This is a genomic window from Mogibacterium sp. CM50, assembly GCF_000293155.1.
In the GTDB taxonomy this organism is placed as follows: Bacteria; Bacillota; Clostridia; order Peptostreptococcales; family Anaerovoracaceae; genus Mogibacterium; species Mogibacterium timidum.
In genome coordinates, this window is sequence record NZ_ALNL01000019.1 from 1 (window position 1) to 57671 (window position 57671).

Below are 57671 nucleotides of genomic sequence, written 5' to 3' on the forward strand. Positions count from 1 at the left end.
GCTGCTCTCCGCTATATGTGATTATGACGGAGGAGAGCTACTTAATCTGGTTATGCTGGACGATTCAATTCCTGCAGGGGCGAAGCTGTATTAAGATGTACTAAGAGGATGTCCTGCTCTGCATAGAAAGCGGGACATCCTAATTTGGAAGAAATTCAGAAAACACATAGATTTACATCACTGAATGCAAAAGTTCAAGTATAAAAGACGTGATAAAGATGGGATAGCATTAAAATAAGATTATGATTTTAGATGAACCTAAAACATGATCAGAGCGTGATGTGTAAATCCCAGTGTCAGGAGATATAATTTTGTAATATATAACAACTGATATAATAGGGATAGGAAGAACTTGCTCATTAACTTACTCATTGATATAATATGAGACAGTTAAAGAGCTAGTTAAGAACAACACGTTTCGAGGGAAAATATTATGGCTATACCGGTGAATATAGAAAAGCTGATCCGCCAACGTGTGGTGGAAAGTTCTAGGATAGAGTACAAAACCGATTGGAATGCAGAGCCAATCATCCACTCGATTGCTGCATTTGCCAATGATTTTGATAATCTCGGAGGCGGATACATCATAATAGGAGTTGAAGAACAGGATGGACATCCGAGATTTCCCGTCAAAGGACTTGAGAAAAATTCTTTAGATTCAATACAGAAAGAATTGTTGAACAAATGTAACCTGATTGAACCAAGATATATTCCTGTTATAGAGCCTGCAATTATTGATGGGAAAAATATTCTTGTTTTGTGGGTTCCGGGCGGGGATGACAGACCCTACAAATGTCCGGCTAAAATATATACAGAAAAGGGTGCCCATAAGAGTGAAAGGATATACTATATTCGCAAGGCATCGAATACAATCAAAGCAAATGCTTTAGAGGAAAGGGAACTGATCGGACTTGCCCGAAATATTCCGTTTGACGATAGAGTGAATCATCACGCACAAATAGCAGATATGAGATCCAGTTTGCTATCAGAGTATTTGCATACGGTGGACAGTGAATTATATGAAAGCTCACTTTCTCGCACAGTTGAAGATGTTGCTACTGATATGAAACTTGTCGGTGGTCCTGTTGAATTTAGAAAACCTATTAATGTCGGACTGATGTTTTTTAATGAAAGGCCGGATAATTTCTTTCCTTACAGCCAGATTGAAGTGGTAGACAAACCTGATCCCACAGGGATTGATATGAAAGAAAGAATATTTACCGGACCGTTGGATAAACAGCTTCGGGATGCGTTATCTTATATTAAAAACTATGTCATAGCGGAGTATGTGACTAAGGTTCCCAATCAGGCGGAAGCGGTACGTATTTTTAACTGGCCTTTTCGAGCAGTAGAAGAGGCCTTGAGTAATGCTGTTTATCATCGTTCCTATCAGATCCATGAACCAATTACTGTAACGATTACGCCAGACCGGATGGAGATTCTAAGTCTGCCGGGCCCAGATCGTTCAATTACGGATGATGATTTGGAAAACAGAGTATTGATTTCTGCTCGATATCGGAACAGGCGTATCGGAGACTTCCTGAAAGAGTTAAAAATGGTTGAAGGTAGAAATACCGGGGTTCCCCTGATTCTGAATGAGATGAGAAATAATGGCTCAGAATTGCCGGTGTTTAGAACGGATGAAGAAAGAATCTATTTTCGCGTTATTCTGCCAATCCATCAAGCTTTTTGGGGGAACAAAGGGAAGGTAGCAGAGGAATTTCAGGTAATAAAAGAGAAAAAACACAAACGGCGAACCAGAGAAGAGATCCATGCTCTTATCATAGAAGCATTGATTCAGAAAAGAGAGCTTTCAATGAATGAATTGGCCGTAGAACTTGGATATAAGAATTTGAACAATACACTGCGGACAGTTGTGAAAGAAATGTTAGAATCGGGAGAGGCAGAGTATCTGTATCCAGATAAACCAAACAGCAGGAAGCAGAAAATACGGGTTAAAGAACGCTAAAAAGAGCAATCGCTAAAAGAACCGATAATTGAGGAATGAAGAATGAAAATTGACCTTCATTGTCATACAAAGGCAATTAAAAAAGGTGATGGTTCAGGGCGGAATGTTTCGCCCGAGTTGTTCAAGTCAAAGATTGAAGATGCTGACATAAAGATTGTGGCAATTACAAACCATAACACTTTTGATTTGGAACAGTATAAAATTTTGTGTGAAGTTGTTAAGGGGAACTGTCTCGTTTGGCCAGGGGTAGAGATTGACGTACTTGAACCTGATTCAAAACGCTGGCATCTTATTGTCGTAGCGAATCCTAGAGAAGCGGCTTCTTTTGCTACAAGTGTTGGAACTCTTTTTCAAGATGATAATCTCGAGGAATGTACACATACACTTGAAGAAATCTACGAAGCCTTTAAAGATCGCGATGCAATATATATAGCTCATTTCCATCAAAAACGTCCAGCTGTTCCAGCTGAAGACAGTGAAAAACTTGCTAACCTTGTTGGAGAATCATATCGGGTATTCAAAGAAACCTCGAACGAAAACTCTATGGGTGTATTTGCTAATTATCGGTATAATGTTCTCGTTGGGAGCGATGTTAAAGATTGGGAGCACTATGAAGAATGCACATTTTCTGAACTTAAGCTTCCAGTTGATAGCTTTGAACAATTCTGCCTATTGGCGAAGCGTGACGAGAATGTGGTCCAAACTCTTTTAAATAAAAAGGACTCTAGGAATCTCACTGCACATCCTGCTTCTGAGGTCAAGTTACCAGTTCGATTGTACGCAGATATTAACATAATATTTGGACAGAAAGGAACGGGAAAGACTCAGATGATTAAAACCCTCTGTGAGAGTATGAAATCGAGTGGAATGGAATGTGTCAGTTATGTTGCTGCGGAAAGAGAAGATGATTTCCGTTCTCTTTTAGGTCAAAAAGAAACAGTTGTTGATCTATCGAAGATGCGAGCAGATGAGTGCAAAGAAGATTTTCAAATGATATCCGATTGGAGTGATGTAAATCCTACTCATTTTAGAAATTATCTAAATTGGAAGCGAACAGATGGTAATAATGCGAACAAAACGCGAATGAAAATCACTCGAAGTTCAGCCATGTCTAAAGGTGTAAGAGATAATGAAGAACAGCATAAGTGTGATAAAAGTGTTGTTGATAGCATTTTTAACACTATTAATACAATTGATCTGGAAGAATATGTTGATGAAAAAGACAGTAGATTATTAGAAACATTAATTGGAAAGCTTAAAGCTGGTATATACAGACAGAGGAGAGACGATTTAGTTGACGAGAATGCGGTTCGCCTTGTTAATTTTACTATAAATACAATTAAGGGTATTGCAGATAAGAGCACGAACTCTGTATCTAAACCTTCAACAGTTGGGCTTATCGGGTTTGTAGAAACGAGGCTGAGTCTTATGAGGGCCATAAAAAACATTCTCAGAAATCTTACAGTAGAAGAAATTAATGAGACACAAAAGATTGGCACTTTAGATGAAAAGGGAGATATCCTAATCAAGTCAAAATATCGGATGTTGTGTAGCTCATCAAAAACGGATGAATTTAAAATCGGAATTAGAAAGCTTAGAGAAATAAAAGAAAAACTGGAGAAAATTAAGAACCATATTTTTGATTGTGATCTTACAGAAATTATGCAAGGATTGAGAGGTATGCTTGATGAGTATGATATAAAAGGTATTACGCCGTTTGTTGGTTGTTCGAAGCAAGTCATAAATGAGAAAGGAGAGTCTTATACACCTTCAACGGGTGAGAAAGGGATGTTGCTTCTGCAGCGAGCTTTAATGGATGATGCAGATGCTTACTTTTTAGATGAACCAGAGTTAGGCATGGGAAATTCTTATATAGATACAAGTATCAGGCCGATATTGATGGACTTATCCAGCCGGCACAAATTTGTAGTGGTGGCAACTCATAATGCAAATATAGCAGTCAGGACTTTGCCCTATATGTCCATCTATCGAATGCATAGCAACGGGGAATATTTTACATATATAGGCAATCCATTTAGTGACAAACTTGTTAATATAGATAATATGGAAGACGTATTAAACTGGGCTGATGAAAGTCTTAAATCACTTGAGGGAAGCAGAGATGCATTTTACGAAAGGAAGGATATCTATGAATCAAATCATACTTGGTGTTAAATTATGCGAAGAGAATGCAGACGGAGATATTCTTTCGTTTCAATTTGAAGATGGGGAAGGTAAAGTGCATTTGAATTCTGATTCTTGTCAGATGCAGATGAAAAATGTTTTTTCAAAATTGATAAAACTTAGTCTTGAAAGTGATGTGATATTGGATTTTCAGATTGCTGAGGGTTATTGCAGAGGCTTATATAAAGATGTATGTAATGAGTACGTCCAGGCACTTCAAAAGGAACTTGATGAAGTGAAAGAGAATATTCGACAAGAAATTGCTGAAAAAAAATAGTATGCTGATAAATTGCCTTTACATCACTTACATCAATTCGCACATCAAACGGAACAGTGTTGATGAAAACCTGCGATGGGATACGGGATGGTAGATAAAAAGAAATCGTTGAAGCAATAACATTTGAGCGATTGGGGCGGGCTACGTAATAAATAAACCCAAAATTCCGGTTATGAAGCCGCTGAGCAAGGGCGGCAGTACAGATGAGAGGGCAGAGAGAAAGCTCGATTTATCCAGGGTTAAAGTGGAGCCTTTGTTTGAAGATGTCGTTGATTTCGATACATTCAGCAAATCTGATTTCAGAGTTGTGAAGGTGCTGGCTTGTGAAGAGGTTTCTAAGAGCAAGAAGCTTCTTAACTTTACGCTCAATGATGGTACCGGAAAGTCTACTAATAAAAAGTCAAGTATAAGTTTGAGGAGTTAGCAGTCAAAAATGGAGGCATCATAAAAAGGCCACCGTAAGTGCTGGCCGGGGAAGAATTACCACATGTTATTCGACAGTAGATTGAACAGCCAGGCACTCATTGACCTTGCCGTAGTAGATGCGAATGAGAACTATTCTTTCAGGTATCAAAGATACATACTCCGCAGATGAGCTGGTTGGAAAGACTCTGGTCGCTATAACCAACTTGCCTCCTCGCAAGATGATGGGAGTAGAGTCCTGTGGCATGCTGCTCTCCGCTATATGTGATTATGACGGAGGAGAGCTGCTTAATCTGGTTATGCTGGACGATTCAATTCCTGCAGGGGCGAAGCTGTATTAAGATGATGTAACGATGTACCGTTTAACCAAATAAACGAGATGTACTCCAAATGCTGAAAATTCTCCAAAACAGTATTTACATCATTTGATGCAGAGATTTGTGCAGGCGAGAAAAAATCGCATAATTTTCAAGATGAATGGGCAGTTCCAATCGGGATTGCCCATTTTCAAAAATAAGAGAAAAATAAATCGGAATTGACCGAGCTCTTTGAGCGAGGGAAGCGAAATACTAGTACTAAACTTGTTCACCGTTGTTTTTCGGATGACGAACCATTCTGCCAGGAACAATACTACAGAGATTAAAACGATTATGGTTTTCATAACTCTTTCCTTTGTAATCCTTGACCTGATCATCATCTCTTGTTGATTGTATGTCTTTTTTCATTTATTGAGTGTCGCACTTTATTTTACAACTGGGAGAGGAAATTTTATTACACAAATCTATAAATTTAGGCTGTAAAAGTTGTTCATAAAATGATACAATGAACTCGTTTATAAGGGCTGGCTTTGCTTTTATATATTGAAACTTGACTTGATAAGGCGAAATTACAATTATATAGGAGGAATGTATTATGGGTTGGTTTGGAAAGAAGAAAGAATGGGATACTCTAAAATCCGATACAAACAAAAGCCGATTAAGAGAATTATTTAATGGAGTTATGGAAGATGGAGACTCCTACAATATTGTTTATGGGTACGGTTTGAATATCAAAACCAGTAGTTATATTTTAGCCCGTAAAACCACATATACATATACAAGTTTAATTATAGGTTATCGTGAATCTGATATGAGCATAGCACTACTACAAACAACTCCGGAACTTGAGGGGTGTAGTGAAGCTGAAATTTTTAGAAAAGACAATATTAAAAAAGCAAAAATGGTAACAGGTATGTATACGATTTATCATCAAGGCGGAATGATGGCGGGATATACCCAATTTGCAACTTTACCGGGAAATGATGAAAAATTTCTTGCTTATGTATATCAGCCGGAAGAATATGATAAGTTTGATGCATTCTTTAGGGAATTTTCGGGCAGGTAAGCTATGAATTGGCTAATATACTTTTTAATCTTTTTAATTATCTGTATTGTATGGTTTGTTATCACACGAGTTTGGGTAAATTTGATAGATTTGATTATCTCTACTTTCAAGAAAGTGTTGGGACTAAATAAAAATAACAGTACAGAAAATTGGCATACTTTGGAAGATATTAGGGAAAAGAATAAAAAAGAATAAAAAAGATTAAATAACAGATACGATTAAATTTATAAGATTTTGAAGAGCAGTAAATCAAATGATATGTACCCTCCTTATTGGTTGTCCAGTAAAGAGGGTGTTTTCATGCGCTGCAGTTATGAGTTTAAGTTAGCTAGTGCTCACGCGCTCCGAAGCATTGTTAAATACAGCTTAACTCATTGAAAATACTGCAGTTTATGCTCATCTGTAGTATAATACAGGTGCAAGGAAATGTTGTAAAAACGGCCAAAAACCGTGCACCTGGTTAAACCGGAGACATCAATGACATGATCCTCGAGTACAATACTACAGATGATGACAATGATCCAAACGGGTCACCTTCAGAGGGACGCACTGATGAGACTTCATCAGTGCTCAGGGCATAGAACTCAAGCCAAAACAGCCTGAGCGGCTTACAGTTGTTCGCATTAGAGCCAACTTTCTAACAACGAATTGTTGTGCATACGCTAAATATATCAAAAGATGAGGGAGGATCATTCAAAAATGGACTCATGATACCATCCGCAGAACACGCGGTAATTATTATAGGGGAATACCGTAAACATATTTTAAACTGCAGAGGAAGTGATATTGAAATGTGTAAAGAATGTTATGCTGATAAAAAAAGAATAACACCACTTTTAAATCTATTGGATTGCTTAGAAAATCATACACAATATATCTGTGGGACCTGTGGTAGGTGCATTTGTATTGAGCATGAGCAAAACCGAGGCTTGCAGCGATGGAATTTTCCTTTTAAATCATTGGAAATTGCCAAGTTGTATTTGAGAACTGCCGATTATACAATGAAAAAATCATGTGGAATCTATGAGCTCAGAAGCAAAAATGGTAGATTATCATATAAAATCTTTGCGGATTGCGAAGACTTACGAGTATATTTGAGAAAGAATAAAGATAAAACCTGTGAATCGATGTCTCCTGTTTTTCGAGTGGAAGAATATGAGGAGCATCCCAATACTCAGATTAGAAAATTAACTTCTGACGAAATACAAAAATATATGGCGGAAAGATAGATTAGAATTTAATGTGGTGTTTGAAATGAAAACGGTAGTTGTATATATTCATGGTGCAGGAGGAAGCGGAGCATTATAAAGGATTGTTCCCGGACAGTGAAGTAATCGGTTTTGATTATCGATCACAGACACCTTGGGACGCAATAACTGAGTTTCAGAATTTTTTTGAGACGATAATGCGGAGTATAATTCTGCTATTCTGATTGCAAACAGTATTGGCGCTTTCTTTGCCATGCATGCATTGTCTGCTGTTTGTTTTGAAAAGACGTATTTTATTTCGCCTATAGTGGATATGGAGAAGCTGATTACTGATATGATGCGACGGGCTGGTGTAACCGAAGAAGAACTTGAAGAAAAAGAAATCGTTAAAATTTCATTTGGCCAGGATTTGTCATGGAAATACCTAACATGGGTAAGAAATCATTCCTTCGTTTGGAACCATCCTACGGCCATATTATACGGAAATTACGATAACCTGCAGTCTATTTATACCATACAGACATTTGCAAGAGAATGCGAAGCGACGATAACCGTAATGAAAAACGGTGAACATTGGTTTCATACTGAAGAGCAGATGAAATTCCTGGATCAATGGATATGCAGTTAAATCTCAGTTTGCATTCATATCTCAGTACAGCGCTGAGACGCCCCGGAATACAAGAGATGCTACGGACTTGATAGATGATATGTAGATGAGGTAGCGTGTATCATAAACAGTTCAAAAACGGAATTATTTTGCAGTATCAATCTGGCTTCAGGATATACTCTGCTTGAATTTGCAGAGGCGGATTAAATGAGTGAAAGAAAGCTCTCACACTCTCAAAGTCTCTCGAGATACGTTAAAAAATCAGCGTAACGATCTCAGCAACAATTACTGCCCCAACAATCCAGATCAGGGTAAGAAGTCCTCGCTTTTTTAATACCTGCTTCCACGTCTGAACAAATGGCAATTCTTCGCAACCTGCCAGTATCCAAAACTTGCTGTGTCCTACCCATATTTTATCAATCACGATACCGTCATACCAGTTCATAACCTCTAAAAACAACAATGCCAAAAGATAAGCTGTCTTGAAATCCGATACTCTATGCAACACACCAATTATAAGTACAAGTGCAACTAACATGATAATATAAAATTCTGTCATGAAGATTTTCTTTTTACGCTGCATTACTTCTTTTGTGGTCAAACCTATTTCAATGGCTCTCTCCTGAACGATTTTCGGATAAAAATACAACCCATCAATTGCACCACCTCTCACAGCATACCTCACCATCATTGTAAACAGGAGACAGTACAAAATTAATTCCAATGCAATCATATTGCCACCTCCACAACTTCATATTTATTATTGCTATTGCACTTTTTCTTCAGATCGCTTATTAAGTAGCTTTATCCACTTCATTTGTCTGTGCGAGTAAAATGCCTTTGCCCACAAACATACCAATGGTGTTTTCCATCCTGCCCCAATTTCCACCTCGTCAGTATATTCGGTTTTGATGTCAGCAATTTCTTTAAGAATAATTCGATGATTCCATACGGGGCAAAAAGGATTACCCTCATTCGTATAGATGTTATCTATGTTGAATTCCTTGACATTTATAATATGAACACCGAGGTCAATGAAGCCAAACATCTTAAAATCAAAAGAGAAACTTCTGCCAGCTTCCCAAACCGGTTCGGTTTGTCCGTCGATGTTTTTAAATGTTGCATAGGGCTTGGCAATATATGCAAGTGTATCAAATCTTTGTAGGAGTTCAAAAACATTGCTTTGCTTCGCTGGAAAAACGGAAGTCTTTTTAATAGTCATTTTCATTTATCATTCCTCGTTCCCAAAGCGAGTAATCGCCTCGACAGATTCAAATTTATCGCCTATACCATAATAATTTCCCAATCATAAACTTCTTCATTTATCCCACTGTGAACCTTTTTTACATACATAAAAATCACAACAATCCGCACCTGAAGCTAATGTTCCTTGCCTTTTTAGTACACCGCCCGTCATAGCTATAGTCTCATAGTCCATCTTACACATATATGGTATCAATTCCTCATGATGTTCCTGTTTGCCCAAGGCGCAAAGCCCACATCTATGATATATAACTGTATATTCATCTTCATCTCTGCCTAAAATAAGTTCCGTGTTCCAATTAAATTCACTATCAGAAGCAGAATTTGCAACCTTGTTTTTTTCTATTTTCTTTTTCTGCGTTTTTATATCAAAAGGCTTTTGCTTTTGGAAATTTTTCTTTAACATAGGAGCTTCTATTGTAGCACTGACCATTTCTCCAAACTGCTCTTCATTCATTTTCCCTTCCATCGCATCATATACAGATAACCACAACATTCCACCTGCAAGAGGTATTCTAAGTGGATTCTTTCTGAAACTGCCTATGTCCGGCGTACGACTAATCATAGCTTTATAGTTCCCTTTAGAAAGTCTTTTAATGCTCTGTATGTCAATATCTTCCCAATATTGTTCTATAAATTTGAATATGGTAGGCGATAAAGCATACCACATTATCTTTTCACATAACGAAATTTTCATGATAACTCATACCTTTCTGAATCTTTCAATATATGGTATCGTATCATCTTTGTGTTAATTTTACCATTATCATATTTGCCTATGCTGCAGTTCTTTCATTCCTTCCGTTCCGCCTGTACTACCTTTAACAGCTTATCTTGAAATGTATCCTTGGCGTTATCCTCCTTTTTTGTGTGTCTATATATCCCAAATTTACAGTTGATATTATGCTACCCATGGAGGAGGGCAACGGATGGCAGGAGTTATCTATATCAGGAGTGATATGCAGAAAATGTTCATGAGACATATTTTGTAGTTGCAACTGCACGGTAATAGTATATAATTAAATTGCACACAAGATAATTGAAGGCCCAAGCAATGCTGTTACCATAGCTTGGGCGAACGAATCTATATAGGGAGGCGATCATGAACAGAAATATATATTTTGCCGGTGGATGCTTCTGGGGCACCGAAAGAGTATTTAAGGAAATCCCCGGCGTTGTTGATACAACGGTAGGATACGCGAATGGAACCGTTGAGTACCCATCATACGAACAGGTGTGTAGGAATGAAACCGGACACAGAGAGGCAGTCAGGGTTGTGTATGATTCAGACAGGCTGTCTCTGGAGAAACTGACTCGCGCTTTCTTCCTTGTCATCGATCCTACACTCGAAAACAGACAGGGCAACGATATTGGCACACAGTACCAGACCGGTATCTACTATGAGGATGAACAGGATTTGCCTGTTCTGACAAAGGTGTTTGAACAGCAGAGAGCTCAACACGATGAGTTTCATGTGGAATTAAGTCCGCTCTCGGCATTTTATGATGCTGAAGAGTATCATCAGGACTATCTGGATAAAAATCCCGGCGGTTACTGCCATATTACGAACTATGAGCTTGAAGAGGTTAGGGCATTATTCGCAGCTGAAGCTGCAGAGATCGGCGAGGAGCCGAAGGATGAACTGTATGCATCCGATGAAACCGAGGAAGAGCTGTTCTATCGCATCGGACCGTCAGCTTATGACGTGGTGCGTAAGGCAGGGACAGAGCGAGCATTCTCGGGTGAATACGATGATTTTTTTGAAAAAGGAATTTACGTAGATATTGTCAGCGGTGAGCCGCTATTCGTGTCGACGGATAAGTATAACTCGGGGTGCGGTTGGCCTGCATTTACAAGGCCTATCGGAGAGGAACACGTGGTATACAATAGAGATACGTCGTTTGGCATGGAGCGTGTTGAAGTCAGGAGCAAGGGCGCAAATTCACATCTCGGTCATGTCTTTCACGACGGGCCGGCAGACCGGGGCGGCATGAGATATTGCATCAATTCTGTGGCTTTACGATTTGTTCCGGTTGATGATATGGAATCAGAGGGATACGGCGATCTCGTTGAGCTGGTGCGCTAATATGAGCGAGGATACCGGGAATCAGACACATTGCTTTTGATGAATACGATAGTGGCAACTGATCTATGAATACAGAGAGGGTGAATACATGAAGATTTTATTTAATGAATATCCAAAGTGCAGCACTTGCAAAAAGGCTAAGAAGTGGCTCGACGACCATGAAATCAGGTATGATGACAGGCACATTGTCGAAAATAATCCCAGCAAGGATGAACTCAAGGTGTGGCTCGCAAAGAGCAATAAGCCGGTGCGCAAGTTCTTCAACACCAGCGGCCAGCTGTACAGAGAACTCGGACTTAAGGATAAGCTGGATGCGATGAGCGAGGATGAGCAGCTGGAGGTGCTGGCTTCTGACGGAATGCTGATCAAGAGACCGCTAGTTGTGGGAGAGGACTTTGTACTGTCCGGCTTCAGAGAGAAGGAGTGGGAGAGACAGTTCAAAAGTTAGTTTGCCGACAGCATTTAATGGCCCGGTGACGGGCTATTTTTGTTTGCCGCTAAACCGGACAGCACAATGTGTGGTACAATGGGTTAATTTATATTGACACAGATAAAGGGGTATTTAGATGTCGGAAAGCTATACAGGTAAGATTAATCGAAAATTGCAACGCAAACAGAAAATTATCCGAGCGGCTGCGGGCAAATGCAAGGCAGACCTGGTACTCAAAAACGCGACATACGTAAGCGTCTTCTCGGGCGAGCTGCGGAAGGCGGATATTGCTGTTGCTGCCGGTCTGATAGTCGGGATAGGAGGTTACGAGGGAGAGCGCGAGATTGATATGACTGACAAGATCGTGTGCCCGGGCTTCCTTGATGCGCACATCCACCTCGAGAGCGCTCTCGTGTCACCGACAGAATTTATAAGGGCGGTTCTTCCGCATGGAACTACAACTGTAATCGCAGATCCACACGAGATTGCAAATGTCATGGGTACCGATGGCATCGAATACATGCTGCAGGCAACGGAGAGGCTTCCGATAGACGTTAGATTCATGCTCCCTTCGTGTGTGCCGGCAACTCCGCTGGATGAATCCGGTGCAACGCTTGATTATAGAGCTATCGACAGCTTTTACGACCATCCTAGGGTGCAGGGACTTGCCGAAATGATGAATTATGTAGGCACAGTAGCTGCCGACGAACAGGTGGTTGAGAAAATCGTTGCTGCACAGGCGCACCACAAAAAGATAGATGGGCATGCACCGGGACTTAGGGGTAAAGCTCTAAATGCCTATGTCGCTGCAGGCGTGTATTCCGATCATGAGTGCGCTACCGCAGAAGAGGCGATAGAGAAGCTGGAGATGGGTCAGGTAATAATGATTAGAGAGGGCACAGCTGCTCACAATCTGGAGGCGTTGATGCCGCTGCTGACAGACAAATATGCAGACAGATGCATGTTCTGCACAGATGACAAGCACCCCTCCGATCTGCTGGAGAAGGGGCATATAGATTACATCATCAAGCGTGCTATAGAGATGGGGGCAGACCCAATCCTGGCTGTAAAGGTTGCCAGCACCAATGCGGCGCGATATTTCAGGCTCAATAACAGAGGTGCAATCGCTCCCGGGTATTTGGCGGATTTCGTCATAATAGATAATTTTGAAGATTTTAATGTAGAGCAGGTGTTAAAGAAGGGCAGGCTGATGTACGATAACGGCAAGCTCAAGACCTTCCCGTCACCTGAGGTTGACGAGTTCCTGGCTTCGAGAGCGCACAACACCTTTAAGGTCGATAAGCTCACCTCAGAGGCATTTAAAATAGATAGGCCTAGAGGGGTGCTCGGAATGATGCCCGGAGAGCTGATGACTACAGATGAGGGATATGCGACCGGTGTTGATGTCGATGCGGATATCCTCAAGATTGCAGTTGTCGAGAGGCACAACTACACGGGACACATCGGAATTGGATACATCAAGGGCTATGGGCTTAAGAGCGGCGCAGTAGCAACCAGTATTTCGCATGATTCCCACAATATAATCGTAGTCGGGACGAACGACAGCGATATGGCAGATGCGGTTAATCACATAGCTGAAAACGATGGTGGAATCACCGTATATGATAATGGCAGGTGCATAGGAGATGTGCAGCTTGCAATCGCCGGGCTGATGAGCGATGCGCCGCTTGTAGATGTCAACAGGGCGCTGGAGACGGCTAAAGAGAAAGCTTTTGGGCTGGGTATAAATCGCAGCATCGATCCGTTCATGACTCTTTCGTTCATGAGCTTGCCGGTAATTCCTAAGCTCAGACTCACGACACGCGGTGTATTCGACGTGGAAAGTCAGAGCTACGTATAGGGCTTAGTATGAGATTGCGATTATAATCCACAATAGTGAACAGTATATGGCGGTGTTTATTTATCTTAATCCTCCTGATGATACTTACCTGTATCGCTATATGGTAGAACGTAATATAGTAGTAATATAGTCGCAGCAGAATTGTTCAAAAGCTGCATGCAGAATTAATTATGCAAAATAAAAATGGAATGGATAAAAGCGAACAGAAATTGATAACTGCACTGGCAGAAAAAATAGCGGAGCTCGGAGGTAGAGCCTATTATGTGGGTGGCTACGTCCGAGACCGGTTGATGGAGCTTCCGGTCAAGGACGTTGACATTGAGGTGCATGGAATTGCAGCAGCGGTTTTAGAATCTGCACTGGGAGAGCTGGGAAAGCCGCTCAGCTTTGGTTCCTCATTTGGAGTATATTCTCTGGCAGGGCATGACATAGACATAGCTCTGCCTCGGGCTGAGCGGCCCACCGGAGCCGGACACAGGGATTTTGAGATTCAGATCGATCCGTTTATCGGTATCGGGGAGGCAGCACGGCGGCGCGATTTCACCATGAACGCGCTGATGCAGGATGTCCTGACTGGTGAAATCGCGGATCCATATGGCGGAGTGGATGATATACGAAACCGAATTATCCGCCATATCGACGATAGGAAATTCGGTGAGGATCCACTCCGTGCCTTACGTGCTGCCCAATTCGCAGCCAGATTCGGATTCCGGATCGCGCCTTCCACGATTGCAATCTGCAGAGCGCTCGATCTGACCCATTTGTCCTCCGAGCGCGTCGAGCTGGAGATGAAGAAGGCGCTCCTGGAATCCCGCCAACCTTCCCGCTTTTTTGAATCGATCAGAGAGATGGATCAGCTGGGATTCTGGTTCAGGGAGCTGCAGCAGCTCATAGGACTGGAACAGAATCCGGCTTTTCATCCGGAAGGGGACGTCTGGACCCATACCATGCAGGTGCTGGACAGAGCGTCCCGCTTCCGGTCCTATGCGAGTGACCCATACGCGTTCATGCTGCTGGCTTTGACTCATGATTTCGGCAAGATTACGACTACCGAATTCGTCAATGGCGCTATTCACGCGTATGGTCACGAGCTGCAAGGAGCAGAAATCGCGGAGCGATTTCTGGACCGCATCTGCCATTACAAATACGTCAAGAAATATATAAGGAACATGATTCCCAACCACATGCGTCCCAACAAATTGGCAGAGGTCAGGTCTGCAGTCAAAAAGACCAATCGCATGTTCGACGATGCAGCTGCACCGGCCGATCTCATCTATTTTGCTATCTGCGATAAGCCGAGATTGCCGCACTTATCCGATGCAGATCAAACTGATGGCGAAGGGAGGCAGGTTACCCTCTCAGCTGAGCTCATGCAGCAAATATCAGAAACTGATATTATGGGACATGCAGGAAATATATCTGAGGGTAATCTCGCCGGTGAATCGGAAAATGAAAATCCGGAAAAGAAGCGCGAGCAGGAGCGTATAGATTTCCTGTTTGAACGCCTCGAGCTCTATAGCGATATGATGGCCAAGCCGCATGTTACAGGTAAGGATTTGATTGCGGCCGGAATCCGGCCGGGAGAGGATTTTGGACAGCTACTGGATTATGCGCACAAGCTCAGGCTGGCAGGTATGCCTAAGGAGAATGCACTCAAGCAGACACTTGCGTATGCGAGAAAGCAGCAGAGACACAAAAATTAGACAGAAAAAATGCGCTAGCGCACAGCTAACGCGCGGGTTATAAGACAAAACGTTTGTAGTTTTGTAATCTAAGCTACCACAGCTCAACAGGATACTGCCCATCCTTTTTCATCTCTCTGAACTTAGCGATGACCTCATTCTTGTCTTCCTTATATGTAACGCCGAACCATCTGTCGCTCGACTGCAGGACAGCGACAGTAGCTCTGTCAGCCTTGACCTCCCTGTCGATGCAGTAAGGCAGGAAGTACTCTCCCTTCATAGGGTTCTGCTCGAGGATGCTATCCAATGCATCGGGGAAGCCGTCCATCATAATCTTGAGAAACTCAGCTCCAAATCCCCAGAGATTCATCGATACCGAGTGGCCATCCGGAATATCATGTCTAATGCCCTTGGTGTTAGTTGCGCGGATAACCCCGTCCGGCTCACGGATGACTTCCGAATGCTCCTCGATATCCGACAGGAAACCGTCTGTAATCTCGCACAATCCGCGGGAAACGGACCCGTTTGCGGATAGCGTGTTCTCTATTTTGAAGCCGACCATGCAGTGGTGAGTAGCATCGGCAGACTCGCTGAGGAACTTGTGTATCTTCGCGAAAGCCTCTTTGCCATAATAATCGTCGGCATTGATAACTGCAAAAGGAGCGTTGATGTAGTCTCTGGCGGCCAGTACAGCATGGCCGGTGCCCCAGGGCTTTGTTCTGCCTTCAGGAACTGAGTAGCCTGCAGGCAGGTCGTCAAGATCCTGGATGGCATAATAGGTCTCAAACAGCTTGCCTGCTCTACCTTCGATGTGAGCTTTGAACTGTTCTTTAAAATCAGCCTTGATTATAAACGCGACCCTCCGAAATCCCGCATGATATGCGTCATACAGAGAGAAATCCATGATGATGTCGCCCTCATCTGTTATAGGATCGATTTGCTTAGGGCCGCCATAGCGGCTGCCCATTCCTGCCGCCATTATCACTAGAATAGGTTCCATTATTTTCCACCTTCTATCTGTCTGTTGATTCTGCTTCTAACCATCTCTTCGCCCATAATCTGCTGGATTGCCCATACGTCAGGAGACTGAGCCCGCCCAACTATCGCCAGCCTGATGACTGTGCTGACGTGACCGACATGGCCCTTGTAGTCATCAGGAGTTTTCTTGTAATCCTTAGGCTTTGCAGCGTATCCGAGGTCGGTAGCTATTGCTCTAATCTTGTTGAACCAGTCCTCCTGCGAATCGCTGTGATCGTATGTCGATAGGTAAGCTTCCAGGATAGCCCTCTGATCTGCAGCAGCCTCGGCCGGCAGCTCATCTACGACCTTGAAGCTCTTATCGTAGAAATAGCTGATGAAGTCCATGATCTGTCTGGCATATACGAGATCCTTACGGGGCTTCTTGTCACCTCTGCCGAGGTCGAGTATCCGAGTCAGGAGATTCATATCTTCAAATACGTATTCGTATTCAGGTGCGAACTCACCGGACCAGGACTTTAGGAACTCAGCGATCTCGGCAGCAGGGATATGCAGCATAGCATCCTTGCTGACGTCGTTAAGCTTATCCAGATCGAACAGCGCACCTGAATTGCTCATCTTCTCAGCTGTGAACTTGAATTCATCGATGTCAGCTTCAGGGTTCTCCATTCTCCACTCCTCATAGTTGGAATTGAGAATTGTGAGCAGGTACTCCCTGACAGCAGCAGGATGGTAGCCCTGATCTCTGTAATAGCCGAGAGACAGCTCCGGATCCTTGCGTTTTGACAGCTTGCGCTTGTTGCCGTCCTCGCCTAGCTTCATGAGCTGTGCGGTGTGGCAGTAGACTGGAAGCTCAAATCCCAGCTTGTCAAAGAGCTCAACATGTATAGGGAGTGAAGGCAGCCATTCCTCGCCGCGGACGACGTGAGTAGTTCTCATAAGGTGGTCATCGACAGCGTGTGCAAAATGATATGTAGGGATACCGGTAGTCTTGACGATTACTATATCCTGAAAATTCTCCGGAACGTCGAGAGTCCCGCGAATACCGTCAGTAACTTTATTTCTCTTAATCTCATCGCCGACAGCATTAGGAACGCCGTCCGACCTAAGTCTGATTACAAAAGGATCACCGTCCTCGATGTGCTGAGTCACTATCTGCTCTATCTCAGGATCCTTGTACCATTCTCTGTATTTAGACCAGCCTGCGTAGACACCGGGTGCGAGCTTCTGCTGCTCCTGCTGTTCTCTGATAGTGCTGATCTCGTCTTCCGTGAGGAAGCAAGGGTAAGCTTTGCCTTCAGCGATCAGCTTCTTGGCATAAAATCTATATATATCGCCACGGTGGCTCTGCGTGTAATCGCCGTATTTTCCGATGTCGCCGTGCTCGGTAACGCCCTCATCAAACTTGATGCCGAAAAAAGCGAGCGATGAGATGATAGTCTCGACGGCATTTTCAACATATCTCTTGTCGTCAGTGTCTTCGATTCTAAGGAAAAAGACGCCGTTACTCTGGTGGGCCAGCCTCTCGTCTACAAAGGCGCCATACAGGTTGCCAAGGTGAATAAAGCCTGTAGGGCTTGGACCGAGTCTTGTAACCTTAGCTCCCTCTGCGAGATCGCGATGCGGATACATGGCCTCATAGTCAGTATCATTAGCAATCTCAGGATAAATGAGTTCGCTGAGTTCAATTGAATTCATATTATTCCTCCCGCATTCTAATCAAATTAGCTACTTAAGTGTACCATATATTATGGTATAATACATTCTGAATATTAATCTGAAAATTTATGCATTAGCGGTGGGAGGAAATGCCCGTATGATATTATTCAAATACATATTGGCGCTGCTCCTTACGATTCCGATGGGCGCGCTGGGACTATATCTGTTTAACGAGTACTTTGATATTATCAATGGCAAGAAGCAGGCTAGACAGGCCGCTAAGGCTCGCAAGGAAGCAGAGCGAAGGAAGGCTCGCGAGAGAGGCTTCACGATTCATATTCCGGATCCTGTAATAGATGAGGCGAAGGACAACACACGTAGATAAGGTGGTGACATGGTGCCAAATGGAATATTTATAACGCTTGAGGGACCTGATGGCTCAGGCAAGAGCACGCAGGTTGAAAATATAAAGGAATTTTTTACAAAAGCGGGCAGGGATGTTGTGGTGTCCCGAGAACCTGGAGGTACTCCGATAAGCGAGAAGCTTCGCGGCATAGTGTTGGATGCGGATCATTCGGAGATGGACGATGTCACCGAGATGTTCATCTATGCAGCGGCGAGGGCTCAGCATGTAGCAGAGAAGATAAAGCCGGCACTGGAGAGCGGAGCGGTTGTGGTCTGCGACAGGTTTGTGGATTCAAGTATCGCTTATCAGGGCTACGGCAGAGGCCTCGGAGATCAGGTTGAAGAGGTCAACAGATATGCGACGAGCGGACTTGAGCCGAATGTGACGTTTTTCATGGATTTAGATCCGGAGATTGGTAGATCTAGGATAGGCAAAGACGTGCGGGACAGGCTCGAGCAGCAGAAGATGGATTTTCATTATCGCGTATACGAAGGGTACAAAGCGTTAGCCGCAAAGTATCCGGAGAGGATTATGAGGATTGACGCCGCCAAGACAATAGATGAGATTAAGGTAGAGATAGAGACTAAGCTGTCAAGCCTATAGCGGAGGGATTGATGACACAGGAATATGCGCATGCATATATATTAGAGGGCAAGAGCGGCGAGACCAGAGACAAATACATCCGCAGCTTTGCCGGTAATATCATCTGTCCCAACGCCGATGAATTCGGCCATGCGTGCGGCAGATGCCCGGCATGCGTCAGGGTCAGAAGCGGAACTCACGAGGATTTATTCTACATGAATCAGAGCGGCAAGGATATGTACAGGGTCGAGGATGCCGCTGACATGATGGAACGACTCAGCATGAGACCCTATGGCGAGCATAACGTCGGAGTTGTTGACAATGCGGAAAGGCTTAGCGAGATAGTGCAAAACAAGCTTCTCAAGACCTTGGAGGAACCGTATCCGGGCACAGTGATTATACTGGCAACGGATAACCGCGAGTCGCTGCTTCCGACTGTCAGATCCAGGTGCGTCATAAAGCGCGTATTTTCAGATGGTGAAGAGGCGGAAGACAGAGTAAATATACAGTCGTTGCTGTCATCGTGGAACAGCAAGACCTATTTCTTCAAGGTGCGTGAGCTTATCAAGAAGGATTTAAACGGCAACGAGGATGCGTTGGCCTTTCTCGATGCGCTTGAGACGGATTTGCACGATAGATTGATAGGAGCCGGAGCACTGCCGCAGGATGCCGTCAGGCTGCTGAATGAGATAGATGAGGTCGAGCAGACTAGGATCAATATCAAGCGAGGCATGAATCCTGACTACGCGCTGGAAGCACTGTTCCTGACAACAAGTCACGGGCAGCCGTAGCGGTAAGCGCCTGAGGTAAGAAGCAGCTCCCAGACTCCCAAAAGAGAAAAAAGATAAACACAGGTACCCGTAGCGGTAAGCGCCTGAGCTGTGAATCAAGGCAGCTAACAGCTTAGAGACACATGTGTGGTATATGATGCGATTAATTTTTTTCAACAGTAAACATGGCGAATACCGTATATTCGATTGCGATAAATAGTAGAAAAGGGGAAGTACAGATAGATGGTAGAAATCATAGGTGTAGGCTTCATGAAAGCCGGCAAAACATACTACTTCGATCCGGCCGGAGTGAGCTACGAGCTCGGCGAGCTGGTAATAGTTGAGACGGCCAGGGGCATGGAGCTTGGACACGTTTCGATAGCCAACTGCGAGATAGAAGAGAGTGAGCTGGTGGCTCCGCTCAAAGGCGTAGAACGCAAGGCAAGCACTGAGGATTTGCAGAGATACAAGGATAATCTTGCCCGACGAGATGCTGCGATGAAGGTGTGCGAGGAGAAAATCCTTCAGCACAAGCTGGACATGAAGCTGGTGGATGCGGAATTCACGATCGATGGATCCAAGGTAATTTTCTATTTCTCGGCAGATGGCAGGATTGACTTTAGAGGCTTGGTCAAGGATCTCGCTTCTCATTTCAGGGTGAGGATAGAACTTCGCCAAATAGGCGTTCGTGATGAGGCGAAGATGCTCGGCGGCATCGGTATATGCGGCAGACCGCTGTGCTGCAGCAAGTGGCTCAATGACTTTCAGCCGGTTTCGATCAAGATGGCCAAGCAGCAAAACCTATCTCTGAATCCGGCCAAGATATCCGGAACCTGCGGCAGACTGATGTGTTGTCTTAACTTCGAGAATAAGACCTATCAGGAGCTTCGCAAGGGCATGCCTAACGAGGGTGAGCGCATCGACACGCCGGACGGGATAGCCAAGGTGGTGAACGTAGACCTGTTTAACAGCAAGGTAATTGCAAGGTTGATTGTCGAGGACAAGGAGACCGGCGAGGATACGCTGGGACCTGATTATAATATCTATTTCAAGAAAGAGATTAAGCGTATCGATAAGAAGCATTACAATAGGAAAAAGGATGAGTTCAGCGAGCTGGATGCGGAGACATTAAGGGAGATCAAAGAGTTGACTCGCGATTAGTCGGCGAGTTCAATGGGAATATTCCGGGCATGGCAGCTCCGGTTCTGAGCCTGTCGTAGTATAATTCGGCCTGCTGCTTGTCGATTAGATAATCTCGCTTAAGAGCAGCGTGTCGTATCAAGGAATTGACTGGAGGAAGATGGATAATAGAGAAGAGCGCATTGATGAAATTGGGATGGGCGGCTTCAAGGTAATTCAAGGTGACGGCTTCAGCTATGGAGTTGACGCTGTGCTTCTCGCAGCCTTTGCCAGCGGCGAGACCGGCGCGAAGCCTATCAGGAGTAGAATCCCGGCGCGCATAGCCGATCTCGGCACGGGGAATGGCGTCGTTCCGTTTATTCTGGCGCACAAGCTCCCTCTTTCTCAGATTGTAGGCATCGAGAAGAATCGGGTCTCGCTGGATAGGGCGATACGAGGCCGAGAAATAAACAATTTGAATGATCGAATCAGCTTTGTGCTTTCCGACGTTGCAGTTGCAGGACCGGAGCTCTGCAGAAAGGCGGATGCAGTCGTCTCCAACCCGCCGTACTTCAGACGCGGTGCGGGAATACCAAATGATGATAATGCAAAATTCATAGCCCGACATGAGACGACAGCCGATATTTTTGATTTTGCAGGCTGCGCCGGTCGGATGCTGAAGTCCGGCGGCGACTTCTATCTGATCCACAGACCATCGCGCCTGCCGGACATCAGCGAAGCCTTGCGAGCAGCAGCGCTAGAGCCCAAGGAGCTGCAGCTCGTCGTTCCGAGCAGTGGAGAACCTGCCAACCTGGTTCTCATACATGCTGTCAAGGGCGCAAAGCCGGAGCTCAGGATGCTCCCTGAAATAGCAGTGTATAGCGCTGACGGCAAGGTTTACACAGATATAATCAAACGAATATATGAGCGCAAGTAGCTCGCCGATAATCTAAGCCGGGTCGGACTTTGGCGACATGCCGGAACCGGTTAGCGTGAATCTTCGAGGCGAATGTATAGATTGCGATATGCTTTGACAGCGCGCTTATTACATCCGTAATACGATTGAACATACAATTTGCCTAAGGTATAATTTAATTACTATTCACATGGTAGAAGGAGGGAATGATGAGAGTCTCATTAGATATCAAGCAGGTGGCAATAATGCTGGTGCTGATTGCCCTGTTCATCCTCATAGTTTTTTTGATTAGACTGGCGTTCAAGCTGATTGATACGCTTAGGCGCGTGGATGATTTGCTGGCGGATACCAAGAGGATGACAACTATCGCAGCCGCGAGAACTGAACAAGTAGACGAGCAGATTGATCGTGCGATCGAGATGTTTGCGAATGTTGGCGATAAGATTAACGAGAATCGTTCTATCATCAAGACTGCAGGTAACGTCGGAACAGCTGCGGGTGCGCTCAGGTCATTTAGAAAGAAGTCTAAAAAGCGTGCTAACAGATATGAGACGAGCGGGATGGATTACGAACGTCCTAACAGGATTCGCAGAAGACGTTTCAGATAGCGATTAACATAAGAACTTTATCGAAGAGATGCTTAACGGCATCTCTATCTATATGTGCAAGGAGAAATTTCAGTGGCAAAGATACTAGTTAACAATAGCGGCCCGTTACACGGTGAGGTTAAAATCAGCGGTGCCAAGAATGCGGTACTTCCGCTCATGGCGGCAACGCTCTTGACACCTTCCGACTGCGTGATAGATGATGTTCCCGACCTATCAGATGTAAAGGTGATGTGGAAAATGCTCGAAAGCTTCGGAGCTACTGTCGCGATGTCAGAGCAGGGCAGGCTGTCCGTAAGCGCAGCACAGATAACGACTGTCGAGGGTGACGCCGAGCTAGTGTCTCAGATGAGGGCTTCGACAATGGCGATGGGACCGCTTCTTGCCAGATGCGGTAAGGTGGTTATGCCGCTTCCCGGAGGCTGCACTATCGGTAAGAGACCGATAGACCTTCACCTCAAGGGGTTTAAAGCTCTCGGTGTTAATGTTACAGAGGATATTGATAATTCCTGTATCATCCTCGAAGCGCCTGCTGACGGACTGGTTGGAGATGCTATTTATCTGGATTTTCCAAGCGTCGGGGCGACAGAGAACATACTCATGGCAGCTGCGCTGGCCAAAGGACCTACGATTCTCGAGAACGCAGCTAAGGAACCGGAGATTGTAGATCTCGCAAACATGCTCAATAAGATGGGAGCTAAGATCAAGGGTGCCGGCACTGATACCATTAGAGTTACGGGTGTTGAGAGCTTGTCCGGCGCGATTCATACCGTAATACCGGATAGGATCGAGTGCGGCACATTCATGTTGGCGGCCGCTATCACCAGGGGCAGAGTTCTCGTCAGGAACGGCATCCCCGGCCATGTCAGACCTATAATCGCCAAGCTCAAGGAGTGCGGCGTCAAGGTTACAATCGAGGACGAGGGAATACTCGTCGATGCGACAGAAGGTGAGCTGGTAGCAACGGATATCAAGACATTGCCATATCCCGGATTCCCGACGGATATACAGTCGCCGTTTATGGCTTTTCTGACGACAGTCGAGGGGACGAGTGTCGTTAGAGAGACAGTTTTTGAAAACAGATTCATGCACGTCGTTGAGCTTAACCGCATGGGAGCCGATATTTCTGCGGACAACAGCAGAGAGGCTACGATCCCGGGTGGCAAGCAGCTGCACGGAGCCAAGGTCAGATCTACAGATCTCCGTGCCGGCGCAGCCATGGTACTGGCCGGACTTGTGGCATCGGGCACTACAGAGGTCAGTGAGATTTTTCACATTGAGAGGGGCTATGAGGACTTTGTAAGCAAATTCAAGGGTCTCGGTGGAGACCTCATGAGAGTGGAGGAAAACGATGTCTAACAACAAGTATCTTGAGATGCTGGCTCAGAAATACCCTAACCATCGTTCTGTAAACACTGAGATTGTAAACCTCAGAGCGATTCTCGCCCTTCCCAAGGGAACCGAGTATTTTCTGAGCGATTTGCATGGTGAGTATGACGCGTTTCAGTATTTCGTGCGAAGTGCTTCCGGAACTATCAAGATGAAGATAGATGAGAACTTCGGAACTATCCTGAGCGCGACTGACCGTGAACAATTGGCGGCACTCATCTACGATCCTGTAAATGAACTCAAGAGGCGCGAGGCTGCCGAAGACGATTTCAACGCCTGGTGCTCCTCTGCTATCTACAGGCTCATCATCATCTGCAGGGCGGTGTCCAACAAGTATACCAGATCCAAGGTTAGAAGGATCCTCCCTGATAACACCGGTTATATCATGGATGAGCTGATGTTTGCGGATGATGATGACAACAGGCAGAAGTACTATCAGGAAATTATCGATTCTGTAATCGAATTCAGAATCGCCAAAACCTTGATCATAGAGATTGCGAACACGATAAGCGATCTTGCAGTCGATCACCTGCATATTATAGGAGACATATTTGACAGAGGTCCTAAGCCTCACAAAATTATGGACTTCCTCATGTCTCGCCGAAGCGTAGATATCCAGTGGGGCAACCACGACATCGTGTGGATGGGCGCTGCCTGCGGTAACAGGCCTTGCATTGCAAATATCGTTCGCATGAATGTCAGCTACAACAATTTCGATATGCTCGAGTACGGATACGGAATCAACTTGCGTCCGCTAGCAACGCGTGCGCAGCAGATTTACGGAGATGATCCTTGTACGGGTTTCATGCCGCATGTGCTTGAGAAGAACAGATTTGACCCTATTCCGGAGGAGCTCGCAGCCAAGATGCACAAGATGATAGCTATCATCCAGTTCAAGGTTGAGGGTCAGACGATTATGACGCATCCGGAGTACAAGCTTGACCACAGGCTGCTGCTTGACAAGATAGACTTTGAAAATGGTACGGTTAATTGCTATGGAGAGACATATCCGATTAAGGATGTCAACCTTCCTACGATTGACCCGAAGGATCCATATAGGCTCACTCCTGAAGAGGAGCAGGTAATGGTTGCGCTGGAGGCATCCATAGTAAATTCTGCTAAGCTGCAGGAGCACATCAACTTCCTGTACAGCCACGGCTCGCTGTTTACTACATGCAACGGCAACCTTCTGTTCCACGGATGCATTCCTTTTACCGAGGACGGCGATTTTATGGAAGTTACCATCGGCGGCAAGACTAACCACGGTGCAGCACTGATGAAGCAGCTCGATCGCTCGCTTCGCGAGGCGTATTTCAACCCGGGAGAAGGAGTGGACAAGGCGGATGCTGCAAATATCATGTGGTATCTGTGGCTTGGCCCGGACTCGCCGCTGTTCGGTAAGGACAAGATGACGACGTTTGAGAGACTGTTCATAGAGGACAAGGCGACACACAAGGAGCACACGGTTCCATATTACAAGCTGATCAATGACAAGGACATCTGTATCAAGATTATCCGCGATTTTGACCTGGACCCAACCAAGGGCATCATCCTCAATGGTCACGTGCCGGTCAAGATTAAGGACGGTGAGAGTCCGATCAAGGGTGAAGGCAAGCTGATAGTTATCGATGGAGGTATTTCCAAGGCTTATCAGAAAACCACCGGAATTGCGGGATACACGTTTATCTTTAACTCGTGGTTCATGGCTCTATCAGAGCACGAGCCATATCATCCGCTTCAACCGGACGGCACTCAGGAGTTCAATAATCCTAATATCGTGACGACGATGACGCTTCCTGAGCGTATGCTGATAATTGATACCGATATCGGTAAGCTGCTTCAATCGCAGATTGACGATCTCCTGCAGCTCAATGCGGAGTTCCGCAAGGGCGCGATCAAGGAGGTCTACCCTAAGAGGGGCAAGTATTACTCTAAAAACTAACTGACACACAAGGAGGTGCTAAAATGATTCGGATAATCAGCATTGTGCTAGGTGGATTTTTATTCGCACTCTGTATATACTATTTCATACTGGTATACAAGAATAACAGGAGAAACAGACCGAGATGAACACGCAGATAATCGATATTCCAAATAAAAAGTCCGCTAGCTGCGTCGGCGGACTTGCGTGTATAACCGGAGCCAGCTCGGGCATTGGTGCGGAATTCGCACGTCAGCTAGCTGTTGAAGGCTATTCACTGATCCTCGTTGCCAGGCGTGAGGACAGGCTTGTAGACCTAGCTCGTGAGATCGCAAGCGACTATCATGTGACATGCGAGTGTATAACGGCCGATCTCTCTGAACTTCAGGAGTGTGATGCACTCGTTCAACACCTGCAGACACAGACTGATACGTCAATCGATGTGCTTATCAACAATGCCGGCTTCGGAGCGGTTGGCAGGTTCGACAAGAGCGATATTTCCAATGACCTCAAGATGATCGATGTCAACGTCAAAGCTCTCCACTACATAGCGCACCAGATGATGCCGTATTTCATCGCTCGTGACCACGGACACATCATCAACGTGGGTTCCGTGGCAGGTTTGATGCCGGGCGGTCCATTCATGGCGACATACTATGCAACTAAGTCGTATGTTGTATCACTTACAAATTCGATGGCAGAAGAACTTAAGCACCTCGGTAGCCATGTGCAGGCACACGCTCTGTGTCCCGGCCCGGTCGACACGGAGTTCAACGATGTTGCAAATGTTAAATTTTCTCTCCGCGGCATCTCCGCCGGGGAGTGTGTTTCCTATTGTATAGACGAGGCTGATAATGGGACGATAATAATCATCCCGAACCTGATGGTAAGGGTTGGAGTGAGGCTGTCCGGGCTCATACCTAAGAGGGCAGTGCTCAAGGTGCTGGCACGAAGCCAAAAGAGCAAGTTCGACAAGTAGTATCAGTGCAGCAAGATGATACTGTCTGTTCTCGGGTATCTTAGCTAAGACGCTCTTGGCAATCTTAGCTAAGGACTCTTGCTAAGAACGCTTGACAATCTTAGCTGAGGCTGCCCTTGACAAGGCTGCTATATCATGGTATTCTAGCAGAGCATTTTGAGCGCCTATAGCGCAATTGGATAGAGCGTCACACTACGAATGTGAAGGTTCGGGGTTCGAGTCCCTGTGGGCGCACCAAAAGAAGAAGCCTTGAAAAGTCTGCAATTGCGGGTTTTTAGAAGGCTTTTTTATTTTATCAACTGACGACAATAACGATTCCGTTGGTCTAATTTTGTATGGTCAAATAAGTTTGTGTCGTAACCGTATTTATAACCTATCTGTCTCTTATTTGACTATAGAATATTTCAATGATACAACATCAATAATAGAATGTACTCAGATAGACTTTTTCTATAGATATTCCTATTGTTATAGCAGTACCAAGATGATAACCTCAATATCAAATATAAAAATAATTAGATATATGGAGGTATATTGCAATGTCGATTACAGCTGAAACAGCACAAGCGCATAAAAATGACCCTGCAGTACTATGTTGCAGAGCAGAGGAGGGCACAGTACTGGAGCCTGCTAACTTTGAGGATCCGGCGATTTTCCCGGATCTTATTGACACAGGGCTGCTCAACGTAGATGGAGCTCTCAAGCTTGGACAGGTGCTCAACGGCTCAAAGCTGACCAAGACCGTTGATTCGTTAACACCGGTTACTCCGGACATTGTCGATAAGTATGACGAGGCTGTTGACGATGCAGCAGGAGAATCGGCAGAAGCTGAAGCAACTGCAGAGACGGCAGTAGCAGCTCCGGCAGTTGGCGGTGAGGTTCAGAACGTAAGTATGTCGGTAGTCGGAGGCGTTGTTAAGCTCTATATCGGGGAGGGCAAGGACATCGCAATCGAGTTCCCTGTGTAGGGCTTCAGCCTGCATATACTACATAGATAACAAGTATAGACAAATTGATTTACTCCTTGAGTCGGGCTTAGCCCGGCTCTTTGCTTTTTGATGTAAATTTAGGCTTATAGGACAATTCATATAAATTGATGTCGACTGTAGGTAATTACCATTCTACCAATCTATAATCCTAATCTACAAGACGATAAGACGAAATAACCGGTAAATTAATACAACGAAATAACTGCCAAAGTAATACATTTCTATAGCATCTATAGCAAATAACCTCAAATGGCAGTTATCATATAAAAAGAAGAAGAGGCCGACCGACGTCAGCCCCTCCCTGTGAGTTGTTATTAAAGAAGTTCTTTTAATCGCGATTACTTAGGTACTACGAACCCCTTTCCCAGAGCATCGTCCGGATCGATGAACCAAGTAGCTTCTCCGCAGAGGTATGCTGCTCCCTTAACCTGAGGAACAACCGCATCGAATTCTCCGACCTTAGTCTCGCTCTGAATCATGCCGTAGAACTTAGTTCCTATGAATGACTCATATACGAATTCCTTACCAACCGGAAGCTCACCTAGTGCGTGGAGCAGAGACATCTTAGCAGATGTACCGGTTCCGCATGGAGATCTGTCCAGCTGAGGATCAGCAGGATCACCGAAGACTACAAGGTTGCGCAGGTCGGCATCCGGAGTATCTGTGGTTGAGTAGTTCTCAACCAGGTCAACAGATGTGATGTCCAGCTCTGGGTGCTGAATCTCAACTGTTTTGTTAACTTCCTGCAGCATGAAGCTTGAGAACTTAGTTAAGAAGCCTGCTGTGTCAGGACCAACCTTGATACCGAAGTTCTTCTCTGTATCAACAAGAGCGAAGAACGAACCGCCAAAGCAGATATCATACACAATATCCTTGCCTTCGTACTCAACGTGAAGATCCTTCTTATATCTGAATGCGGGAACGTTCGTAAGAGTTACTCCGGTAACCTTTCCATCCTTAACATCAGCAATTGTTCTGATGATTCCGGCTGGGGCTTCAAGAACAACCTCGGTTTGAGGCTCCTTCATCTCCATAAGTCCGCCTTCAAGAATTGCAGTTACAGCACCGATTGTGCAGTGGCCGCACATGTTGAGGTAGCCGCCGCCATCCATGAAGAATACGCCGAAATCAGCTTCTTTGTTGCAAGGCTTTACAACGAAAGCACCGAACATGTCGTGGTGACCACGAGGCTCAAACATGAGAGCTGTTCTTAAATAATCATAATGCTCTTCCAGGAAGTGCTTTCTCTCGATCATTGTATTACCCTCTGTCTCCGGGCAATCAAGAGCCACTCTGCAGTACTCACCTTCAGTGTGAGCTTCGATAGTTCTGATAGGATCAGTATACTTTTTGTAATCAATCTTAGCTGTTAGTGCCATTGTCATGTACCTCCTTAGGTCAAACAAGTTATGAAATAAATAATTGCCACCTAAATAAACTATAGAACAGGGCATATTAAAAGTCAATAATATAACAAGCCCCTATTAAAGAAATAAATACATCATGTTAGCTCGTTGGATTTACAAAGGCTTGAATATACGGCATGCGGCGGTTTTTATAAAAATGTTGTGAACGTTTTATCGAAAAAAATATGTGTAAACCCACGTATCCATAAAAAATATTTGTCCAATAAATTATGTAATATGCTTGAAAAAATTACTGATAAGTGCATAGAGTGTCATAGAATTATATATAGAAAAACTCAATAGATAATCTGGCAATTATCATTGAAATAAATAAATTGTTATGTTATCATCAATCTAGAAAATACCGTGCAGCCCTTTATTTGCACGGCTTTTCGAACGATACACATTAATGATTTGTAGAGTCAAAAATTTTAAGGAGAGACTGTGTCATGGAAAATTTGCAGATTTTGTTGAGCCAGCATGTAGGTAAGCCATGTGCACCAATTGTTAAAGTTGGTGACAAAGTTAAGAAGGGCACCCTCATAGCGGAACCAACAGGTCTCGGCGCAAATATCTTCTCAAGCGCATATGGCGTTGTAGAAGAAATAACAGACGAGATGATTGTTATTAAGCCTGATGAAGAGCAGAAAGACGAGTATGTTCAGATTCCGGAGGGAACACCTCTTGAGATGATTAAGGCTGCTGGAGTTGTAGGAATGGGCGGAGCCGGATTCCCAACTGCAGTTAAGATTGATACACATTTTGAGAACGGCGGTTACGTTCTTATTAATGCTTCTGAGTGCGAGCCCGGACTCAAGCACAACGTTCAGCAGATAGAAGATGAGCCGGAGAAGGTTATCCGCGGAGTTAAGCTCGTGATGGAGATTTCCGGAGCTGACAAGGCTATCTTCGCTATCAAGAAGAAGAATCGCAAAGCTGTTGAAACCCTTGATGCACTTCTTAAGGATGAACCGAATATCTCGAGACATCTTCTGCCGGATATCTACCCGATGGGAGAAGAAAGAGCTGTAGTCAGAGAATGTCTTGGAATAGAGCTGGAGCCAAGCCAGCTGCCGTCTGCTGCAAACTCGGTTGTAATCAACAGCGAGACTTGCGCAAGAGTTGCTGAGGCTGTAGACGAGAGAAAGCCATCGTTCCTCAAGAACCTCACCGTTCGCGGTAAGCTAAACGGCGGTTCTGAGGCTCACGTATTTATAGATGTTCCGGTTGGAACAAGCGTGCGTTCTCTAATTGAGAGAGCCGGCGGTATTGACGGCGAGTACGGCGAGATCGTAATGGGTGGTGCATTCACAGGCAAGTCCACTGATCTGGATGCCCCTATCACTAAGACGACCGGAGCTATCCTGGTATCGATGCCGTTCATGGATCTGCATGGAGCCAGCATGGGAATCCTGGTATGTGCATGCGGTGGTAATTATGAGAGAATGCAGGAGCTCTGCAAGAAGTACAATGCAAAGGAGGTTTCGCATTGTTACTGCAAGCAGGCTCAAGAGCAGAAGAATGGCTCGAGAAAGTGCGAGAGACCGGGGAACTGTCCGGGACAGGTTGCTAACAACCTACAATTCAAGAAGGACAAGTGTGAGTACATCATCATAGGAAACTGCTCCGACTGCTCGAACACTGTAATGGCCTCCGGTCCTAAGATGGGACTTAAGGTTCTTCACCAGACAGACCATGTCATGAGGGCTGTTGATCATCCGTTGTACAGAACTCTGAGAGTTTCTAAGCAGGTTGATCAGGATCTCGACGTAGTGGATAACGTTGAGAGCAACTAATGATATTTAATCCGAGTGCCTCATTTGCCCGATCATTTGAGGCGCGATCGGAGTAAATATAGAATTTTGCATTTGCAAAGGCAATATTTTTAAGGAGGAAGATCGATATGTCAATCACAGCTGAAACAGCTAAACAACATGCGAACGACCCAGCGGTACTATGCTGCAGAGCAGAGGAAGGCACTGTTCTTGAGCCGGCTAACTTCGAAGATCCAGCAATTTTCCCAGATCTAATTGATTCTGGTCTGCTGAATACCGAGGGAGCTCTCAAGCTGGGCCAGGTACTTAACGGATCGAAACTAACTAAAACTGTTGATTCCTTAACTCCAGTTACACCGGACATCGTAGATAAGTACGATGCTGATGAGGCTGCAGAGGAAGAAGCTCCGGCAGCAGAGGCGGAGGCAGCTCCGGTAGCCGCAGCTCCGGCAGTAGCTCCTGTAGCTTCCGCAGCAGGAACAATCAAGCTGCACATTGGAGAGGGCAAGAACATCGACATTGAGCTCCCTGCAGGACTCGGTGGCGGAGTTGTAGCTCCGGCTCAGACAGCAGTAGCAGCAGCGCCGGCAGTTGCAACCGCAGCTCCGGTAGATGAGGATGCTGAGACTGTTTTAAGGGAGATGACAAGAAAGCACTACAAGATCAACAAGGTTGTTCTTGGAGATGAGACTAAGATTGAGGGAGACACTCTCTACGTTCGCAAGAGCGCAGCAACAGAGGGTGCAGAAGCTCAGAGACTGGTTCAGTCCCTGGAGCTTAGCCTGATCACACCGGATGACTATCACGTGTACACAGAGACAGTAATGGATATCCAGCCAATTGCTACTAAGGAAGATTCCGACATGGGACTTGGCGAGGGCGTTACAAAGGTTCTCGATGGTGTAGTCATGGTAGTAACCGGTATCACAGAAGAAGGTGTTCAGGTCGGTGAATTCGGCTCTTCCGAGGGATACATCGACGAGAACATGATGTGGGGTCGTCCCGGTGCTGTTGATAAGGGTGAGATCATGATCGTTGCTCACGCAGTTATCGACAACAAGAAGAACATGGAGAGGCCGGGACCTATAGCAGTTCACACTGCAGTAGATCACGTAACTTCTGAGATCAGAGAAGCTATGAAGAGAGATCTTAAGGATGTAGCACCGGCTGAGGAGCAGATTCTTCAGCAGACAAGACACCCGGGAAAGAAGAAGATCGTTATCGTTAAGGAGATCATGGGACAGGGTGCTATGCACGACAACTTCCTATTCCCTAACGACCCTGTAGGTGTACTGGGAGCTAAGCCAAACGTTGACCTCGGTAACGTTCCGGTTATGGCTAACCCTCTTGAGGTACTCGATGGTTGTATCCACGCTCTGACATGCATCGGACCTGCTTCCAAGGAGATGTCAAGGCACTACTGGAGAGAGCCGCTGGTTCTTGAGGCTGTACATGACCCGGATGTTGACGTAGTTGGTGTAATCTTCGTTGGATCACCTCAGGCTAACGCTGATAAGTTCTACGTATCCAGAAGACTCGGTCAGATGGTTGAGTCCATGGGCGTTGACGGTGCATTCGTTACGACAGAAGGATTCGGAAACAACCATGTTGACTTCACAAGCCACATCGAGCAGATTGGTAAGAGAGGAATTCCGGTTGTAGGATTCTCATTCTGCGCTGTACAGGGTGCTCTTGTAACGGGTAACAAGTTCTGCGATGCTATGATCGACAACAACAAGTCCATGTCCGGAATCGAGAACGAGGTTCTTGCTTGCAACACTCTCTGCACAGAGGATGCTCTCCGTGGACTTGCTATGCTGAAGGCTAAGATGGCCGGCGAAGAGATTAAGGCTCCGGAGAGAAAGTACAACGTAAATGTTAAGAATAACAACGTTGAGCTCATCGAGAAGGTTACTGGCAAGAAGATGGAACTCGTAGATAACGAGCAGTCGCTTCCTATCAGTGAGAAGAGAAAGGAAAAGTACGACTAGTTTATAGTTAGGAAGGTAGATATTACTGATGAAGTATGGGGATAAGATAATCAAGGTTGAGGGAATCATTACAGAAGTGCATGATGGAGGAATCTGTGTTGACATCAAGGGTCGATTGGGAGAACTCAAGGTGCCGATGAGGATGGTTATCTCGGATTATCCACTGGAAGTAGGCCAGACGGTTGCCTGGAATATGAGTTTCATAGAGCAGGAGGGACCGGAGGTCAACGAGAAATACGTAAGTAATATCGATATTCTAAATAGACGTCGTGCTGAATATGCTGAAAAGCACAAATAAACTAAGGAGGAAAAGACAAATGAGTATGACAGTTGTAAAAGGCTTACAATCTGAAATATTTGTTCCTATTACACCTAAGTCAGTATTTACACCAGTAACAAAGCCACTCAAAGAGATGACAGTTGCTCTTGCTACTGCTGCAGGTGTACACGTAAAGACAGATAAGAGATTCAACCTCGCTGGAGACTTCACTTGGAGAAAGGTTCCGGATGATATTCCATCAAGCGAGCTAATGGTAACACATGGTGGATATGACAACTCTGATGTTAACAAGGACATCAACTGCATGTTCCCAATCGACAGACTCCACGAGCTGAGAGATGAGGGATTCATCAAGGCAACAGCTCCTACACATGCCGGATTCATGGGCGGTGGTGGAAACATCGAGAAATTCACTAACGAAACCGGTCCACAGATCGCTCAGATGCTCAAGGATGAAGGCGTTGACGCTGCAATCCTTACAGCCGGATGAGGAACCTGCCACCGCTCTGCAACAATCGTGCAGAGAGCAATTGAGGAAGCAGGAATTCCTACTGTTATCATTGCAGCGCTTCCACCTGTTGTAAGACAGGCAGGATCTCCGCGTGCGGCAGCTCCAATCGTACCTATGGGTGCTAATGCAGGTGCTCCACATGACGTAGTGATGCAGAAGGCAATCGTAAAGGCAACGCTTGAGCTTCTCGAGACAATCGAGACTCCGGGAAAGATTGTTCCACTGCCTTTCGAGTATCACGCTGTAATCTAGTTCTAGAACTTAATAGGACATCGGAAACGAAGACGGGGCAGATGTATATCTGCCCCTTTTTTCAAAAAAGCATTCGAGAAATTCTTAACACATTTGCCACCTAATCATATAAGGATGATCGAATGATGTAGCAATTATTTAAGTATAGTAATTACTGGAAGTTAAAGTATTGAGGTATGCAAATGAGTGTACAGGAAATTGATTTGAGAAGACTTGTCATCAAGGCATTTCATATGAATAGCGTTGAGATGGGTGAGCACAACCATGTAGCGTACAATGGCGAGATGGTCGTATCTGAGGAAATTATTCCATCCCTTCTGGAGAAATATGATGCTATCGACAACATTGGTATTCAGATTATAAAGCCGGGAGATCATGATAGATGGACTAATACCATCATGGATATTATTCCTATCTCGGCAAAGGTTCTGGGAAAGTGCGGAGAAGGAATAACGCATACTATCACAGGAGTGTATGTGATGCTTACCGGTGTTGATACTGAGGGCAAGCAAACTCACGAGTTTGGATCTTCGGAAGGAAAACTCAGTGAACAACTGGTGCTCGGTAGAGCCGGAACACCGGGAGAGGACGATTATATCATTTCTTTTGATGTAACCTTTAAGAAGGAGATGGGTCAGGAGAGATACGGATGCCTACAGGGGCATCAGGCTTGTGATGACTTCATTCAGACTTATAGAGAGCAGATGAAGAAGTTTGACGGTAACAAAGCTACAGAGCGTCATGAGTATCATGATGTTGTTAGACCCGGACAGAAGAAAGTGCTGATAATCAGACAGGTCGCCGGTCAGGGTGCTATGTACGACACATATTTGTTCCCGGATGAGCCATCAGGTGCTCACGGCGGACGTTCTATAATAGAGATGAACAATATGCCTGTGTTCTTGACTCCAAACGAGTACAGAGACGGCGCTATTCGTTCGATGCAATAGGGAGGTGCTGATATGGGAATTGGTCCTTCGACTAAAGAAACAAGCTTGCACCACTTCAGAGATCCACTGGTAGAGATCGTTGGTGCAGATTCGGGAATTGACCTGATGGGAGTGCTCCTGTTCGGTACATCCGATGATAACAAGGAAAAGCTCAGAAACAGCAAGCGTGCAGCTGTAATGGCGCAGGGTATGCGTGCAGATGGCGTTATCGTTACCTCTGACGGTTGGGGTAACAGTGATGTAGACTATACAAACTGCGTGGAAGAGCTTGGAGAGATGGGCATCCCGATGTCCGGACTCAACTTCAGCGGAACCGTGGCTACGTTTGTGGTAGAGAATGAATATTTACAGAACAATATCGTAGACATCAACAAGAACCCGGAGGGTATTGAATCGAATATTGTGGGTGAGAATAACATGACTGCAGACGATGTTAAGAAGGCTCTGATGATTCTTAAGATCCGCATGAAGGAAAAAGAATTAAAAAATAGATAAATCGCAACCTGGTGTATGCGATTATGCTATAATACGTATGAGGGATGACGGATGATTCCGGCATCCCTCATTTTGTAGATAACATAAGAGGTGTGGGATACATGAGAAATCCAAACAGACAGGCGGCGAAGCGCAGAGCTGTAGAATCGGAAGGCTCTGACACAATACTGATATACAATTCGAGCAACGGAGCTACCGAACAGTACGCAGAATGGATATCTAAGGCGTTAGACTGCGATGTTATGAAGTATTCGAGGGGAAAGCTCGGGTATGCATCGATGTATCAGAATATAATATTCGGAAGCTGGATAAGAGGCGGGGAGATTACGCGCTACAATATGCTGCGAGCGAATCTTGTTAACTTCGGAATAGAGAACAACAATTTGATCGTCTTTGCCACAGGCATCATCAAGCCGTCAGATGAGTATACCGCATACGTAAAAAGCCTCAATGGATGCAAGCAGCTTCCTGAAGGATGCTTCCATCTGCTTCCCGGCAGATATGATCCTAGCGGATGTAAGAGCGCAGATAGGCTGGCACTCAAGGCGATGGGTGATAGGATATTTACACCGCTCTCAAAGGAAGAAATATCGGCCGCTAGAGATAGGTTCAAGGTTGGATATGATGGTGTAGAGATAGAGACAATAAAGCCAATCATAGAAAAGGTGCTTGAGTTTAGACAGTAACTGAATACGAAAATTAAAAAAGGTCTCCGTCAGGAGACCTTTTTTAACGTTGAATCAAACAATGCGATTAAGCATTCTTCTTCTTGTTGTCTGCAACAGCGTCCTTACCAAACATGAATGCTGTGAAGAATACAACCACAATGACAATCTTCATCAGGATATCAAGCGGCAAGCTCTTTACGAGGAAGTAAGCGATGCAAACACCGATAACTCCACCTACCATCTGGCATAGCGTGCAAACCATGTCGAATCTGTTTTCCTTGATGAACTTAGGACCGTTACCAAACGCCATCAGGTATGCGCAAGAGCCCATCATGATTGGGAACGCAGCCCCGACGTTCATTCCGAGTACGGATACGAGCGCCAAGCAAGGAGCATAGAGTCCTACACCGATGTTCATGAGAGCACCGAGGAAGAAGTTAATTACTACAGCCACGACCAGCTTTACCCCGTGCAGAGCAGTTGCAGTTCCAACGAGACCGAAAGGTCCAATCTGAGCAGTCTTGCACGCCATCACAGTGCCGAGAATCAGAAGACCGATGCACATTCCGATACGAACCTTGTGCTGATCCCACTTTGTAACGAATCCGGCTCCCACGAATGCACCGAGTACAGCTGCGACCAGCATGGAAATAAGTGTAAGAGTGTCAACCTCAACGAATCCGAAGAACAGGAATGCCTCCAAAAGTACAGGGAGAGTATCTCCGACATTCAGAGTTCCCGGAATATAAATATCTTTGATGGAACCTCTGATCTTGAACAGTGCGCAGGATGTAGCATACGAGCCGATACCCAGAGTATCAAAGAAGTTGGCAACAAGACCTACCATAGCGTTCCAAGGAGCAAATCTCTTCTGCTCTGCCCATTCAGCCTTGCCTTCTTCTGTTGCAAGATTAGATTTAATCTTCATTGCTGTCAGCGCAATACAGAGAACCATTCCGATTACGCAAAGTCCTTTTAATACAATTAACATAATAACCTCCATACGTCTAAAAACGATGTAAAAAGATAATTCCAAACAGACTCCCGATCGTCTGTCTATGTTCTGATTATAGTACTTTGATATATGTTTGTCAATAATATAAAGATAATATGTAGTTATTGTTAAAAGATTTATCAAGTGATTTATATTTAGCTTTTTATAGCCCTGATGTGATACAATTTACCAATCGAATTAGAGAAAAAATTTTAATTTCCCGTTATATATCATGGTTAAATTAACAGAATGAGGTAGAGATGGCATTTACGCACTTACACGTTCACTCTGAATACAGTCTGCTGGACGGAATGTCCAGGATCAGCGAAGCGCCCGAATACGTCAAAAGCCTGGGAATGGATTCTCTGGCTATTACGGATCACGGTGTCATGTTCGGAATTGTTGATTTCTATAAGTCGTGCAAGAAGGCCGGTATTAAGCCTATCATCGGATGTGAGGTCTACGTGGCTGCACGCACTAGATTTGACAAGGATCCGGAGCGTGACAGGGGTATGTTCCACTTGATCCTGTTAGCTGAGAACATGACCGGATACAAGAATCTTACCAAGATTGTTTCAATCGGTTTCACGGAGGGGTTCTATTTTAAGCCAAGGGTTGATAAGGAAGTATTGCGCGAACACAGCGAAGGAATCATCTGCCTGTCTGCGTGTCTTGCAGGAGCAATTCCTCGGAAAATTCTGGGCGGTGACTACTCCGGAGCTGAGGCGGAGGCAATTGAACTACAGGAGATATTCGGAAAGGACAATTTCTTTCTGGAGATACAGAACCATTTTCTTGATGAGGACAAGGCGGTAACTGAGGGGCTTGTCAGGCTTGCTAAGGAAATTGGTGCACCGCTGGTCGCTACAAATGATGCGCACTATATAAAGCGGAGCGATGCCAAGGCGCACGATGTACTGCTTGCTATCCAAACGGGAACAACCGTGGACGATGAAAATCGCATGCGCTTTGCAAATGACGAGTTCTATCTGAAGGATGAGTCGGAGATGTTCTCGCTGTTTCCCGATTTACCGGAGGCTATCGAGAATACGCACAGGGTTGCGGAACGCTGCAATGTGGAGTTTGAATTCGGGAACTACCATCTGCCGGAGTTCATCTCACCGGGTGGATTAACCAATCGTGAATATCTCAGGCAGCTCTGCTATCAGGGCCTCGAACGTCGTTACGGCAGTGAAGCGCTTGAAGATGGCAATTTTTATCGCGAAAGGCTTGAGGGCGAGCTGTCGGTGATCGAGTCGATGGGCTATGTCGAGTACTTTCTGATTGTGTGGGACTTTATCCACTATGCCAAGAGCAACGGAATCCCGGTTGGTCCGGGCAGAGGCTCTGCGGCGGGAAGTATCGTGGCGTACAGCCTGGCGATTACCGAGATAGATCCGATTAAATATAATTTGATTTTTGAGAGATTCCTAAATCCTGAGCGTGTCAGCATGCCGGATATCGACGTCGATTTCTGTATCGACCGCAGGCAGGAGGTCATCGATTACGTTGTACGCAAATATGGGAAGGACAAGGTGTCGCAGATTATAACCTTTGGAACGCTCAAAGCCAAGGCTGCAGTCAGAGATGTCGGGAGGGTGCTCAACGCCAGCTATGCAGAGGCGGATGCGATTGCCAAGGCTATCCCGAATGAATTGGGAATAACTATCAGCAAGGCACTGGATATAAATCGCGACCTGCGCACTCGCTATGAGACTGAACCGCTGGTTAAAAACATCCTTGATATGTCGATGGCTGTTGAGGGCATGCCTCGTCATTCCTCTACACACGCTGCAGGTATCGTGATCAGCAAGATGCCGTTGGACGAATATGTACCTCTGTATATGTCGGACAAGGGGCTGGCAACTCAGTTCAACATGACTACAATCGAAGAGCTGGGCTTGCTTAAAATGGACTTTTTGGGTCTCAGAAATCTCACTATGATCAACGAGGCTCTGCAGCTGATAAAGGAAAATCATGACGTAGAGATTGATTTCGGCAAGATGGATTATGACGATCCTGCTGTATATGACATGATTGCCAAGGGCAACACTCAGGGAATCTTTCAGCTCGAGAGCACCGGGATGACCGAATTTATGAAGAATTTAAGCCCTTCGTGCTTCGAAGATATAGTAGCCGGAATCTCGCTGTACAGGCCGGGGCCTATGGATTCGATTCCGAAGTATATAGATAATAAGAAGAATCCCGACCATGTCAAATATGTTGATCTTCATCTGGAGCCAATCCTCAATGTTACATACGGCTGCATGGTGTATCAGGAGCAGGTAATGCAGATTGTGCGTGACCTCGGCGGATATTCTTATGGACGCTCGGACCTTGTGCGCCGTGCAATGTCCAAGAAAAAGATGAGCGTCATGCTTGAGGAGAAGAAATATTTTATACACGGAAAAGACGATTCAGATGGAACACCTGCAATCAGGGGGTGCATCGCTAACGGAATTCCTGAGAAGGCTGCTGAAGCGATATTTGACGACATGGTTAGCTTTGCGGAATATGCGTTTAACAAATCGCACGCTGCCGCGTATGCTGTCATTTCATATGAGACCGCATATCTGAAAGCGCACTACCCTGTAGAGTTCATGGCCGCGCTGATGTCCAGCGTTATGGGAGAGCCAAGGCACATCGCTGCATACATTAGGAATTGCAAGGAGCTGGGAATAGAGGTGCTGCCACCTTCCGTGCTGCACAGCAGGCGCAAGTTCACTGCGAAGGATGGCAAGATTAGATTTGGTCTATTGGCTATCAAGAACGTAGGTACAGGAATTGTAGATGCTATCGTCGAGGGCAGACGGGGGTGCAATATAGATAATTTGTACGACTTCATCAAGTCGATAGATCCCTCGGAGCTCAACAAGAAGGCTGTCGAGTGCCTTATTAAAGCGGGCGCTATGGATGAGTTTACTCCGAATAGAGCGGCGCTTCTCGCAATCAGTGACGATGCCGTCGGAGCTGCACAGAGCAGTGCACGTAAGCTTTCAAAGGATCAGATATCTCTGTTCCAATTGGATTCTGACCTGATGGAGGATGTCAAGACTGCTCCGGAGCTGCCGGATATTCAGAATTTTGACATGGCGCATCTATTGGCTATGGAAAAGGAAATGATGGGTGTTTATCTGTCCGGCCATCCTCTCGACAAGTACCGCGAGCTGATTGGGAAGAATATTACCGCGAATACAGGTGAGATATTTGATTCGAATACGAATGGCAGAGATGAAGAAGCTGCCGAATTTGCAGTGGATAGCGGCAGCAATAATGGGAAATTCCGTGATGGTGACAGCGTCATCATGGCGGGCTTGGTTGGAAACTTGAGGCGAATGGTCACAAAATCCAATCAGGAGATGGCGCGACTCACCATTGAAGATTATTATGGTGTGATTACGGCAATTGTATTCCCCAGAGATTATGCTAAGACGAAGTACATCCTCGCAAATGATGCAATCGTCGCAATCAAGGGAACGCTCAGCTTTAAGGAGGATTCAGATCCTGAGATTCTTGTCAACAGAGTTACGGAGATTGAGCGTATCAGTGAGTTTGAGGAACAGGGTTACGGAAATGAGCGCTCCGGCATGAGAGGATATTCACGCAGCAGCTCATATGGAAATCGCAATTCGGCTGACGAGCTTGCGGACGGCAGAGGACCTGCACGAGCTGACTCATTCCCCGGAACAGCTGCTAATTATAGTAAATCCGATAAATTGAAGCTACATAGCGATGAACGCTACCTTAAGCTTAGGGTAAGCAACGAGCTGGTCGAACAGCTTGGTGCGGACGAGATTCAGCAGAGAATCCTCGGATCGGCATCTGCGCATAGAGGGCGGATAGTGATGCTGATATATCTGCCCGGGCAGAAGCCTATGCGTTCGGCAAACGGAGTTTCAATCGATGAAAACCTTCTGATTGAGCTTGAGCAGCTGCTGGGTAAGGAAAATGTAAAATATTAAAATATTAGTGTACTTAGGGAGATATTGCGGGTAAAAAAGATATGTTTGAAATAAAGATAAGATTAACAACAGTTTCGTATTTGGAGAGATATTGTGGGTAAAAAAGCCATAGTGATATACAATTCTAAACGCGGTTCGACTAAGCAGTACGCAGAATGGATAGCTTCGGAGCTCGATTGCACTGCTGTCCCGCTGATTAACTTTGATTACGGGTCACTCGACCGATTCGATGTCGTGATATTTGGAGGCTGGCTCAGGGGCAGCGGTATAGTGGGCTTCGATAAGTTCAGGAAGCAGATTGTAGGGTGTGAAGATAAGCTTATCCTGTTTGTAACCGGAATTTCGGAGTATAATCCGGCGAACTATCAGCAGATATGCGAGATCAACTTTAAGGATGGCGTGAATATGCAGAATACGCTGCTGTACTTTTGCCCCGGACGTTATGTTCCCGGAGAAGTGAAGGGGCTCGATAAATTCCTTATGGCAGTATCCAAGAAGGTGCTATTGTCCGGAACCACCGACAAGGAGTCGGCTGCTGCTGCAAATTCGATGGTAGATGCAATCGTGAACGGTGTGGATAACGTCGATGAGCGATATGCGAAGCAGGTAATACGGGCTGCACTGAGACGTCTTCGAGATGAATGAGTCTGCTCATTTCCTCGTAATGAAATCTTTCTGGTGCTTACAGCTTGCGTTTATTATAGCTTTAAATATATCTTTATTTAAATCCGCCAAATCACGGCTGGAACGTGACTGCAGCTTTGAGAACAACGAGTCCTCCCTAGGTTGATCAACAATCTCAAGGTTGTGCTCCTGCTTGTATATCGCGACGGCTTCTGCAACTCTAAGGCGCTGTTCGATTAGTGGCAGCAGCTGAGAATCGATGGCATCTATTTCGGATCTGCAATCCGATATGTGCTGAACACCGGAGTCACCGTTGTTCAACATGCCATCAGGCTGCTCATCCGGCGCAGTGGATGCAGCTTGGCCGGCAGTCGAAGCGTCCTTATCGCTATTCTCAATTTGCACGTATTCGAGCTTGATATCTGCCGATTCCATTGGCTGCTGTGATAGCATTACATCGACCAGCACAATTGCGGTTGCAGCCTCTATACATGGAAGTGCCCTCGGAACGATACACGGATCATGCCTGCCGTGAACCTCGATTTCAGTTTCTTCCCTGCTGTCATATATTATGGTGCGCTGAACCCTTGCAATAGAAGGGGTTGGCTTGATAGCGACTCTGAATTCAATATCCATACCGTCGCTGATACCGCCGAGTATTCCTCCGCAGTTGTTGGTTCGTGTGCGCACATTTCCCTCTGCATCGTAATAAAACTCGTCATTGTTTTCGCTGCCGTACATTTCAGCTGCGCCAAATCCGGCGCCAAATTCAATGCCCTTTACGGCAGGTATTCCGAAAATCGCCTGTGAAAGCCTTCCTTCGAGCCCCTCAAAAAGAGGTCCACCATAGCCCGCGGCCAATCCGCTTACTGTACAGATCACTGTGCCGCCGACGGAATCTCGGAGCGCCTGCGCCTTGACAATTTCGGACAGAGGCTCTGAAGAATTTCCATGAATGTCGTGAATGGAAGCGCTTACAGCAATGCCCTCGGATTCCAGTATCTGCTTGCAAATTCCTCCCGCGATGCAGAGAGGCGCTGTCATGCGTCCCGAAAATGCGCCACCGCCGCGCGAGTCCTCGTGACCCTTGTATTTGACGTGAGCTGTATAGTCGGCATGACCGGGCCGGGGTGTGCGAGCCAGCGCGGAGTAGTCGGAGGATTTGACGTCCGTGTTGTATATAATTGCCTTGATCTGTTCTCCAGTTGTCATACCGTCCTTGATCCCGCTGATGAATTCAGGGTGATCCGGCTCCTTGCGCGCTGTCGATAAATTGCTTTGGCCGGGTGCTCTGCGCGTCATGAAGGTCGCCAGAGCTTCTTCATCAATCCGGATGCCGGGTGGCAAACCGTCGAGAATCATGCCAATCGACGTACCGTGTGATGTGCCGAATATAGATAATGTTAGCTTTTCACCTCGTAAAACAGACATAAGCTCTCCTTTATATATTACTTTATATATTAATAATATATGTCAGTCATCGTCCGACAACACTTTTGTAGTGAGACCGAGCCGTCCCAACACCTTGAAGAAATCGGGATACGACTTAGCTACTGCTCGGCAGCCGTGAATTCTGACAGGCTGCTCGCTCACCAGGGAAGCCGCCGCAAGCATCATTATAATCCTGTGGTCGCCGTATCCGTCTCCGACGTAGCTTCCGCTTAGAATTCCTGTCCCTACTATTACAAGCCCGTCTGACGTCTCCGATATATCAGCTCCAAGCTCCGTGAGGACTGCACATGTGCCGGACAGCCTGTCGCTTTCCTTTAGTCTCGCCCGCTTTGCGCCATATATCTGCGTTCTGCCGCGAGCTTGTGTTGCAAGCAGAGCTATAATAGGGACTAGATCCGGACAATCCGAAGCATCAATGGCATCGATAGACTTAAGTCCCTCTGACGGATATATGTCCACAGTTCCATTTAGCGTGCTGATTGCATCCGGATAGCACCTGAGCTTGATGCCGAATTCCTTCAGCAAATCCAAAATCCGCCTATCGCCCTGCTCCGACCGGAGCGGCAGGTTGGTTACTCGTAACTGCTCGCCGGATAGGGCGCCAATAGCCAGCAGCACTGCAGCGTTTGACCAGTCGCCTTCAATTTCAAGGGCATTTACTGTGCCGACCTTTCCGACATAGCGCTGATTACCCGGAATTGTATAGATCCACTCGTCAGAAGCAGAAGTACACCTGATATCGATACCGTATCTGCGCAGCACGGAAAGCGTCATCCTCACATATGCCTTTGACTCAAACCTCCCGCGAATTCGAATGACGCTATCTGATTCGAGTAGAGGTAGTGCGAACAATAATCCGCTTATGAACTGCGAGGATTGGGGACTATCAAAGGTAAACTCGCCGGACTGCAGCCTTTGATTGGGGAGCCTGCCGGAAATCCGGAGTGAATCGGGTGTATCTCTAGTAATTTTCATCCCGTGCAGCTCCAGCTGCTCGTTGAGCTCAGAGATTGGACGATCACTTAGTCTGCCGTGCAGCTTAAATTCAGCATCGACTCCCAGTGACGCAACTACAGGTAGGAGAAATCGGAGGGTAGTCCCGCTTTCCTTGCAATCTATGATCAGCCGGCTGCACATAGAACCGCCGCTCCTTTCAGATTCACCTTTCCTGTTAACTACGCCGTTATGCCCGGCAGTAGACGGGATATCGAATCGCTCCGGAGTGCCGGCGTTCCTGTTAATTACGTTGTTCTTCCGGGGCGGCTGATTGGGAAGCTTGACCATAGCCTCATAGGTTGCAAGTATATCGTCGGATAAATCCGTGATATCGAGCTGCAATTCATGCCCCGCAAGGGAGGCAGCAATAATCTCTCTGTGCAGGTATGACTTTGAGGCAGGGGCAGCGACATGCTTGATATGGGTAAAACTCGGAAAGTTGGCGGGTGGTACGTCAGCACGGCTTGAATTTCCACATACCTCATGAGTGGATCGCTCCAGAAACCATCTGAGCTTATCAGGATTGATACCGCACATATGCGTTACAGCGACAAAGCCGATGATGACGAGCACCGTACCTGACGGTTGATATTCAGATATTAGTTCCCCGAGTTTAGATAACAGCATCGACGCACCTCAACACACAGCGATTATTTTGTATTTTAGTTAGCAACGAATACGCGCTGTGTACATCCGCATATAAATTAGTGTTCCTATGCGGTAATTGTAACAGGTACGCGGGTAGGGAGCAAATATCATAAATATTAAACCATAGGTTTACTTTAAATTATATCGATTGATACTATTATGTCAGAATGTATATGATATAATGCAGGGTATAAAAGATATTAATCGTATATGGCTATTCGTAACGGAAAGGAGTTAATCATGGTTAACGAAAAATATCATGGCTTAGGAACAGCCCCATCAGTTATCAGAGAACTGTTTGCATATGGATTGCAGCAGGCTAAGGTAGTGGGTAAAGAGAACGTGTACGACTACTCACTGGGTAATCCAAGCATTCCGGCGCCGGCTAAGGTTAACGAGACAATCAAGAAACTTGTTGACACAGAGGATTCAATCCAGCTTCACGGTTATTCGATGGCTCCCGGATTCGAGAACGTACGTCAGGCAATCGCTGACAACCTCAACGAGAGATTTGGCGTAAACGCAAAGGCTAACGAGCTGTTCATGACATGTGGATGCGCTCCGGCACTGGTATCTGTTGCTCACGCACTCACAACATCCCCTGAAGATGAGTTTGTGGCAATCGCACCATTCTTCCCTGAGTACAACGTATTCTTTACCTGTGCAGGTGCTAAGCTGACTGTCGTACCCGCTGATACAGTTCACTTCCAGATTGATATGGATGCACTCGAGAAGACTATCAACGAGCATTCTGTAGCTGTTGTAATCAACTCCCCTAACAACCCGTCAGGAGTTGTATATACAGAGGGAACTCTCAAGGCAATTGCTGAGCTGCTCGATAGAAAGAGCAAGGAGTACGGACACCCGATCTATATCATCGCAGACGAACCGTACAGAGAGCTCGTATATGATGGAGTTAAGGTTACATTTATCCCGACAGTATATGACAACACGATTGTATGCTACTCATGGTCCAAGTCGCTATCTCTGCCCGGAGAAAGAATCGGATATGTGTATGTTCCTGAGAAGTGTGCGGATGCTAAGGCTCTATATGATACGGTTGCCGGTGCTGCTCGCGAGATCGGATCTGTATGCCCTCCGACTCTGATTCAGAAGGTTATCGGCGAGTGCGTTGGTGAGATGCCTGACCTGGCTGCCTACGATGAGAACAGAAATCTTCTCTACAACACTCTCAGAGAGTACGGATATGAGTGCGCTAAGCCGGACGGTGCTTTCTATCTCTTCGTAAAGGCTCCAAACGGTGATGCAGTTGCATATTCTGAAAAGGCTAAGCTGGATCACAACCTGCTCGTAGTTCCCGGAGACGGATTTGCTTGCCCCGGCTATTTCAGACTTTCGTACTGCGTAAGCAATGATATGATCAAGAGATCGCTGCCCGCATTCAAGGCTATGATCGAGTCTTACAAGTAAGCTGTCACATTTGCAATTAAACGCTGAAATAATTGCGTTTAAGCAAGTTGTTATTAAAAGCATAATGGTGTGGGGTGGGACGTATGTCTCGCCTACACCTTTTTATAGGGGAAATACGCCTCATGGAATCTAAAACTATAATAACTTTTATAAAAGCCGCAGAACTCGGCAGCTTCTCTCGCACCGCAAATGTGTTGGGATATTCGCAGGCAGCGGTAACTGTTCAAATCAAGCAGCTCGAGGATGAACTGGGCACGAGACTTTTTGACAGAATGGGGAAGGGAATTCAGCTCACTTCAAGTGGAGAGCGTTTTCTGCCTTATGCACAGCAGGTGCTCAAGGTTAACGAGCAGGCTCGCAAGTTCATGAAGCTGGATGATGAGCTGCATGGGACAATCAGAATAGGAACAACATCTTCGATGGCAAACGCTTATTTCCCAACATTGTTAAGGGAATTCAGCGAGACATATCCTCAGATTAAGCTCGTGCTCAAGACATCGGATTACTTCGACAACGTATATGAGAAGCTCAAGCAGAACGAAATAGATTTTGCCCTGTTCATAGATCGTAAGATGGTGTACAAGGACTGCAACACTGTCGTAGATCATCCCGAGGAGATGATTTTTATAGCATCGCCTGACAATCCGCTGGCATCGAGGAAGGATATACCGATTCAGGATATTGTCAGCAACGGATTCATTACTTCCGATCAGGAGGTGAGCTATCCGAGGTTCCTCGACGACTACTGCAAGGACAATGGTATAGAGTATGAGCCAATCATGGAGGTCAGCTCGGTTATAGCGATTAGCGAGATAGTTGCAAGCAGCAACTGCGTATCCTTCGTTCCGAAATCTTCTATTATCAGAGATCTCGAGCAGGGCAGGGTTGTAATACTGGATGCGGATAAGAGCTTCAAATGTAGGATGTACTCGCAGATAGTGTATCGACGTGAGAAGTGGATTGAACCTCACCTGGAGATATTTATGGAATTTGTTCGCAGCAAGATCAGGAAAATTGATAATACTGAAGAGCCTGCGGATATACAACAATAAGCAGAGAGAGCAGCGTGAGAACGATTGAGTAATGGAAGTCTAAATAGGCGCGGATAGACAGCGATAAGCAAGGTGAGCAGCCCGGGATAGATTTCGATTTGTTAAGCAGATGATGAATGCGCGTATTGAGAAATAATTAGAGAAGGCGATAGAGACAGAGAGATGAATATAAGCAAGAACGGTATTATAGATTTTATTGTTATCACTATTGGTACGATTATATGCGGTGCTGCGACCTATTTCTTTATGGTCCCAAGCAATCTCGCAATTGCCAGTGTATCCGGTGTAGCGATTCTGATCGGCAAGTTTATCCCTCTGTCCAAATCAGTGCTTATCCTGATTTTAAATGTTGTACTCCTCGTCATCTCGTGGTTCTTCGTTGACCGTGAATTTACCATCAAGTCGGCATACCCGTCGGTGGGTCTTCCGGTAGTTATGATGGTATTCGAGTATTTCACTCCGAACTATCATGGGGTGATGAATGATCAGTTTCTGGACATGATATGCTATCTGTTCCTGTGCGATCTGGGCATTGCGCTCATGGTTGTGAGAAATGCTTCGTCCGGAGGACTCGATGTGCTCTATAAGATGGCAAACAAATACCTGAGCATTGACTTTGGCGTTGCGACATCTGTCGTCGGAATAGTCATCTCAGCGCCGGCGATATTTATTTATGACCCTAAGACCGGAGTCCTGAGTATATTGGGTACATACATCACGGGAATTATTATCGACCACTATGTGTTCGGCATGACTACTAAGCTCAAGATATGTATATTGTCCAAGAAGTATGAGGAGATATGCGAGTACATACTCAATGAGCTGCATAGCGGAGTGACCATCTACGAGGCATCAGGTGGATTTACAGGTGAGAAGATAAAGGAGCTCAACGTGATTGTCAACAGAAACGAATACGCCAAGATTATGAAATACCTGAAAAGTGCAGATCCGGACGCGTTTGCAACGGTTACAAATATACATGATGTTATGTACAGGCCGAAGCGAATATCGAAGAGTGACAGTGTTAAATAATGAATCGAAAGCCCGCAGTCCGGCGGGCTTTTATCATTGCTTTCATCATTCGCGTCCGCTGCGAGCGGCGACTGGCGCAGATGTGCAGCCGGGATATTGAAACAAAAAAAGAACGAAGGGAGACACTCCTTCGTTCCGGCGTATTTTTAACTTATACGCTGCACATGTATGTGCTGTGGGGACGGGTGAGAATTAGTTGTTCTCCTTGAGACTGTTAAGTCTCTTAGCGAGTCTCGAAACTGTTCTGGAAACGGTATTCTTGTGATAAGTACCCTTAGCAGCAGCCTGCATCAGCTTCTTCTCAGCAGCCTTAAATGCCTGCTCTGCTTCTGCAACATCACCTGTGTTAACTGCAGCTAGAAAAGCCTTCTCAGCTTCGCTAACATGGTTCTTAACTCTCAGGTTGCGAGCAGTCTTCTTGTCAATAGTTTTGATTCTCTTCTTTGCGGATTTAATGTTTGCCATTTATTTACCCCACTTTTCTTATAAACAGTTATAATTCGCCTTGAAATTATATCTCACAAGCTTTGAAATTTCAAGTTCATGAGCGCAGTTTCTCGGCAATCACATAATAAATACATCGCAGATACTGCTTTTTAAATAAATTGCCTGTGATAAGGGAGGCAGCTGCATTGAAAGCGCAATTGTGAATCGGATTCGCTCTATATATTAGTCGAGCGCAGCCAATTCCTTTCGTAGAAATTTCGCGATCAGCTTGTGACCGGCTGCATTAGGATGCATGCCGTCAGCACAGATATAGTCGCTATAATCTCCCAAATCCAGGAAAGGCTTCCTGATATCAAATAACTGTATCCCATATTCGTCCGCAAGCCTGATGACCATATCGTTATAGTCGCTCTGCCATTTTTCTATGGATAGGATATCCCCTCCGAGATATTTCATTATGTTGTCCTTGTTGAGATCTCGCGATACCCAGCGGAAGAAACGCTTTCCGTCAAGAGGCGGGAGAGTGAGCAGTATAGGCCTGCTGCCGGCGAGCATTGTCTTTTCGATTATATGCTCATACTGTTCTTTGAACTCGCTGAGGGGAGTTTCGGCACAATGCTCGCAATTTGGGGATACGGACACCTCGTTCCAGTTTATATTGCAATCATTTCCTCCAAATTCAATCAACGTGTATTTATAATCCTTAATATTGGAGTAACGCTTGTCGAGAATCTTACTTCCCTTTGAGGTTGTAGCGCCGAACGAAGCGAAATTTCTGAAGGTGGAGCCGAAATCCTTCTGCAACAGAGCGATGAAGTTGTCGTTTAGCAAAGCATATTTCTGTCTGATCTCATCAAATATTATTCCCTTAGCTATTGAATCGCCAAGCACGCAAAATTCTGTCATTTGTTACCTCCTCGTAATATTCAAATACAGTGAAGAAGATTTGTAAAACCTTGTAATATGATATTCAATATTATATTAAACAATTGTTAAAATTGCAATAGCTGATGCTGAGTTTTTTGACAAATGAACGCTGTTATTTGCGCACGTGATTAAGTATAATGAAACATATAGATTAGAAAGAGGTGAGATAATGCCGGAGCGGATTAAGGAACTTATATACAGGCTTGAACACTCCAGACCGGAGAACTGGGATAAGATTCCGGATATTGACTTATACATGGATCAGATTATCGGATATATGAAGAGACAGCACATCGGACTTGAGTTCGACGGTGATGAATCTCTTACGCCTGCGATGATTAATAATTATATGAAGAGCGATTTGCTGCCAAGGGCTCATGGCAAGAAGTATGACCGTGAACATATCGGGTATCTGACTGCTATCTGCCTTCTCAAGCAGGTGATGAGCGTCAAAGAGGCGGGGGTGCTGCTCGAGTCGGAGATGGATCACATGGATGTGGAGCATTTTTATGAGGAGTACTGTAGGACTGTTGATGCCGAGTATTCATCGATGGCGGATAAGGTCAGAGAATGCAAGGATAGGGAAACAGCGACCAGGATGGCACTTGAGCTGGCGGTGACCGTATATGCAAGCATGCTTGCCTGCAAGGAACTGATAGCATATATAGACGAAGCTGCAGGTAAAGCAGATGGCGCCGATAAGTCGGAAAAGTAGCAAAGGACAACAATACAGTTATGGAATATTTAAAGAATATCAGAAATTTCAGCATTATTGCCCATATAGATCACGGCAAGTCGACACTGGCCGACAGGCTGATTGAGAAGACCGGACTCGTCGCATCGCGCGACATGAAGGAACAGTATCTCGACAATATGGATATCGAGAGGGAGAGGGGGATCACCATCAAGCTTCAGACGACGAGACTGGCTTACAGGGCGAAGGATGGGCAGGAATACATCCTCAATCTCATCGACACCCCGGGACACGTGGATTTCAACTATGAGGTGTCGCGTTCGCTTGCAGCTTGTGACGGTGCGGTGCTGGTTGTAGATGCAACTCAAGGGGTTGAGGCACAGACTCTTGGTAACGTATATCTCGCCCTCGACGAGGATCTCGAGATTCTGCCGGTTCTCAACAAGATGGATCTGGAGAGCGCAAGACCTGACGAAGCCAAGGAGGAGATAGAAGAGATAATCGGAATTGACGCCGAGGATGCCCCGCTGATCTCCGCAAAAACAGGCATGGGCATAGATGATATGCTGGAGAAGCTCGTCGAGGTTATACCTCCGCCTGAAGGTGATCCGGATGCAAATCTCAAGGGACTTATCTTCGATTCATATTACGACAGCTACAAGGGTGTGGTGATATACACGAGAATATTTGACGGCAGAGTAAAGAAGGGCGATTACATCCGCATGATGAACACCGGCAAGGACTACGAGGTGACTGAAGTCGGCTACTGTATTCCGAGTATGATTCCTGCCAAGGAGCTCAAGGCAGGAGAGGTAGGCTACGTGTGCGCCAGCATCAAGCAGGTTGCCGATGCCAGAGTCGGAGATACCATCACACTTACCAAGTCGCAGGCGGCTCATCCGCTCAAGGGATACAAGAAGGCGCAGTCCATGGTGTACTGCGGAGTGTATCCGGCAGATGGTGAGAAGTATGAAAATGTAAAGGACGCGCTCGAGAAGCTGCAGGTCAACGATGCCGCATTCCACTTCGAGCCTGAAAATTCCGCGGCCCTCGGCTTCGGATACCGTTGCGGCTTCCTCGGGCTGCTGCACATGGACGTTATAATCGAGAGACTTGAGAGGGAATTTGACCTCAATGTCATCACCACCCTGCCGAGCGTTATATACAAGGTAGTTATGAAGGACGGCAGCGAGATTATGGTTCAGAATCCTTCCAACCTGCCTGATCCGGCGGAGATACAAAGGATAGAGGAGCCAATCGTTTCGGCTGAAATCATGACGCCTAAGGACTATGTCGGCACTATTATGACGTTGTGCCAGAGCAGACGCGGCAACATGGTCAACATGGAATATCTGACGGAGACAAGAGTGCAGCTGCATTATGAGATTCCGCTCAATGAGGTGATATACGATTTCTTTGATGCGCTCAAATCCAAGACAAAGGGCTATGCGTCGCTGGACTATGAGTTCAAGGATTACAGGGCTGCCAAGCTGGTCAAGCTCGATATCCTGCTCAACAAAGAACTTATCGATGCTTTCAGCACAATTGTGCCGGAAGAGGAAGCGTACGCAAAGGGGCGCACGATATGTGCAAAGCTCAAGAAGCTCATCCCTATGCATCAGTTTGAGGTGCCGATTCAGGCAGCAATCGGGCAGAAGGTAATCGCGCGGGAGACGGTCAGAGCTTACCGCAAGGACGTAATTGCGAAGTGCTACGGAGGTGACATCTCGCGTAAGAAGAAGCTGCTCGAAAAGCAGAAGGAAGGCAAGAAGCGCATGAGACAGTTCGGCAGAGTCGAGGTGCCTCAGGAGGCGTTCACAGAGGTTCTGAAGTTCGATGACGACAAATAAGAAGTCAGGTATATATGTTCATATTCCGTTTTGCGTGAGAAAGTGCAACTACTGCGCTTTCCTGTCAGTCCTATCGGACGAAGCCGCGCGGGAGAGCTATGTAGACAGCCTGTGTCGGGAGATCAGAATAAGAAGTGCGAATGGCAATGATGAGAGCCTTGGCACGTTTGACTCCGTGTTCTTTGGCGGAGGCACTCCTTCACTTCTAAGTGCGGAACAGATAGACAGACTGCTGCGCGAGCTGAGGCGGAACCTCAACATAGAAAATGGAGCGGAGATAACCATGGAATCCAATCCGGCCACGCTGTCAGCTGACGGTCTCAAGGGATACAGAGCTGCCGGTGTGAACAGGCTATCCATGGGAGTGCAGAGCATGAATGACGCTATACTGCAGAGGCTGGGACGCATTCACACCTCAGACGATGTCATCAGGGATATCAAGCTCGCGAGAGAAGCCGGCTACGACAATATCAATCTCGACCTGATGTTCGCTGTTCCGGGCGGCACTCCGGAAACTACATTGACGGACCTCAGTGCCATCTGTGAGCTCAAGCCGGAGCACGTGTCGTTCTACAGTCTGCAGCTGGAAGAGGGTACCGGGTTCTTTGATGAATTTGAACGTGGAGAGCTGGAAGAGCTTCCGGATGAAATCGACCGCGCGATGTATCATGCAGGGTGCGATTACCTTGTGCAGCACGGGTATGAGCATTACGAGATATCGAACTTTTGCAGGACCGGTCGTGAGTCCAAGCATAATCTCAAATACTGGGATATGTCTCCTTACCTCGGGCTGGGTTTGGGCGCATCGTCTTATATAGGCGGACGCCGTATCGTAAATGTCAGCTCTATGGACAAGTATCTGCGGCTTGTGGCAAAAGGAATTTCACCTATCGCCGAAGCTCACGAGAATTCGGAGCATGACGACGTGTCCGAGGCTGTTTTTACGGGGCTGCGGAAATCAGAAGGTATCAGGTATGCGGATATACTCGGCAGCTACGACGAATTTTGGGAATATTACAGTGATGTGAGAGACGAAGTGCGCCGATACGAACGGGACGGCAAGCTGATTATCACGCGAGAGGGTTTGAGGCTCACGGAAGCGGGGATAGATATAAGTAACGGGATTATGGCGCTTTTTGTATAACAGAAGAGGAGGCTACGATGGGTGAATATATTATGACTCTCGACGAGGGAACGACTAGTGCCAGATGCATTATATATGATAGAACGGGGAAAGCGATAAGCGTCGGGCAAAAGGAGTTCAGGCAGATTTTCCCGCATGACGGATGGGTGGAGCATGACGCTATGGAAATCTATTCGACGCAGATGGCGGTTGCACAGGAGGCCTTACTCAAGGCGAGTCTCACGTACAGGGATATCGATTCTATCGGTATAACCAATCAGCGTGAGACGACGGTTGTATGGGACAAGAAGACCGGCAGACCTATCTACAACGCAATCGTGTGGCAGTGCAGGCGCACGGCTGAGACTGCGGAATGGCTGAGAGATCATGAATATTCCGAGTTAATCAGGGAAAAGACCGGGCTCATAATCGACGCGTATTTCAGTGCTACTAAGCTCAAATGGATTTTGGACAATGTCGAGGGTGCCAGGGAACGGGCAGAGCGAGGTGAGCTGCTGTTTGGAACGGTCGAGACCTGGCTGATATGGAAGATGACGGGAGGAGCCTGGCATCTCACTGATTATTCAAATGCAGCAAGAACTATGATGTTCAATATCAACACTTTGGACTGGGACGACGATATACTTGCAATCCTCGATATTCCTCGTACAATGCTTCCGAAGCCTGTACCATGCGCGGGAGACTTCGGCGAGACTATCCCGGAGCTGTTCGGCGGCAGACTTCAGATAACAGGTGCTGCCGGTGACCAGCAGGCGGCGCTGTTTGGAGAGGCATGCTTTGAAGAGGGGGAGATCAAGAGCACTTACGGAACCGGTAACTTCCTGCTTCTCAATACCGGAAATAAACCTGTGTACAGCAGCAGCGGTCTGCTTACGACCATAGCCTGGGGATTAAACGGTGAGGTGAAGTATGCGCTCGAGGGTTCAGTATTCATCTGTGGTGCTGCTATTCAGTGGCTTAGGGATAATCTGCAGATAATCAGGAAATCCAGCATATCGGAGAGCTTGGCGAGCAAGGTTTCAGACAGCGACGGTGTCGTGGTTGTACCTGCATTCACAGGACTGGGTGCTCCGTACTGGGAACCGGACGCGAGAGGGGCAATCCTCGGAATCAAGCGTTCGACCAAGAAGGAGCATGTGGTGCGTGCAACCCTGGAGTCGATCGCTTTCCAGAGCGATGATCTCATAAAGGCTATGGAGCAGGATCTGGGAAGAAAGATCACCGATCTCAAGGTGGACGGAGGTGCTTCCCTTAACAACTTCCTGATGCAGAATCAGGCAGATATTTCGGATGTTCACATCATCCGTCACAAATCGATTGAATCGACCTCGCTGGGAGCGTCATATCTGGCAGGGCTGGCTTCCGGGTACTACAAGTCGATTGATGAGATTATCAAGCTCAAGGATCAGGATATAGACAAGGAATTCATGCCGGTAATTGACGAGGACGAGCGTATCATGGCCAAAGCCAGATGGCACAGGGCAGTGGATGCGGTGCTGGCGCTGGCTGAAGATGAGTGTTTCTAAGATTATGCGACAAAGAGAGTTAATCCGTGCGAATTACCTCTCATGTTAGCTCTTGTAATTCCGGAATTTTGAGAGGAAGGCGCGAACAGAATCATGCACATTCAAAGGTATCCCTGATCAATAGCATTACAGGTTCTCGGGTGGATTTTCAATCGACTGACTCTCATCATAATAGCAGCAATAATTCTGAAGGGAAGGAACAGTATGAGTGAATATTTCTATTTAGACCCGGCTGAGATCAAAGCGCAGTGCAGAGAGGCGATAGAAAACCTGAACGAGGTCAGCTCCAAGACGAAAGACGTAGAACAAAAGCTGGATGAATTTATTCATTTGATACACCAAAATTAAAGGATATGAAACAATATGAAAAAGACGTGGAATATCGCCAGAAAAAATTTAGAGAGAAAGTATAGTAAAGATGAATAAAAAATTTTCACTAAAGTTAAGCATTTCGTTTATCAGTATAATAGCTTTGCTGGTAGCTGCTTTTATATCTTGAATTGTCAAGTCAAGTGCAACGAGGTTGAATAATAAACCTCATAAGAAGTTAGGTAGCCTAAGCATTTTCGAGGTCGTCTGTTTAATTCATCCACTTTGCTTTGTATATATTCATCGCTGTACTTTGAAAGATCGGTTCCTTTCGGAAAGTATTCGTGAATTAAGCCGTTAGTATTTTCGTTTGTTCCACGTTGCCAGGGCTGATGTGGCTGTGGAAAGTAAAACTGCACATTATTCAATGCAACCGAGGTTTCTGCATGCTTTGCGAATTCCTTTCCACGATCTGGAGTAATGGAGAATAATGGCTGCTCTTTGAGGCATTTAATCATAACCTCACTCACAAGAGCGGCAGTTTTCTTTTCTGCCTTCATACATAGAAGAAATCGACTTTTTCGATCTGCGAGTGTAACGAGACAAGGACCATTTTTCTTTCCGGCAACAGTATTATCTTCCCAATCCCCAATACGTGAACGACTATCCGCCTCGGCAGGTCGCTCTGAGAGATTGTTGCTAATAACTATTTTGCCACGTTTTTCAGTGTGTTCCTTAGTGTGACGAGTTTTCCCTCTATGTCTAAGTTTCCGTATCGCATCTCGATTCCCCCTCGATTTGCGTTCGTCTTTTGTGTCAAACATTCTTGCATAGATAGCTCTATAAATTGGTAAATATGAAATAAAAGACGGGAATTATGTGCTAACAACAACTCAGGGTGCTAGGGTAAAATTTAAAAATACAGCAGGTGTTAAAAAGAAAATGATTAACTTTTATTGGCAAGGCGCACTAATAGGAGATGATGCTAATGAAAAGATGGTGATTTTTATAATCCCGGAAAGTCAGTTTGTGTTGGGATATCCGAATAAAAATAGCAAAACTTATAATAAGCATAGAAGGTTTTGCACGCTTTACAATAAATCCGACATAAAAAACTTCCTGACTCACCGGATGAATTCCGAAAGCAATTCAAGATGGATAAGAAAGCGGAGAAGGAACGTGTAGAGAGAGAAAAGAAGTTCGGCATTTCATGATACGTACGATGAGGTATTTGTGTTTTATTGATATGACAGCCCTATCGCTGAGCTTGGAATTTCATTTAACACGTAACACGGGCACAGTTCATCCCAACCTGCCATCTGCATGTAGAGCTAAGCTAAAGGAAGAGATAAAAAAGCCGGATGCTATAACCTTTATACTGTAAAGGTGTCATATATATTCAGTAATATAAGTTGATCAGATTGTCTATATAAAAAAAGTCAAGTATAATCAGCTTGTATAATAATAACTATAACTATGGAGGAAGCAGAGATGGGATCGTTATCTATTATTCATTTATCAGATATACATATAAAAAATTCTGATGACACTATCTTAAAAAGATATGAAGAAATATCAAAAGCATGTGTCAGTTGTGTGAAAGACAAATCCACTTTGGTAATTGTAGTATCTGGTGATATAGCATATTCAGGTGAATGTGAACAATATAAGCTAGCAACTAAGTTCTTTGAGAATATAAAACAGTATATTGAAAATGAAAAAAATATAAAGGTTGAAGTTGTAATTTCACCAGGTAATCATGATTGCGATTTTTCAGAGAATAGTTCTGTTAGGGATATTCTTATTAATAATATTAACCCAACTGATATTGATCAAGAGTATGTAAATAATGTTATTGCAAAACAAAAGCATTTTTATGATTTTGTTTTGCAGTACTATGATGATATGAACAATAGAATTTGCTGGGAAAAGGAAATTTCAATTGATAATAATGATGTGCTATTTGTTTCAGTTAATTCTGCATGGATGTCTGAGTTGCATGAACAACCAGGTAAACTTGTAATTCCACAGTCTTTTCTCCCAGTGATAGACTTAAATGACTATGAAGCTGTGATATATGTTTGTCATCATCCATTAAATTGGTTAAACCCAGATTATAAAACACCATTTATTGATCATCTTAGAAATAATGCTGATATTGTATTGTTTGGGCATGAACATTATAAAGACAATTACATTCAAACTGGGAAAACTTATGAACTGATAAACTATCATGGAAAGGAACTACAAAATTCAAAATCAAGCGAAAGTGGCTTTTCAATCATTGCATTCGATGATGATTTCAAATCTTACAATGTAAAGGACTATGAATGGGTCGAAAACCGTATTTATAACAGAATCAACGATAATGATAGAGTCTTTGAACGCAATAAGGCAATTAGGTCCGTATATTCAGTAAATGAATCATTATTAGATTATATTGATGACATAGGAATAAATGTTAAACACTTTGCAAAAGAAAATATTGTTTTAAGCGATTTGTTCATCTGGCCAGACTTAATTAAAAGTGATTATAAAAATGAAAAATCCGGCAGTGTACGAATAAGTG

General features: G+C 45.4%; 51 protein-coding genes, 1 tRNA gene and 1 pseudogene (1 of these 53 running past the window's edge). 41 read left to right on the top strand and 12 right to left on the bottom strand.

Annotated elements, in window-relative coordinates; all coding sequences use genetic code 11:
• Nucleotides 1–433 precede the first annotated feature (433 nt).
• The 8 genes from HMPREF1152_RS02615 to HMPREF1152_RS09945 all read left to right on the top strand — a co-directional run bounded on the left by HMPREF1152_RS02615 (nt 434) and on the right by HMPREF1152_RS09945 (nt 8072).
• Complete coding sequence (locus HMPREF1152_RS02615; protein WP_009643675.1) at nt 434–1969, top strand: RNA-binding domain-containing protein; 1536 nt, start codon at nt 434–436, stop codon at nt 1967–1969.
• Nucleotides 1970–2011: 42 nt separating this feature from the next.
• A complete protein-coding gene (locus HMPREF1152_RS02620; protein WP_009643612.1) occupies nt 2012–4144 on the top strand; it encodes a hypothetical protein in 2133 nt (710 codons plus the stop codon).
• Nucleotides 4119–4430, top strand: coding sequence for a hypothetical protein (locus HMPREF1152_RS02625; protein WP_009643622.1), 312 nt, complete (start codon nt 4119–4121; stop codon nt 4428–4430). Before HMPREF1152_RS02620 ends, HMPREF1152_RS02625 begins: the two co-directional genes overlap by 26 nt.
• Nucleotides 4431–4602: 172 nt before the next feature.
• Nucleotides 4603–4854, top strand: a complete 252-nt coding sequence (locus tag HMPREF1152_RS02630; protein ID WP_009643647.1) for a hypothetical protein — start codon at nt 4603–4605, stop codon at nt 4852–4854.
• A 124-nt stretch (nt 4855–4978) separates the two neighbouring features.
• Nucleotides 4979–5194, top strand: a complete 216-nt coding sequence (locus tag HMPREF1152_RS02635) for a hypothetical protein (RefSeq protein WP_009643670.1) — start codon at nt 4979–4981, stop codon at nt 5192–5194.
• A gap of 571 nt (nt 5195–5765) precedes the next feature.
• On the top strand, nt 5766–6236 hold the full coding sequence (locus HMPREF1152_RS02645) for a hypothetical protein (RefSeq protein WP_009643640.1): 471 nt from the start codon (nt 5766–5768) through the stop codon (nt 6234–6236).
• A 653-nt stretch (nt 6237–6889) separates the two neighbouring features.
• The gene (locus HMPREF1152_RS02655; protein WP_330368085.1) at nt 6890–7465 is read left to right on the top strand and encodes a hypothetical protein; all 576 of its coding nucleotides are present in this window, start codon (nt 6890–6892) and stop codon (nt 7463–7465) included.
• Between the two features lie 292 nt (nt 7466–7757).
• A complete protein-coding gene (locus HMPREF1152_RS09945) occupies nt 7758–8072 on the top strand; it encodes a hypothetical protein (RefSeq protein WP_330368086.1) in 315 nt (104 codons plus the stop codon).
• Nucleotides 8073–8304: 232 nt separating this feature from the next.
• Here the strand turns inward: HMPREF1152_RS09945 and HMPREF1152_RS02665 are convergent, their stop codons facing one another.
• From HMPREF1152_RS02665 to HMPREF1152_RS02675, 3 genes are all read right to left on the bottom strand, one after another.
• A complete protein-coding gene (locus HMPREF1152_RS02665) occupies nt 8305–8784 on the bottom strand; it encodes a hypothetical protein (RefSeq protein WP_009643650.1) in 480 nt (159 codons plus the stop codon).
• A gap of 33 nt (nt 8785–8817) precedes the next feature.
• Nucleotides 8818–9279, bottom strand: coding sequence for a hypothetical protein (locus HMPREF1152_RS02670; protein WP_009643651.1), 462 nt, complete (start codon nt 9277–9279; stop codon nt 8818–8820).
• A gap of 90 nt (nt 9280–9369) precedes the next feature.
• A complete protein-coding gene (locus tag HMPREF1152_RS02675; RefSeq protein WP_009643674.1) occupies nt 9370–10011 on the bottom strand; it encodes an L-2-amino-thiazoline-4-carboxylic acid hydrolase in 642 nt (213 codons plus the stop codon).
• Between the two features lie 405 nt (nt 10012–10416).
• On the opposite strand from HMPREF1152_RS02675, the gene msrB reads away from it, so the two are divergent.
• From msrB to HMPREF1152_RS02695, 4 genes are all read left to right on the top strand, one after another.
• Nucleotides 10417–11400, top strand: a complete 984-nt coding sequence (msrB, locus tag HMPREF1152_RS02680; protein WP_009643652.1) for a peptide-methionine (R)-S-oxide reductase MsrB — start codon at nt 10417–10419, stop codon at nt 11398–11400.
• A gap of 88 nt (nt 11401–11488) precedes the next feature.
• Complete coding sequence (locus tag HMPREF1152_RS02685; RefSeq protein WP_009643608.1) at nt 11489–11848, top strand: arsenate reductase family protein; 360 nt, start codon at nt 11489–11491, stop codon at nt 11846–11848.
• 118 nt (nt 11849–11966) lie between these two features.
• Nucleotides 11967–13691 carry an adenine deaminase gene (ade, locus tag HMPREF1152_RS02690; protein WP_009643648.1) on the top strand — a complete coding sequence of 575 codons (1725 nt, stop codon included), beginning with the start codon at nt 11967–11969 and terminating at the stop codon, nt 13689–13691.
• A 188-nt stretch (nt 13692–13879) separates the two neighbouring features.
• On the top strand, nt 13880–15394 hold the full coding sequence (locus tag HMPREF1152_RS02695) for a CCA tRNA nucleotidyltransferase (RefSeq protein WP_198004070.1): 1515 nt from the start codon (nt 13880–13882) through the stop codon (nt 15392–15394).
• Between the two features lie 73 nt (nt 15395–15467).
• Here the strand turns inward: HMPREF1152_RS02695 and HMPREF1152_RS02700 are convergent, their stop codons facing one another.
• Both HMPREF1152_RS02700 and HMPREF1152_RS02705 read right to left on the bottom strand, forming a co-directional pair.
• Nucleotides 15468–16373: a nucleotidyltransferase family protein gene (locus tag HMPREF1152_RS02700; protein ID WP_009643645.1), complete on the bottom strand. Its 906-nt coding sequence runs from the start codon at nt 16371–16373 to the stop codon at nt 15468–15470.
• Nucleotides 16373–18049 carry a glutamate--tRNA ligase gene (locus tag HMPREF1152_RS02705; protein ID WP_009643635.1) on the bottom strand — a complete coding sequence of 559 codons (1677 nt, stop codon included), beginning with the start codon at nt 18047–18049 and terminating at the stop codon, nt 16373–16375. The genes HMPREF1152_RS02700 and HMPREF1152_RS02705 overlap by 1 nt, the downstream gene beginning before the upstream one ends.
• Before the next feature lie 118 nt (nt 18050–18167).
• Here HMPREF1152_RS02705 and HMPREF1152_RS02710 point away from each other — a divergent pair, with 118 nt between their 5' ends.
• From HMPREF1152_RS02710 to HMPREF1152_RS02760, 11 genes are all read left to right on the top strand, one after another.
• Nucleotides 18168–18395, top strand: a complete 228-nt coding sequence (locus HMPREF1152_RS02710; RefSeq protein WP_009643639.1) for a hypothetical protein — start codon at nt 18168–18170, stop codon at nt 18393–18395.
• Nucleotides 18396–18404: 9 nt separating this feature from the next.
• Nucleotides 18405–19019, top strand: coding sequence for a dTMP kinase (tmk, locus tag HMPREF1152_RS02715; protein WP_009643663.1), 615 nt, complete (start codon nt 18405–18407; stop codon nt 19017–19019).
• A gap of 11 nt (nt 19020–19030) precedes the next feature.
• Nucleotides 19031–19789: a DNA polymerase III, delta subunit gene (locus HMPREF1152_RS02720; protein WP_009643634.1), complete on the top strand. Its 759-nt coding sequence runs from the start codon at nt 19031–19033 to the stop codon at nt 19787–19789.
• A gap of 222 nt (nt 19790–20011) precedes the next feature.
• Nucleotides 20012–20929 (top strand): PSP1 domain-containing protein, encoded by a 918-nt coding sequence (locus tag HMPREF1152_RS02725; RefSeq protein ID WP_009643637.1) that lies wholly within the window; start codon nt 20012–20014, stop codon nt 20927–20929.
• 139 nt (nt 20930–21068) lie between these two features.
• Entirely contained in the window at nt 21069–21824 is a 756-nt protein-coding gene (locus tag HMPREF1152_RS02730; RefSeq protein ID WP_009643672.1) for a tRNA1(Val) (adenine(37)-N6)-methyltransferase, read from the top strand.
• A 188-nt stretch (nt 21825–22012) separates the two neighbouring features.
• The gene (locus tag HMPREF1152_RS02735) at nt 22013–22411 is read left to right on the top strand and encodes a DUF948 domain-containing protein (RefSeq protein ID WP_009643618.1); all 399 of its coding nucleotides are present in this window, start codon (nt 22013–22015) and stop codon (nt 22409–22411) included.
• Between the two features lie 72 nt (nt 22412–22483).
• Nucleotides 22484–23767, top strand: a complete 1284-nt coding sequence (gene murA, locus HMPREF1152_RS02740; protein ID WP_009643643.1) for a UDP-N-acetylglucosamine 1-carboxyvinyltransferase — start codon at nt 22484–22486, stop codon at nt 23765–23767.
• Nucleotides 23760–25739, top strand: a complete 1980-nt coding sequence (locus HMPREF1152_RS02745) for a fructose-1,6-bisphosphatase (protein WP_009643629.1) — start codon at nt 23760–23762, stop codon at nt 25737–25739. Before murA ends, HMPREF1152_RS02745 begins: the two co-directional genes overlap by 8 nt.
• A gap of 124 nt (nt 25740–25863) precedes the next feature.
• Entirely contained in the window at nt 25864–26697 is an 834-nt protein-coding gene (locus HMPREF1152_RS02750; RefSeq protein ID WP_009643605.1) for an SDR family NAD(P)-dependent oxidoreductase, read from the top strand.
• 160 nt (nt 26698–26857) lie between these two features.
• Nucleotides 26858–26934 (top strand) — tRNA-Arg (locus tag HMPREF1152_RS02755).
• Nucleotides 26935–27236: 302 nt separating this feature from the next.
• Complete coding sequence (locus HMPREF1152_RS02760) at nt 27237–27665, top strand: hypothetical protein (protein ID WP_009643664.1); 429 nt, start codon at nt 27237–27239, stop codon at nt 27663–27665.
• 359 nt (nt 27666–28024) lie between these two features.
• On the opposite strand, the gene HMPREF1152_RS02765 is transcribed toward HMPREF1152_RS02760, so the two are convergent.
• Nucleotides 28025–29065: a proline racemase family protein gene (locus tag HMPREF1152_RS02765; protein WP_009643661.1), complete on the bottom strand. Its 1041-nt coding sequence runs from the start codon at nt 29063–29065 to the stop codon at nt 28025–28027.
• 476 nt (nt 29066–29541) lie between these two features.
• Between HMPREF1152_RS02765 and prdC the strand changes: the two genes are divergently transcribed.
• From prdC to HMPREF1152_RS02805, 7 genes are all read left to right on the top strand, one after another.
• Complete coding sequence (gene prdC, locus HMPREF1152_RS02770) at nt 29542–30888, top strand: proline reductase-associated electron transfer protein PrdC (RefSeq protein WP_009643656.1); 1347 nt, start codon at nt 29542–29544, stop codon at nt 30886–30888.
• Between the two features lie 107 nt (nt 30889–30995).
• A complete protein-coding gene (gene prdA / locus HMPREF1152_RS02775) occupies nt 30996–32858 on the top strand; it encodes a D-proline reductase (dithiol) proprotein PrdA (RefSeq protein ID WP_009643646.1) in 1863 nt (620 codons plus the stop codon).
• Between the two features lie 28 nt (nt 32859–32886).
• Entirely contained in the window at nt 32887–33156 is a 270-nt protein-coding gene (locus HMPREF1152_RS02780) for a CBO2463/CBO2479 domain-containing protein (RefSeq protein ID WP_009643625.1), read from the top strand.
• A 19-nt stretch (nt 33157–33175) separates the two neighbouring features.
• Complete coding sequence (gene prdB, locus HMPREF1152_RS09215) at nt 33176–33901, top strand: D-proline reductase (dithiol) protein PrdB (RefSeq protein ID WP_083844304.1); 726 nt, start codon at nt 33176–33178, stop codon at nt 33899–33901.
• Nucleotides 33902–34083: 182 nt separating this feature from the next.
• Entirely contained in the window at nt 34084–34851 is a 768-nt protein-coding gene (gene prdD / locus HMPREF1152_RS02795) for a proline reductase cluster protein PrdD (protein WP_009643631.1), read from the top strand.
• A gap of 12 nt (nt 34852–34863) precedes the next feature.
• Entirely contained in the window at nt 34864–35346 is a 483-nt protein-coding gene (locus HMPREF1152_RS02800) for a glycine/sarcosine/betaine reductase component B subunit (protein WP_009643626.1), read from the top strand.
• A gap of 44 nt (nt 35347–35390) precedes the next feature.
• A complete protein-coding gene (locus HMPREF1152_RS02805) occupies nt 35391–36032 on the top strand; it encodes a flavodoxin domain protein (RefSeq protein ID WP_009643654.1) in 642 nt (213 codons plus the stop codon).
• Between the two features lie 67 nt (nt 36033–36099).
• On the opposite strand, the gene HMPREF1152_RS02810 is transcribed toward HMPREF1152_RS02805, so the two are convergent.
• On the bottom strand, nt 36100–37005 hold the full coding sequence (locus tag HMPREF1152_RS02810; protein WP_009643636.1) for a hypothetical protein: 906 nt from the start codon (nt 37003–37005) through the stop codon (nt 36100–36102).
• A gap of 263 nt (nt 37006–37268) precedes the next feature.
• On the opposite strand from HMPREF1152_RS02810, the gene HMPREF1152_RS02815 reads away from it, so the two are divergent.
• Entirely contained in the window at nt 37269–40970 is a 3702-nt protein-coding gene (locus HMPREF1152_RS02815) for a DNA polymerase III subunit alpha (protein WP_009643678.1), read from the top strand.
• Between the two features lie 93 nt (nt 40971–41063).
• Complete coding sequence (locus tag HMPREF1152_RS08910) at nt 41064–41615, top strand: flavodoxin domain protein (RefSeq protein WP_009643609.1); 552 nt, start codon at nt 41064–41066, stop codon at nt 41613–41615.
• 6 nt (nt 41616–41621) lie between these two features.
• Here HMPREF1152_RS08910 and HMPREF1152_RS02825 read toward each other — a convergent pair whose 3' ends face one another.
• Nucleotides 41622–43025 (bottom strand): chorismate synthase, encoded by a 1404-nt coding sequence (locus HMPREF1152_RS02825; RefSeq protein ID WP_009643669.1) that lies wholly within the window; start codon nt 43023–43025, stop codon nt 41622–41624.
• A gap of 42 nt (nt 43026–43067) precedes the next feature.
• Nucleotides 43068–44669: a 3-phosphoshikimate 1-carboxyvinyltransferase gene (locus HMPREF1152_RS02830; protein WP_009643623.1), complete on the bottom strand. Its 1602-nt coding sequence runs from the start codon at nt 44667–44669 to the stop codon at nt 43068–43070.
• A 231-nt stretch (nt 44670–44900) separates the two neighbouring features.
• Between HMPREF1152_RS02830 and HMPREF1152_RS02835 the strand changes: the two genes are divergently transcribed.
• The 3 genes from HMPREF1152_RS02835 to HMPREF1152_RS02845 all read left to right on the top strand — a co-directional run bounded on the left by HMPREF1152_RS02835 (nt 44901) and on the right by HMPREF1152_RS02845 (nt 48205).
• Nucleotides 44901–46121: a pyridoxal phosphate-dependent aminotransferase gene (locus HMPREF1152_RS02835; protein ID WP_242822264.1), complete on the top strand. Its 1221-nt coding sequence runs from the start codon at nt 44901–44903 to the stop codon at nt 46119–46121.
• Nucleotides 46122–46243: 122 nt separating this feature from the next.
• Nucleotides 46244–47173: a LysR family transcriptional regulator gene (locus tag HMPREF1152_RS02840; RefSeq protein ID WP_009643611.1), complete on the top strand. Its 930-nt coding sequence runs from the start codon at nt 46244–46246 to the stop codon at nt 47171–47173.
• A 162-nt stretch (nt 47174–47335) separates the two neighbouring features.
• The gene (locus HMPREF1152_RS02845) at nt 47336–48205 is read left to right on the top strand and encodes a YitT family protein (protein ID WP_009643665.1); all 870 of its coding nucleotides are present in this window, start codon (nt 47336–47338) and stop codon (nt 48203–48205) included.
• Nucleotides 48206–48397: 192 nt separating this feature from the next.
• Here the strand turns inward: HMPREF1152_RS02845 and rpsT are convergent, their stop codons facing one another.
• Nucleotides 48398–48670, bottom strand: a complete 273-nt coding sequence (gene rpsT / locus HMPREF1152_RS02850; RefSeq protein WP_009643602.1) for a 30S ribosomal protein S20 — start codon at nt 48668–48670, stop codon at nt 48398–48400.
• Nucleotides 48671–48874: 204 nt separating this feature from the next.
• On the bottom strand, nt 48875–49558 hold the full coding sequence (locus HMPREF1152_RS02855; protein WP_009643694.1) for an SGNH/GDSL hydrolase family protein: 684 nt from the start codon (nt 49556–49558) through the stop codon (nt 48875–48877).
• A 190-nt stretch (nt 49559–49748) separates the two neighbouring features.
• Between HMPREF1152_RS02855 and HMPREF1152_RS08915 the strand changes: the two genes are divergently transcribed.
• From HMPREF1152_RS08915 to HMPREF1152_RS09520, 5 genes are all read left to right on the top strand, one after another.
• Complete coding sequence (locus tag HMPREF1152_RS08915) at nt 49749–50294, top strand: DUF1836 domain-containing protein (RefSeq protein ID WP_009643657.1); 546 nt, start codon at nt 49749–49751, stop codon at nt 50292–50294.
• A gap of 20 nt (nt 50295–50314) precedes the next feature.
• A complete protein-coding gene (lepA, locus tag HMPREF1152_RS02865; protein ID WP_009643603.1) occupies nt 50315–52123 on the top strand; it encodes a translation elongation factor 4 in 1809 nt (602 codons plus the stop codon).
• Nucleotides 52110–53267 carry a radical SAM family heme chaperone HemW gene (hemW, locus tag HMPREF1152_RS02870; RefSeq protein WP_009643642.1) on the top strand — a complete coding sequence of 386 codons (1158 nt, stop codon included), beginning with the start codon at nt 52110–52112 and terminating at the stop codon, nt 53265–53267. The genes lepA and hemW overlap by 14 nt, the downstream gene beginning before the upstream one ends.
• Before the next feature lie 17 nt (nt 53268–53284).
• Nucleotides 53285–54793, top strand: coding sequence for a glycerol kinase GlpK (glpK, locus tag HMPREF1152_RS02875; protein ID WP_009643662.1), 1509 nt, complete (start codon nt 53285–53287; stop codon nt 54791–54793).
• A 204-nt stretch (nt 54794–54997) separates the two neighbouring features.
• Nucleotides 54998–55141 (top strand): hypothetical protein, encoded by a 144-nt coding sequence (locus tag HMPREF1152_RS09520; RefSeq protein WP_009643620.1) that lies wholly within the window; start codon nt 54998–55000, stop codon nt 55139–55141.
• Between the two features lie 155 nt (nt 55142–55296).
• Here the strand turns inward: HMPREF1152_RS09520 and HMPREF1152_RS02880 are convergent.
• Nucleotides 55297–55965, bottom strand: a pseudogene (locus HMPREF1152_RS02880) (IS30 family transposase); the annotation flags it as partial.
• 613 nt (nt 55966–56578) lie between these two features.
• Here HMPREF1152_RS02880 and HMPREF1152_RS02890 point away from each other — a divergent pair.
• Nucleotides 56579–57671, top strand: the beginning of a protein-coding gene (locus HMPREF1152_RS02890; protein ID WP_083844307.1) for a metallophosphoesterase. It continues 2006 nt past the right edge of the window; the window shows 1093 of its 3099 coding nt (coding positions 1–1093); its start codon is at nt 56579–56581; the stop codon falls past the right edge of the window.

Coding starts and splice junctions, on each gene's coding strand:
- HMPREF1152_RS02810 (WP_009643636.1), bottom strand. CDS start 37,005: ATGTTAATTGTATTAAAAGGACTTTGCGTAATCGGAATGGTTCTCTGT.
- HMPREF1152_RS02840 (WP_009643611.1), top strand. CDS start 46,244: ATGGAATCTAAAACTATAATAACTTTTATAAAAGCCGCAGAACTCGGC.
- HMPREF1152_RS02835 (WP_242822264.1), top strand. CDS start 44,901: ATGGCTATTCGTAACGGAAAGGAGTTAATCATGGTTAACGAAAAATAT.
- HMPREF1152_RS02830 (WP_009643623.1), bottom strand. CDS start 44,669: ATGCTGTTATCTAAACTCGGGGAACTAATATCTGAATATCAACCGTCA.
- rpsT (WP_009643602.1), bottom strand. CDS start 48,670: ATGGCAAACATTAAATCCGCAAAGAAGAGAATCAAAACTATTGACAAG.
- HMPREF1152_RS02670 (WP_009643651.1), bottom strand. CDS start 9,279: ATGAAAATGACTATTAAAAAGACTTCCGTTTTTCCAGCGAAGCAAAGC.
- HMPREF1152_RS02705 (WP_009643635.1), bottom strand. CDS start 18,049: ATGAATTCAATTGAACTCAGCGAACTCATTTATCCTGAGATTGCTAAT.
- HMPREF1152_RS02720 (WP_009643634.1), top strand. CDS start 19,031: ATGACACAGGAATATGCGCATGCATATATATTAGAGGGCAAGAGCGGC.
- ade (WP_009643648.1), top strand. CDS start 11,967: ATGTCGGAAAGCTATACAGGTAAGATTAATCGAAAATTGCAACGCAAA.
- HMPREF1152_RS02645 (WP_009643640.1), top strand. CDS start 5,766: ATGGGTTGGTTTGGAAAGAAGAAAGAATGGGATACTCTAAAATCCGAT.
- HMPREF1152_RS02805 (WP_009643654.1), top strand. CDS start 35,391: ATGACGGATGATTCCGGCATCCCTCATTTTGTAGATAACATAAGAGGT.
- HMPREF1152_RS02665 (WP_009643650.1), bottom strand. CDS start 8,784: ATGATTGCATTGGAATTAATTTTGTACTGTCTCCTGTTTACAATGATG.
- HMPREF1152_RS02845 (WP_009643665.1), top strand. CDS start 47,336: ATGAATATAAGCAAGAACGGTATTATAGATTTTATTGTTATCACTATT.
- HMPREF1152_RS02635 (WP_009643670.1), top strand. CDS start 4,979: ATGAGAACTATTCTTTCAGGTATCAAAGATACATACTCCGCAGATGAG.
- HMPREF1152_RS02730 (WP_009643672.1), top strand. CDS start 21,069: ATGGATAATAGAGAAGAGCGCATTGATGAAATTGGGATGGGCGGCTTC.
- HMPREF1152_RS02745 (WP_009643629.1), top strand. CDS start 23,760: ATGTCTAACAACAAGTATCTTGAGATGCTGGCTCAGAAATACCCTAAC.
- HMPREF1152_RS02685 (WP_009643608.1), top strand. CDS start 11,489: ATGAAGATTTTATTTAATGAATATCCAAAGTGCAGCACTTGCAAAAAG.
- HMPREF1152_RS08915 (WP_009643657.1), top strand. CDS start 49,749: ATGCCGGAGCGGATTAAGGAACTTATATACAGGCTTGAACACTCCAGA.
- HMPREF1152_RS02760 (WP_009643664.1), top strand. CDS start 27,237: ATGTCGATTACAGCTGAAACAGCACAAGCGCATAAAAATGACCCTGCA.
- HMPREF1152_RS02675 (WP_009643674.1), bottom strand. CDS start 10,011: ATGAAAATTTCGTTATGTGAAAAGATAATGTGGTATGCTTTATCGCCT.
- prdC (WP_009643656.1), top strand. CDS start 29,542: ATGGAAAATTTGCAGATTTTGTTGAGCCAGCATGTAGGTAAGCCATGT.
- HMPREF1152_RS02625 (WP_009643622.1), top strand. CDS start 4,119: ATGAATCAAATCATACTTGGTGTTAAATTATGCGAAGAGAATGCAGAC.
- HMPREF1152_RS02815 (WP_009643678.1), top strand. CDS start 37,269: ATGGCATTTACGCACTTACACGTTCACTCTGAATACAGTCTGCTGGAC.
- glpK (WP_009643662.1), top strand. CDS start 53,285: ATGGGTGAATATATTATGACTCTCGACGAGGGAACGACTAGTGCCAGA.
- prdA (WP_009643646.1), top strand. CDS start 30,996: ATGTCAATCACAGCTGAAACAGCTAAACAACATGCGAACGACCCAGCG.
- HMPREF1152_RS02735 (WP_009643618.1), top strand. CDS start 22,013: ATGAGAGTCTCATTAGATATCAAGCAGGTGGCAATAATGCTGGTGCTG.
- prdD (WP_009643631.1), top strand. CDS start 34,084: ATGAGTGTACAGGAAATTGATTTGAGAAGACTTGTCATCAAGGCATTT.
- HMPREF1152_RS02630 (WP_009643647.1), top strand. CDS start 4,603: ATGAAGCCGCTGAGCAAGGGCGGCAGTACAGATGAGAGGGCAGAGAGA.
- hemW (WP_009643642.1), top strand. CDS start 52,110: ATGACGACAAATAAGAAGTCAGGTATATATGTTCATATTCCGTTTTGC.
- HMPREF1152_RS02615 (WP_009643675.1), top strand. CDS start 434: ATGGCTATACCGGTGAATATAGAAAAGCTGATCCGCCAACGTGTGGTG.
- HMPREF1152_RS02700 (WP_009643645.1), bottom strand. CDS start 16,373: ATGGAACCTATTCTAGTGATAATGGCGGCAGGAATGGGCAGCCGCTAT.
- tmk (WP_009643663.1), top strand. CDS start 18,405: ATGGTGCCAAATGGAATATTTATAACGCTTGAGGGACCTGATGGCTCA.
- msrB (WP_009643652.1), top strand. CDS start 10,417: ATGAACAGAAATATATATTTTGCCGGTGGATGCTTCTGGGGCACCGAA.
- lepA (WP_009643603.1), top strand. CDS start 50,315: ATGGAATATTTAAAGAATATCAGAAATTTCAGCATTATTGCCCATATA.
- HMPREF1152_RS02620 (WP_009643612.1), top strand. CDS start 2,012: ATGAAAATTGACCTTCATTGTCATACAAAGGCAATTAAAAAAGGTGAT.
- HMPREF1152_RS09945 (WP_330368086.1), top strand. CDS start 7,758: ATGGAGAAGCTGATTACTGATATGATGCGACGGGCTGGTGTAACCGAA.
- HMPREF1152_RS02800 (WP_009643626.1), top strand. CDS start 34,864: ATGGGAATTGGTCCTTCGACTAAAGAAACAAGCTTGCACCACTTCAGA.
- HMPREF1152_RS02780 (WP_009643625.1), top strand. CDS start 32,887: ATGAAGTATGGGGATAAGATAATCAAGGTTGAGGGAATCATTACAGAA.
- HMPREF1152_RS02750 (WP_009643605.1), top strand. CDS start 25,864: ATGAACACGCAGATAATCGATATTCCAAATAAAAAGTCCGCTAGCTGC.
- HMPREF1152_RS09520 (WP_009643620.1), top strand. CDS start 54,998: ATGAGTGAATATTTCTATTTAGACCCGGCTGAGATCAAAGCGCAGTGC.
- HMPREF1152_RS02725 (WP_009643637.1), top strand. CDS start 20,012: ATGGTAGAAATCATAGGTGTAGGCTTCATGAAAGCCGGCAAAACATAC.
- HMPREF1152_RS02855 (WP_009643694.1), bottom strand. CDS start 49,558: ATGACAGAATTTTGCGTGCTTGGCGATTCAATAGCTAAGGGAATAATA.
- HMPREF1152_RS02710 (WP_009643639.1), top strand. CDS start 18,168: ATGATATTATTCAAATACATATTGGCGCTGCTCCTTACGATTCCGATG.
- HMPREF1152_RS02765 (WP_009643661.1), bottom strand. CDS start 29,065: ATGGCACTAACAGCTAAGATTGATTACAAAAAGTATACTGATCCTATC.
- HMPREF1152_RS02825 (WP_009643669.1), bottom strand. CDS start 43,025: ATGTCTGTTTTACGAGGTGAAAAGCTAACATTATCTATATTCGGCACA.
- HMPREF1152_RS02695 (WP_198004070.1), top strand. CDS start 13,880: ATGGATAAAAGCGAACAGAAATTGATAACTGCACTGGCAGAAAAAATA.